The sequence below is a fragment of the Castellaniella sp. genome (assembly GCF_034674885.1).
In the GTDB taxonomy this organism is placed as follows: domain Bacteria; phylum Pseudomonadota; class Gammaproteobacteria; order Burkholderiales; family Burkholderiaceae_B; genus Castellaniella.
Map to the genome: position 1 here is coordinate 1 of NZ_JAUCDS010000017.1, position 57,070 is coordinate 57,070.

Here is a 57,070-nt window from a genome sequence, read left to right on the forward strand (position 1 = left end):
GAAAGCGCGGACCGATCCCGGCTTTCCTTATTTGTCATATGTCATCATACAACATGGAAATTCAGGGATCAACGAAAACCAGGGCCAGGAACTCAGTGTTTCTACTGATCCGGCTCTTCAGCGCTCGAGGATGTCAATACGGGGGCGGCGTCACATACTGGTCACAGGTATGACGACGATGAATGGAACGCCAGCCAGACTGGCTGGCGGCGCATCGGCTCAGCCCTTCTGGGCGACGGTTTCCTGGGCCTTGCGCAGACGTTCGCGGCTATTGGCCAGATGCGTGCGCATGGCCGCCCGCGCCGCATCCGGGTCCTTGCGCGCGATGGCGTTGTAGATGTCTTCGTGTTCCAGGTGGACGCGCTCCAGATAGCGGACGCGGTCATCGTCTGCCAGCGCGGCGGAATCGACCCGGGTGCGGGGGATGATGGCCTTGCCCAATTGCTTGAGGATGTCGTGGAAATAGCGGTTGCCGGTTGCCGTGGCCACCAGCAGGTGAAAGGCCACGTCCGACACCACGGCGTTGCCGGTTTTCTTGCGGATATGTTCCGCGAATTCGTCCAGCGTCGTGCGCAGCTGCTGCATGTGGGCATCGGTGCGCCGCAAGGCGGCCAGGCCGGCAGCCTCGGTTTCCAGGCTGATGCGCAATTCCAGGATGGCCATGACATCGAGCATGGTCAGGATGTTTTCAGTGCGGATGCGCAACTGCTGTTCGTTCTGCGGTTCCAGCAGGAAAGTGCCGATGCCGTGGCGGGTTTCCACCAGGCCCGCTGCCTGCAGCCTGGAGATGGCCTCGCGAATGACCGTGCGGCTGACGCCGAAGGATTCCATCAGTTCGGATTCTGTCGGCAGCTTCTCGCCCACATGGAATTCGCCATTGCGAATCCGTTCGGACAGAGCCGCCACCACAGTCTGGGTCAAGCTGCGAGAACGCCGAACAGTAGCAGGTGCCATGATGGGATCACATTGATGTTAGAGAACTGTCATCATACTTCATGCCTGTCAAGTACCCTGAAAACAGGCTGCCTAAAAACGCGGGGCCTTGCCCGTCCAGTCCGGCTGGTATTTGCGCATCTGGGCGGCATCGTTGCGCGAACGAATGTCGCAATCCAGGTACTGCCGATGCAGGCGCGCCAGCGCGTCCTGGTCGATCTCCAGCCCCAGGCCGGGAGCATCCCCCAGCACCATGGCGCCGTCATGAAAGCGCAGCTGCCCGCCGACCACGACTTCTTCGGCGGGATCCAGCCAGGGGTAATGCGTATCGCAGGCATAACTGAGCAAAGGCACGCTGGCCGCCACGTGCGTCATGGCCGTCAGGCTGATGCCCAGATGGGAATTGGAGTGCATGGACAAGCCCAGGTCGAAGGTCTCGCACATGCGCGCCAGCAACTGGGTGTCGCGCAGCCCGCCCCAGTAATGGTGATCGGACAGGATGATCTGGCAGCCATGCGCCGTCGTGTTGGCGCGGAACTGGGCCAGATCGGTGACCACCATATTGGTGGCCAGCGGCATGCCCGTCGCCTGATGCAAAGCGGCCATGTCGGCCAGCGTGGGGCATGGGTCTTCGTAGTATTCCAGCAGGCCGTCCAGTTGTTTGCCCATCTCGATGGCGGTGTCCAGGGACCAATTGCCATTGGGGTCGATGCGCAGCGGCATGCCCGGAAAGCGTTTCGCCAGCGCCCGGATGCAGGCGACTTCTTCCTGGGGCGGCAGCACGCCGGCCTTCAGCTTGATGCTTTTGAAGCCGTGCCGGCCGATCATGGTTTCGGCCTGGGCCACCAATTGATCCGGGGTGATGGCCTCGCCCCAGGCATCATCCGGATAGCCCGCATCCACGTGCCGCGCGTACTTGAAGAACAGGTAGGCGCTGAACGGCACGCTGTCACGCACCCGCCCGCCCAGCAGATCGACCAGCGGCATCCCCAGATAGCGCGCCTGCAGATCCAGGAAGGCGACCTCGAACGCCGAATACAGTTTCTGCACGTTCTTGGCCGGATCCGTGCCCGGCGCCAAGGTGAAAGCCGCACCCGTGCTGACGCGCGTTTCCCGAACCACCTGTCCGACGCGCTGACGCAGGCCATTCAGATCGAACGGGTCCATGCCAACCAGCTGGGGCGCCAGCGCCTGCAGCAGTTCCAGCACCGACGCATCGCCATAGGACTCGCCCAACCCGATATGCCCGCTGTCGCTTTCCAATTCGATGATGGAACGCAGGGCATAGGGCTCATGGATGCCGGCGGCATTCAGCAGCGGAGGGTCCTTGAATGCAATGGGAGTGACTTTGGCTGACAGCAAACGCATGATCGGTCCGGGTGGAATGGGAGAAGGACCGAAGGTGGATTCAAAGCACGCATCGATCCAGATGTATGACATGCGAACTGTATATCAGACCATCAATATTTCTTATCAGGGAATTCCCCTAAAATCAATTCATATTGAAATTTATTTATTAAAAATCAATCAGTTATACATTGATTTATATATCAATGCCCTCGCCCATCAGGCTCGGGATCCCCAGAGTATTGGCTTAAATCAAAAACTGGTTATACGATGACATATAAATGAAGCTGAGATTTGCCGAATGAATGCCAGCCTGCCGCCCATCTTGCTCGATCAGCCTGCCACACCGCTTCACACAGAGAACGCCGCTACGCACGACACGATCCACTCTGCGCGAGTATCGCTGATCCGGCTCCCCCTGCCCCGCCCCATCAGCGACGCCAAGGTACTGACGAGGCGACAGCAGCCACTGACCGAAGTCGCCCTGGTCGTCGCGCAGTCGGACTGCCGGCAATCCTCTCCAGTTCCCAACCACAGCAACACCCCCCCCACCGAGGAGAAGACATGAAGCCCTTTCGACATCTTGCCCTGAGTGCGTTGGCCATCACGGTAACTGCCGCATTACCGCTGGCCGCACAGGCCGCCGACGCCGCATGGCCCAACAAACCCATCCAGGTCGTCGTGCCGGCAGGCGCCGGCGGCGACACCGATTTCAACGCCCGCACCATGGCCCGGTACTTCGAAAAAATGACCGGCAAGACCATGATCGTGACCAACATGAACGGCGGCGGCGGCACGATCGCCATGAACAAGGTCGAAACCGCCAAGCCCGACGGCAATACGCTGCTGTTCGCGCACACCGGCCAACTGATCGTCAACGAGGTGTCCGGCCTGATCGATTACAAATTCGACGACAAGCTCGCGATTTCATGCATTCCCGCCGTCGATAAAAGCGTCGTGCTGGTCGCCAGCAAACAATCCGGCCTGAAGACCGTCGGCGACATCGTCGCAAAGGCCAAGGCCGCCCCGGATACCGTGATCTACGGCACGGAATTCGGCGGGTTTTCCCACCTGCAAGGGCTGATGTTCCAGAAAGCCGCAGGCATCCAGATGAAGTTCGTGGACGTTGGCTCGGCCTCGGACAAGATCACGTCCCTGCTGGGCGGCCGGATCGCACTGGCCTCGATCTCCTACGGCGCGGTCCAGGACTACCAGAAGACCGGCGACATGGCGATGGTGGCCCAATACAGCAGCACGCCCAACCCGCTGCTGGGCGACGTCAAGACCTTTGACGAGCAAGGCATCCCGCTGGACATGACCAAGCCCTACATCATCGCCTTCCCCAAGGGCACCGATCCGGCGATCCTCAAGAAAATGTCTGACGTCATGGAAAAGATCACCCAGGACCCGGACTACGCCAAAGCCCTGAAGGACGGCTTCAAACAGCCCGTCACCTTCTATCCGACGGACGCCGCCGTGAAAAAGCTCAACGAGATCCGCACGGACCTGATGCAGTACAAGGACCTGCTGCGCCAACGCTAAGCGACTGCCCCTCGCCTCGCCTCCGATGAGCGCCACGCAGGCCTCGCCGGAGACGAGGCCCTGGGAGACCGGCCATCGCGATCTCCCAGGTCCTTCTTTCCGATGCTGGAATCACACCTTATGGACCGGATCAAAAAGCGAGAAGTCACCGTCGGCGCCATCATGCTGGCCTGCGGCCTGGGATACATGGCGCTGACCAGCCAGATCCCGCACGTCAAGAACCAATACGGTTTCGTGGACGCGACATTCGTCCCCTATGTACTCAGCGCCATCATGTGCCTGCTCGGCATCCTGCAGATCCTGACGATCCGCCAGGCGACCGAAGGCACCACCCCCGAAGCGTCCGGCGCGGACCAGCGAACGGTCTTCAAAACGATTGCGCTGATCATCGCCTACGTCGCCCTGCTGGAACCACTCGGGTTCCTGCTGGCGACCGTCCTGTACCTGGTGATTCAGTTCACCATGCTGACGCCAGCGGACAAAAAACCGAATCTGCCCTTGTACGTCCTGATCGCTGTACTGACATCCGGCATCACTTACGCCATTTTCAGATACGCCTTCGACATGGTGCTGCCAGTCGGCATCTTCGGCGCCTAGGAGACCCCCATGCTATCTCTGCTTCAGCAAGGCCTGGACGCCGTCTTCACCTTCCAGGTCTTCGGCCTGGTGCTGTTTGGCACCATCATCGGCATCATCTTCGGCGCCATCCCCGGGCTGACCTCGACCATGGCGGTCGCCCTGTTCCTGCCGATCACCTATACCCTGAGCCCCGGCGCCGGCATTTCGCTGCTGGTCGCCCTGTTCGTCGGCGGCACCTCGGGCGGCCTGATTTCCGCCATCCTGCTGAAAATTCCCGGCACGCCATCGTCCATCGCCACGACCTTCGACGGCGGCCCGATGATGGAAAAGGGCGAAGCGGTCAAAGCGCTGGGCGCCGGCATCGTGTTTTCCTTCATCGGCACGATCCTCAGCATCGCGGCGCTGATCTTCATCGCTCCGACACTGGCCAAGGTCGCCCTGCGATTCGGGCCGCATGAATACTTCGCCATCGCCGTCTTTTCCCTGACCCTGATCGCCACGCTGGCCAGCGGCTCGATGATCAAGGGGATTTTCTCCGGCGTCGTGGGCTTTGCCTTTGCCACGGTGGGGATCGCGCCCGTCGATGCCGTCACCCGCTACACCTTCGGCTACGCGGACCTGAACGGCGGCTTCCAGATCCTGACGGTGCTGATCGGCCTGTTCGCGGTGTCCGAGATCATCAAGGTCGCCGAAACCGTCAAGCACGAGCAAAAAGCGGATATCGGCACGGTCAGCATGAAGAACGTCAAGGGCTTCGGCTTTTCGCTGCAGGAGTTCTTCGGCCAGGGGTGGAACTGCATCCGCTCGGCCCTCATCGGCACCGGCATCGGCATCCTGCCCGGCATCGGCGGCGGCACGTCGAACATCGTGTCCTACATCGTCGCCAAGAATCGATCCAAGCACCCGGAGAAATTCGGCACCGGCATCCTGGATGGCGTGGTGGCCTCGGAAACCGCGAACAATGCATCCATCGGCGGCGCCATGGTGCCGTTGCTGACCCTGGGCATCCCGGGCGATGCAGTGACCGCCGTCATGCTGGGCGGCTTCATGATCCAGGGCATCCAGCCGGGGCCGCTGCTGTTCGTCTCCCAGGGAGCCCTGGTCTACACGATTTTCGTGGCGCTGGTGCTATCCACCGTGATGATGCTGGTGTGCGAATTCTACGGTCTGCGCATCTTCATCAAGCTGCTGGCCATCCCCAAACACATCCTGCTGCCGATCATCCTGGTGCTGTGCGTGGTGGGGGCATTCGGCCTGGGCAACAGCATGTTCGACGTCTGGACCATCCTGCTGTTCGGCCTGATCGGCTACGGCTTCCTGAAAGTCGGCATCAGCCTGCCGCCCTTCATCATCGGCTTCATCCTGGGGCCCATGGCGGAAACCAATCTGCGCCGGGGCCTGCAATTGTCGGACGGCAATTTCACCGGGTTCCTGACCAACCCGATCTCGGCCGTATTCCTGGCCCTGTCGCTGGCTTCGATCCTCTGGAGCCTGCACCAGGCCAGGAAACCGCGCTGACGGCAAGCGGGGTGCCGCCTTGCGGCAGCGCCCCGCTCGGCCGCCGCGCCCGCGACCGGCCCCACAGACGATGTCATACAACGAACTCGACACCTCATTCTGGGCAATCAGAGCATATTAGGGAATGTACTAATATGCTGCGGATAATGAAACATATCTTTGATAATCAATCAGTTACAAAGAAAATAAAAACGATCTTCCGATCGATCAGTGCACAGTCAGGAAAATCTACTATTCCAACGCCAATCTAAGTTATATGATGACTTATAAGGAAGGATTCACCCCGAATGTCAGAAATCCATCTGTTTTCCTGCAACCGCCTCCTTCCGCGCACAGGTGAACACCAAGGAGACACAATGAAAGGCAATCAACAAACCGTGCGGCCGCTGCGATTCCACACGCTGGCGGGCGCACTGGCTCTGGCCTGCGCCGCCGCTTCGGTACAGGCCGCCCCCGTCGCGCTGAACATCGTGGACGTGGCCGGGAACCTGGCCGTCACCCAGAAGGCGCTGGAATCCTTCCGCGACCAGAACCCGGACCTGGTGTCCAGCATGACCTTCACCAACGCGCCGGCGCCGCAGATCCCGGGCAAGATCAAGGCCATGCAAAAGGCCAACCGCGCGGACATCGACCTGGTGCTGACCGGCACCGACGCCCTGGCCGCCGGCATCGAACAGGACCTGTGGGTCAAATTGCTGCCTGACCACCAGGACAAATTCAAGGACATCCTGACCCAATACCACCGCAACGCCGCCCGCATGCAGGAACTGGCCAAAGGCTACGGCCTGGAAGTCAGCTTCATGCAATCGGGCCCGCTGCTCGAATACAACCCGGAAAAGGTCAAGAATCCGCCCAAGACCCCGGCCCAACTGCTGGACTGGTGCAAGGCCAATCCGGGCCAATTCCTGTACGCCCGCCCGGCCAATTCCGGCCCGGGCCGCACTTTCCTGATGGGCCTGCCCTATCTGCTGGGCGACAAAGATCCCTACGATCCGATCAAGGGCTGGGACAACACCTGGAAATTCCTGAAGGAACTGAACGAATGCGTGCCCTACTACCCGGGCGGCACCTCGGCCATCATGAAGGAACTGGGCCAGGGCAGCCGTACCATGACCGTGACCGTGACGGGCTGGGACATCAACCCGCGCGCTCTGGGTATCGTGCCGGCTGACTTCAAGATCCAGGCCTTCGACAACTTCACCTGGGTCAACGACGCCCACTACATGGTCATCCCCAAGGGCGTATCCAAGGAAAAGCAGGAAGTCCTGTTCAAGCTGATGGACTTCATGATGCAGCCCAAGCAGCAGGCCATGACCTACGACACGGGCTACTTCTACCCCGGCCCTGCCATCCGTGACGTGCCGCTGTCGGCCGCCCCGAAGGAAAGCCAGGAAGTCATCGAGAAATACGGCCGGCCCGAATACGCCGAGCTGACGGCCCGCCGCCCCAGCGCCGTGCCGCTGGACGCCAAGGCCATGGTGGAAGCCTTCCACAAATGGGATACCGACATCGGTGCCCTGAAGAAGTAATCCCTGCCTGACGATGACCCGCCCGCATGCCCTTCGGGGCGCGGGCGGCCTGTATCTCCCTGGATTTTGCAATATGAATGAATCTTTCCAACAGCTGCGTCTGGACGGTGTCGGGCGGCAGTATCCCACCGCCTCGGGTTCCACCGTCGCCGCCCTGAAGGATCTCAGCCTGGACATCCGGCGCGGTGAATTCATCGCCCTGCTGGGGCCCTCGGGCTGCGGCAAATCGACCGCGCTGAACTGTCTCGCGGGCCTGGCCGATCTCAGTACGGGCAGTATCTGGCTGGACGACACGCGCATCGACGTGCTGCCGCCGGAACGGCGCGGCTTCGGAATGGTGTTTCAGAACTACGCGCTGTTCCCGCACATGTCGGTGCGCGACAACGTCGGTTTCGGTCTGCGCATGCGCGGCGTACCGAAACAAGAAACGGCGCAGCGGGTCAAGGCCGCGTTATCGCTGGTCCAACTCGAGGGCCATGAAACCAAGCTGCCTGGCCAGCTCTCCGGCGGCCAGCAGCAGCGCGTGGCCATCGCCCGCGCCATCGTCATCGAACCCCCGGTCATCCTGATGGACGAGCCCCTGTCCAATCTGGATGCCAAACTGCGCGTCGAGATGCGCGCGGAAATCCGCCGCATCCACCGCCAGCTGGAACGCGCCACCATCTACGTCACCCACGACCAGGACGAGGCCCTGTCCATGGCCGACCGCATCGTGGTCATGCGGGCCGGCAGCGTGCAGCAGGTCGGCTCGCCGCGCGAAGTCTACGGCCAGCCCCGCAATCTGCACGTCGCCCGGTTCATGGGCTATCGCAACGTGCTGGCTTTCCAGGTCATACGCCATGAAGGCGAACGCATCACCGTGCAACAAGGCCAGGTCCAGCTGCAGGGCACTGCCCTGTCGGTTCCCGCAGGCACGCAGACCGTTGCCGTCGCGATGCGACCCGACGACTTCGAACTGGCCACCGACCGCTCGACCAACACCCTGGACGCCACGATCCAGCAGATCGAATTCGGCGGACGCAGCTCCCTGCTGGTCGTCAGCAGCGATATCGGCGAACTCTTCGTGCGGATCAGCGGCGACTTCCAGCCGGGCGACCGGGTGCGCCTGCACATCCCTGCAGACCGGGTGCTGACCTACACGGAGGCGCCATGAGCACCGCCGACCTGGCCATGGCCCCCCGGGGCGACCGCCGAGGCTGGCTGGCCGCCCCCGCCGTGGTGGTGCTGCTGGCGCTGTTCGTCTACCCCTTTCTCTATGGGGTGGTGATTTCCTTCGAGCCCATGGACGGCGGCAGCATCTGGACCAACTACATCCATTTCTTCACGACGTCGACCGAATTCGGCACGCTCTGGACGACTTTCAAGCTGGCCGCGCCCGCCACCCTGATCAATATCGGCATGGCGGTGCCGGTGGCGTTTTCCCTGCGCCGCAACAGCCGCAAGCAACGCATCGTCACCACCATCCTGGTGATCCCCATCACCCTGGGCACGGTGCTGATCGCCGATGGCATGCTGACGTTCTACAGCCCGGTGGGCTGGTTCTCGCAATTCGTCCAGGGCCTGCACCTGTACACCCAGGAAGTCCGCCTGACCCACAACTACTGGGGCGTGCTGATTTCCCTGGTGATTTCCGACTTTCCCTTTGTCTTCCTGCTGACCCTGTCATACATCTCGGGCATCGATCCGACACTGGCCAAGGCTGCCGGCACGCTGGGCGCCAACTCCTGGCAGCAGTTCCGCCTGATCTATCTGCCCCTGCTGGTGCCGGGGCTGAGCATGGCGGCCGCCCTGTCCTTCGTGCAGACGTTCGCCGTGTTTCCATCCGCCATCCTGCTGGGGGCGCCCGCAGGTCCGACCCGGGTGATCTCCATCGCGGCCTACGAGGCGGCCTTTGAACAATACGACTACGGCATGGCGTCGGCCATTGCCATCGTCATGGGATTCGCGCAGCTGCTGATCGTCTGCGCGATCTTCGCATTCCGGCGGGCCTTCTATACCGGCCCGGCCACCAGCGGCAAGGGGTGACACACATGCAATCCACACCACACACAGCGGCCGGACACCCGCGAAACTGGGGCTGGCTCTGGCGCGCCACGGTCTGGACGGTCATGGGATTCTTCCTGCTGAACGTTGTCTTCATGATCCTCACCGTGATGGTCAATTCCGTGGCCACCCGCTGGTTCGGCACCCTGCTGCCCGAGGGCTTCACGCTGGGCTGGTACGGCCGCGCCTGGGATGAATTTCAGCTGGCCCACATCCTGGTGGTCACGCTGGAAGTCGTCGCCACGGTCGTCGTGCTGGCCATCGCCCTGGGGGTCCCGGCCGCCTATGCGCTGGCGCGTGCCCGCTTCCCCGGCAAGAAACTGGTGATGCTGCTGATCATCATCCCCATGCTGGTGCCGCCTGTCACTTACGGGATCCCGATGGCCACGGCCATGTACCAGGTCGGCGTGGGCGGCACGCTGGCTGGCGTCATCCTGTCCAACCTGGTGCCGGCGCTGCCCTTCGTGATCCTGGTCATGACGCCGTTCATCGAACAGATCGACCCTGGCCTGGAATCCGCCGCCCGCATCTTCGGCGCCAACACCTTCCAGTATTTCCGCCACGTGCTGGCCCCGCTGCTGGTGCCGGGCATGCTGGCGGCCGGCCTGCTGGTGCTGGTGCGCACCATCAGCCTGTTCGAACTGACCTTCTTCACCGCCGGGCCGGATTCCCAGACCCTGGTGGTGGCGCTGTACTACGCGGTGTTCTCGACCGGGGTGCGGGCGCCGCAGGCCATCGATGCCATGGCCATGATCTACATGGCCATCACCATGGTCTGGGTGCTGATCGCCCTGCGCTTCGTCAGCCCGACCCAGCTGGTCAGCCGGGTCAAGGAAGCCCCGCGCGAGGCCTGATCGGGACATCCGGACATGATGACTGCCCGCATGGATGCTACTGCGCAGCGATGCCTGACCTTGACTCGGGGGCCGCATCGGCTGCGGGTGGGGCCCGCCGCTGGCGGCCGGATCCTCAGCTGGACCAGCGACCTGCCCGACGGCCCCCAGGACTGGCTGGTGCCGATTCAGGCCCAGGAATGGCCGGCGCACGAATGGCCCAAAGGCGGCCTGTTCCCCCTGGTGCCGTTTTCCAACCGGATCCGCAACGCCCGCATGAACTGGGGGGGCCAGATGATCCGGATCCATCCCCTGACCGGCCAGGCGCACGCGCTGCACGGCCAGGCGCAACGCATGGTCTGGGACGTGCTGGACGCGACCGACCATCGGGCCGTCCTGGGCACGCGCCTGCCCGCCGGGGAAGACGGCTGGCCCTGGGCCTGGTCGCTGCGACAGACGATCCATCTATCGGCAGACGGAGTGCTGGACGTCGAACTCGCGCTGACGAACGAAGACACGCAACCCATGCCGGCCGGCCTGGGTCTGCATCCCTATTTCACCGCCGATGCCGTCCATGCCTTCGCCAGCAAGGACTGGGCGCACGAGCAGGAGCTGGCCCTGTTCCCCCGCCCCAACCGCCAGACGCGCTGGCAGCGCACCGACAGCACCTGGACGAGCTTTCTGTCCGGCTGGACGGGCCGCGCCGACATCACCTGGTCCAGCGGGCCAGGATTGACCCTGCAGGCCCGAGGCCCGCTGGATCATCTGGTGCTGCACTGCAATGCCGGCCGCTATCTGTGCGTGGAGCCCGCCACCCACGTCTGCGACGCCGTGAACCTGGCTGCCTCCGGCATCCAGGGCACCGGCCTGCGGACACTGGCGCCGGGCGGCACGCTGAGCGTCGGCATGACGCTCAGCATCCGGACTTGATCAAGGCTGCTTGCCGCATTCCGCCGTTTCGGTCGTCCAGGCCCGCGCCTGCTCGCTGAGCGTGAAGCCCAGGCCCGGGCGATCGGGCACGTCCATGCGGCCGTTTCTCATGATCAGACGTTCATTGAACAGGGGTTCCAGCCATTCGAAGTGTTCCAGCCAGGGCTCGCGGGGGTAAGCCGCCGCCAGGTGCAGGTGGATTTCCATGGCGAAGTGCGGTGCCATGCTCAGGCCATGGTAGTCGGCCAGCTGCATGATCTTCAGGAATTGAGTGATGCCGCCCACGCGGGGCGCGTCAGGCTGGAAGAAGTCGGACGCATGGGCTTCGATCAGTTCCGCGTGTTCGCGAAAGCTGGTCAGCATCTCGCCGGTGGCGATCGGCGTATCGAAGGTCGCGGCCAGCGCCGCATGGCCCTGGACGTCGTAGGCGTCCAGCGGTTCCTCGATCCAGGTCAGGCCGTACTGTTCCATCACCCGGCACATGCGGGCCGCCGCCATGCGGTCCCACTGCTGGTTGGCATCGACCATCAGGGGGAAGCTGTCGCCCAGTTTCTTGCGCACGGCATCGACCCGCTGCAGATCGACGGCGTGATCGGGATGGCCGACCTTGATCTTGATGCCGCCGATGCCGCGCGCGCGCGACGCATCGACGTTGTCCAGCACCTCGTCCAACGGGGAAGACAGGAAACCGCCCGATGTGTTGTACAGACGGACCGAATCGCGATGCGCACCCAGCAATTTGGCCAGCGGCAAGCCAGCGCGTTTGGCCTTCATGTCCCACAGGGCGATGTCAAAGGGCGCGATGGCCTGCACCGTCAGGCCGCTGCGCCCGACCGACGCCCCTGCCCAGCAGAGCCGATCCCAGAGCCTTTGGATATCGCTGGGGTCCTCGCCCAGCAGCGTGGGGGCGATTTCCTTGGCATGGGCATACATGCCGGGGCCGCCGGCGCGTTTCGAGTAGGCGAAGCCCAGGCCCTCGTGACCGTCGCGGGTGCGGATCTCGCAAAAGATCATGGCGACTTCGGTCAGGGGTTTCTGGCGACCGGTAAAGACCTTGGCATCGCTGATGGGCGTGGGCAGCGGCAGGAAGGCCAAAGACAGTTTGATCCAGGCGATGCGGTCGCTGCCGCCATCAGAGACGGCAGCCGCATGCGCCGGTTCGGCAAATGCAGCGGATTCGGGGCGAGACATGGGGGCAATCCTTTTGAAAGCAAAACGTCAAAACAGGAACACAGCCCGCCCCGGAGCGACCCGGACAGACCGGAATAAACAACAACAGATACTATCTCTTTTCACAAAGAAAAATCAGCCTGAAAATCATCCGCACCGCAAGCAAGATGCGCCTATCACGGATATTTCCTTTTCCTCATGATGAGTTGTATGATAACTTACTTGTGAAAATTTTCCACCCCGGAGGTTCCCCTATGCCCATTACCGGCATGCAGCTCATCGGCCGCCAGGACATTGCTGGCACCGGCCCCGCTTTCCAGGCTATCAACCCCGCCGATGGCCAGCCCATTTCCCCAGCATGGCAAGGCGCCGACGCACGGCAGGTGGATCAGGCCGTCCAACTGGCGACGGCCGCCCTCGCCTCCTATCGGGAAACCGCGCTGGAACAGCGGGCCGCGTTTCTGGAAGCCATCGGCCAGGCCATCCTGGATCTGGGCGACGAACTGATCGAACGCGCTATGCTGGAAACCGGCCTGCCTCGCCCACGCCTGGAGGGCGAGCGCGGCCGCACCGTCAACCAGCTGCGGCTGTTTGCCCGAGTCGTGCGCGACGGCGACTGGCTGGACGCCCGCATCGACCACGCTCTGCCGGACCGCAAACCCGCCCCGCGCAGCGACCTGCGCATGCGCCAGATTCCGCTGGGACCGGTGGCGATCTTCGGGTCCAGCAATTTCCCGCTGGCCTTTTCCGTGGCCGGAGGCGACACGGCATCCGCCCTGGCAGCCGGCGCTCCGGTGGTGGTGAAGGCCCACCCGGCCCACCCCGGCACCTCCGAACTGGTGGGCCAGGCCATCCGCAACGCCGTGCGGCACTGCAGCCTGCACGAGGGCGTGTTTTCCCTGCTGGCCGGCCCGGATATCGACCTGGGGCTGGCGCTGGTCCGCCACCCCGGCATCCAGGCGGTGGGCTTCACCGGATCACGCCAGGGCGGCATCGCCCTGATGCAGGCCGCCGCGCAACGTCCCGTGCCCATTCCCGTCTACGCGGAAATGAGCAGCACCAACCCTGTCTACCTGCTGCCTGGCGCGCTGGCGGCTCGCGCCGATGCGCTGGCGGACCAGTTCTCCGTCTCGCTGCTGGGCAGTGCCGGTCAGCTCTGCACCAACCCCGGCCTGGTGATCGCGCTGGACAGCCCCGATCTGGACCGCTTCATCGCCCGCGCCACCCAGAACATCCAGGCAGCCCCGGCCGCCACCATGCTGACCACCGGCATCGCCCGGAACTACGAACAGGGCGTGCGACGCCTGCTGGATCACCCGGACATCCAGCCGCTGGCGCGCGGCCTGGCCGACGATGCACCTGCCCCGTGCCAGGCCAACCTGGCCATCACCACGGCACGCGGCTTTCTGGCTGACCCCGATCGCCTGGGTGCAGAGATTTTCGGCGCCAGTTCGCTGGTCATTCGCTGCGCCGACGCCGATGAGTTCCAGGCCATCGCTCAGGCCCTGGAAGGCCAGCTGACTGCCACCCTGCACCTGGAACCTGGCGCCGACCACGCGCTGGCCGCCCGCCTGATTCCGATCCTGGAACTGAAGGCCGGCCGCATCCTGGCCAACGGGTTCCCGACCGGCGTGGAAGTCTGCGACGCCATGGTACATGGCGGCCCCTACCCGGCGACGTCCGACAGTCGCACGACTTCGGTCGGCACGCTGGCGATCCGCCGTTTCCTGCGCCCCGTCTGCTACCAGGATATTCCCGACGCCCTGCTGCCTGCCTCTCTTCAAGCCGCCAATCCCTGGCACATCACCCGCACCGAGCGCTGAACCATGAGCCCACACGCCGCTTCCGACACCAAAACCCCGCGCATCACCCAGGTCCGGGTCGTGCCCGTCGCCGGGCGGGACAGCATGCTGCTGAATCTCAGCGGCGCCCACGGCCCCTATTTCACCCGCAACATCGTCCTGATCGACGACGAATCCGGCCACCAGGGCCTGGGCGAGGTTCCGGGCGGCGAGGCCATCCGGTCCGAGGCGCAGCGGCTGGGCCAGTCCCTGATCGGCCAGCCCATCGGCCGGATGAACGAACTGCTGGAACACTGCCGTCGCGCCACCCAGGGCGGCACGGACGACCGGCGCGGCAACCAGACCTTCGACCTGCGCACTGGCGTGCACGTCGTCACTGCGCTGGAATCGGCCCTGCTGGACCTGCTGGGCCAGCACCTGGGAGTGCCAGTCGCGGCGCTGCTGGCCGACGGCCGCCAGCGCGACGCCGTCGAGGCCCTGGGATACCTGTTCTACATCGGCGACGCCGGCAAGACCACCCTGGACTACCGCCAGGAAGACGAAGCCGACGACGCCTGGTTCCAGCTGCGCAACCGCGAGGCCCTGACGTCGGAATCCATCGTGCGCCTGGCCCAGGCGGCCCGCGACCGCTACGGCTTCCGGCACTTCAAGCTGAAGGGCGGCGTACTGGCCGGCGACGCGGAAATCGAGGCCGTCACCGCACTGGCCGACCATTTCCCGGATGCCCACATCACCCTGGATCCGAACGGCGCCTGGTCCCTGAAGGAAGCCATCCGCCTGTGCCGCGACCAGCACCACGTCCTGGCCTATGCGGAAGACCCCTGCGGCGCCGAGGCCGGTTATTCGGGGCGCGAGATCATGGCGGAATTTCGCCGCGCCACGGGCCTGCGCACCGCGACCAACATGATCGCCACCGACTGGCGGGAAATGATGCACGCGATCCAGCTGCAGTCCGTGGACATCCCGCTGGCCGACCCGCACTTCTGGACGATGCGCGGCTCGGTGCGCGTGGCCCAGATGTGCCATGAATGGGGCCTGACCTGGGGCTCGCATTCCAACAACCACTTCGACATCTCGCTGGCCATGTTCACGCACGTCGCGGCCGCCGCCCCCGGCGACATCACGGCCATCGACACGCACTGGATCTGGCAGGACGGCCAGCACCTGACGACTGATCCGCTGCGCATCGTGGACGGCAGGATCGCCGTGCCGCAGGTCCCCGGCCTGGGCGTGCGCATCGATCAGGAACGGCTGGACAGAGCACACGCCCTGTATCGGGAAAAGGGCCTGGGCAGCCGGGACGACGCCATCGGCATGCAGTTTCTGGTGCCAAACTGGCGTTTCGACAACAAACGGCCCTGCCTGGTGCGATGATCATCCCGCAATCTGTCGGAAAAGCACTATGATGCCCTTGCCAGGCAGCCGATTCGCGGCGCCTGGCAATTCTTTTCCTACCCCATGACGACCGACTCACGTTCCCCGGCCTGGCTGGGTCCAGCCCTGATGTGCGGCGCCAGCCTGTGCTTTGCCATGTTGGACACAGGCACGAAATATCTGGCGGCCCACTACCCCCTGTTGCAGATCGTCTGGGTGCGCTACATCGCGCAGGCCATGGGTGTGGTGCTGATCTTCGGCCCCAGCATGCGGATGCACCTGCTGGAGGCCCACAACTACGGCATCCAGCTGCTGCGAGGCTTGTGCCTGTGCTGCGGCAGCGTCTTCGTCGTCAACGGCCTGGCACGGCTGCCCCTGGCCGAAGCCACCGCCATCGTCTTCCTGGCCCCTGTCCTGATCACCATCCTGTCGGGCCTGCTGCTGAAGGAAAAAGCCCGGACCATGGACTGGCTGGCCGTCACCTGCGGCTTTGCCGGGGTGCTGATCATCGCCCGGCCGGGCGGCGGGTTGCTGACCTGGGCCATCCTGTTTCCCCTGGGGTCCGCCCTGACCAACGCCATCTACCAGCTGGTCACCCGATCCACCCGCAGTTCCGAGCACGCGGCCACCAGCAATTTCTACACCGGACTGATCGGTGCCCTGGCACTGACGCCCTGGGGCGCCAGTGTCTGGGAACCCATGAGCACGCCGGATTTCCTGCTGCTGCTGGGCATTGGCGGCATTGCCTCGATCGGGCACCTGACCATCACCTATGCCCTGTTGCACGCCTCGGCGGCATCGCTGGGAGCCTACAGCTATTCGCAGATCCTGTGGGCGACGCTGCTGGGCTGGCTAGCCTTTGGCGCCATACCCGACGCCATCGCCTGGGTGGGCATCCTGATCATCGCCCTGGGCGGCCTGGTGCTGTCAGTACCCCAGGTCCGGCAGATGGGGGCAGCGCTCCTGCGCGTGGGGCGCCGCTGACCCATCAGAGTTCCAGCGGCAGCCACTCGCCCCGCGCGTAGCGCTGCAGCGTAGCGCCTTCGTAGCGCCACAACAGCATCCAGCCGTTATCGCACAGTTTGGCCAGCACCGCATTGCGCGCGACGATGTCGGCGATCCGCCGTGCCGGCGCGTCGATCACTACCGTCAGGCGCACGGGCTGGTGATACCAGCCCTCGCCATCGTGCAGGGACTGCCGGGGCAGGCCGATGCGCAGATCCCCGCCATTGCCCTCGAACACTCCGACATGGCCATCGACGACATTGTGCAGGACCTTGTTGCCCGCCCCGTAATGCAGCGGGTCGCAGGTGGACGCGTGGTACTGCCAGGACAACCAGTTGGTGACCAGCATCGGTCCCATCATCAGTTTTTCAAGCACCACGCCGTCCGCATCGAACCGCGCATCGTAATCGTGCAGATAGCTGCGGCTGAGCACCCTGCCGCGACTGCGGTCGCGGGGACCGATGATGAACGCAGCATTCCGGGTCAGCCCCCATTCCGGCCGGGTCTGGGAACCATCGTTCGCCCGGCGCCGGAAGGCCGTCAGCAAGGACTCGGGGGACAGGTTTGCGTCCATCCACAGCGTCGGTGCGCGCTCGTGGCGGATGCGGTCACCCGCCTGTCCGAAGGCCAGCTCCATTTTCTTCCAGCGTGCCAGCGCCGCCGGGGGCAGCAGGTCCAGGTCGAAGCCCGTGACTTCATCAGTGGTGGTGTTGTGCAAAGCCCCCATGAAGACCGTGCCAGACGGAATGTGCAACCCGTGCGCGAGCAGGCCCTGCCGGACCTGCGGGTCGTTGAGCAGGAGCGCCAGCGCGCGCGCATTGGCCTCGCCAGGTCGGCCGTAGCAGGCTCCGCAATCCAGGGTCGAGGCATGCGCATTGTTGGTGCTGTGCCCCGCATGGCCGCAGAGAACCACCAGCGGCGCCAGGCGGTCGTCCAGCCCCATGGTATGTAGAACACCGGCGGCCAGCTCGACCTGTTCGTCGATGCCCAGCCCGGTCACCATGGGCCGGCACCGGTCCTGGACCGCCGCTGGCACGCCCAGGTGATCGGCGCCAACGCGCGCAGCGGCGGGCGGCCGGATCCAGCGCAGGATCTTGCCCAGGTAGCCGACACCCAGCACTTCGACGAATGAAAAGGTCGCACTCGACCAGCGTACAGCGCCCAGCCATTGATCCAGCCCGGCCAGCCGCGTGCGGCGGGCCGCGCTGGCCCGTGCCGCCTCCGAGGCATCGACGGCCGTGCGCCCAGGTTCCGTCACCACGTCCTGCACCGCGATGCTGGGATAGGCCAGACCCGGCAGCTGCGGCCGGTGGATGTCAGTGCCCAGCGGGTTGTAATGGATGGGAATGCCAAAGAACCCTGCGAACGCCCGCGTCTGGACGCCCGACCAGACGGCCTCCAGAGAACGGCGCATGCGTTCGCTGCGCGTGTCGATGCAAAACACGGCTTGCACCTCGGGAGCCTGCGCGTCGGGTACAGGGACCGGGGCGCGCAGGGTCCGGGCGAACCCGCGCTGGAAGCTGATTTCCAGCGCCTGCTGCCAGCACTCATCTACGTTCAGCGCCGCATCGGCTTCAGCAACGCGTTGATGAAAATCCTGCCAATGCACCTGCAGCGCGGCAACGGCAGCGCCGCGCGCGACAGTCGACACGGCTCGCGCCAGCAAGGCCTCCCAGGCGATCCGACAAGCCAGCAGGTCGCTCAGGCGCGCGTCGTCCTGCCCGGTGGGGGCATTCTGCCAGCCGACATAGGCGCACCAGGATGCCCAGCCATTGATCGACAGCAGCAGCGCCTCGAAATAATCGCTCCAGGCAGACTCGTCCAGGGCCAGTTCAGCCAGGGCCCAGCGCATGGCGTCCGCTGGCTGCAGCGGCAACTCGCGCAGCCGCAGCCCGAATCCGGACAGGCCCAGCCTCGCGCTCAGGCCATGGTCACCGACCATGCTCTCGCGCCAGAACCCGTACAGGCCGGGACTGCCCGCCGCGCGCCAATCCGCCTGGTGGCGATCGAAGTAGGTCGCGCACGTCTGGCTGATCTGGAATACCAGGGCGGCCCGCCACGGCCAGCGCTTGTTCTTCTGCACCGCATCGTCGAGCAGATCCACCAGCAGCGGCTCACGGCGTATTCCGGGCGCTTCCGACAGCCCGGCGATACAGCGATCGGCCGTCACTGCGTCGGCGCCTTGCTCGGCGCGGACGGCCAGCGCAGCCTCCAGATCCTGGCGCGCGATGCGGCCGGCATCCCATTCCTGCCGGATGTAGTCCCGCGCAGGAAACACGTGAAAATCGCCCAGCACAGCCAGGCGTGCAGCCACGTGGCGGATCGGCAGACCGATGCGCCGCCAGTGGGGATTGACCGCCACCGCCTGGTCCAGCGGCCAGGCCGGCATGATGCCCGAACACGCTCGCGCGATCGCATGCCTCAAAGCCTGGTCGTCTTCAGGGGTGGCAGCCGTCGGTTCCGTTGCTGCCTCGGCCGGGGTGTCCAATGCGACGGCGCTCACGATCCAGACCTCCCGCACGCGGGCTCACGCGGGCTCCAGGCCGGTGGCACGGCATCGCGACCAGCCCCCGCCCATGCGGCGGGCCAGAATCTCAATACCCAGTAGGTGTAGCCCTCGTCCATGTAGAAGCCGGCATACACCCAACGGCGCACGGCCACGACCGCACGGGGCCGCAGCTGGAACGTCACCATCCCCAGATACATCAGCCCCATGCCGACCAGGGCGACCACGCCGGCCGCAGCCAGGGGGTCATTGCGTACCCCCAGCGGCGCGTGGTCCATGACACCTGCCGCGAGCGTCAGGCCGGCGGCCATCGCCCCCGCCGTCGCCAGCCGCGCGAAGACCGCTGCGGACCGACCTGATTCCAGTTTCGGCACCCACAGCAGCGGCGCCCAGGCCAGCGCCAGCACAGCGCTCCACCACCACGGCCAGGCCTGATCCCCCACCGCGGCCTGCAGTGCGAAGACAACGCCCAGCGAGACCGGCACGGCCAGGACCATGCTCAAGCCTGAATTGCGGACCTCGGCCGTCATGAGCTTGCGTTCGCAGTCGCGAACGGCGCTGGACGCGTTCAGGAAATTGTGGGCCTTGTACAGCGAATGGCCCAGCAAATGCAGGGCCGCGAACAGATACAGGCCCAGTCCACATTCCAGCAGCATGAAGCCCATCTGGGCGATCGTGGACCAGGCCAGGTGCACCTTCTGGCTGACGCGGGTCAACAGCACCAGGCCTGCCACCGTGGCCGAGACCAGCCCGAAGATCACCAGCAGCCAGCGCGCAGCCAACGATACGCCCAGCAAAGGCGCGAACAGCACCAGCACGTACCCGCCCAGATTGACCACACCCGCGTGCAGCAGGGCGGACACCGGCGTGGGCGCCTCCATCACCTGGACCAGCCAGCCATGCACGGGCATCAGGGCCGTGCGGGCAATGACGGCCAGCGCCAGGCACGCGCCGCTCCAGGCCAGCGCGGCAGACGCATGCCCCGCCGCAATGTGCGCCCACAGGGCGGACAGGGACCCGCTGCCCACCTGCGACCATGCCAGCAGGGCTGCCAGGATCAGCAGTGCATCGGCCGCGCGGTCGGTCACCCGTTTTTTATGCGCCGCCAGCAAGGCGAACGGCCGATCCTCGTAGAAGCACAGCAGCGCATGCATCGCATGCCCGATGGCTGCCCAGGCGGCAATCAGGACGATCCAGTGATCGGCCAGCAGCAGCAGGTGCACGGCGGCCAGCACCGCCCCCAGGGCAGCGATGTACACCGGTTGACGTGGCTCGCCTTTCAGATGATTGGCGGAATACAGGCCGATGGCCGCACCCAGCAACTGCACCAGCAGGCTGACCCAGGCGCCGAACGGATTGACGGCCAGCCAGTCGCCCAGCACCGGGCTGGCAGCACCGGAGTCCGTCATCCACACCAGTTCTGACGCCACCCCGGCCAGCGAGAACGCCAGTGCGACAAGCGCCAGCAGATTGAACTGCCGCCACCGACGCTGCACGGGCGCACGACCCAGCCCCGCCCAAACGGCAACGCCGGCCATCAGGATGACCGGCGCCAGCGCACATACGGCATTCAACCATTTCAACAGATCCAACTCGCGTACTCCAGAAAAGACGGCAAAATCAATACGCGTATTCTTGGATTTTTTATATCTTCTGTAAATTACATTTATAATATTGGAAGGTTCTATAAAACAGAACGATGAACATCAACCAGCTGAATTTCAAGCACCTGTTCTACTTCTGGCGCGTCGCCAAAACCGGGGCCCTCACCCACGCAGCCGAACAGATCCATACGTCCCAGTCCGCCCTCTCCACGCAAATCAAGCAGTTGGAGAACCGACTGGGCACGCCGTTGTTCGACCGCCAGGGGCGCCACCTGGAACTCACCGCGACCGGCCAGCAGGTCTTCGCCTATGCCGAAAGCATTTTCGGGCTGGGCGAACAGATGCTGGGATGGCTGGAAGGCCGCGAAGCAGGCGCCACCCGAGTGCGCGTGGGCAGCGTATCGACCATGTCGCGCAACTTCCAGGTCAACTGGCTGCGCCCTCTGTTCCATGATCCGAACATCATCCTGTCCGTGGATTCGGGATCGCTGCAGGCCTTGGTCGAGCGCCTGCTGCGCCATCAGCTGGACGTAGTGCTCGCCAACGAACCGGTCCCATCCGATTCCACCCGTCCGGTGTCCTCGCGATTCCTCGGCAGCCAGGTCATTTCCCTGGTCGGCCGCGCCGATCGCTGGGCAGGCACCACGCTGCGTGTCCCGGAAGACCTGGACGACATCGAAATGGCCATGCCCAGCATGCGTCACAGTGTGCGTCCGCAGTTCGATGCATTATGCTTTTCAGCTGGGGTGCAGCCCAGGGTGCGCGCCGAGATCGATGACATGACGATGTTGCGGCTGATCGCCCGAGACAGCGGCTGGATCACGGTACTGCCCGAAGTGGTCGTACAGGACGAACTGCACTCGGGCGAACTCACGCACGTGGGCCATTCCTCGCAACTGACCGAACATTTCTACGCCATCACCGTTCAACACGGCCACCTGGCAGGCCCCCTGAAGCAGCTGCTGTCGCGCGCTGCGGCCGGGGACATCCTGGGGGCCTCCACACCCGACTCTTCCGTCCCTCTCTAACCCACAAGGACATCACCGTGTTCCCACAACGACTGACCGACGGCTATTCCTCATTCCTGCACGGGCGTCTTGAAACCGAGCGCGCGCGCTATCTGGACCTGGCGGCATATGGCCAGCATCCGGACATCATGCTGATCAGCTGCGGGGATTCCCGCGTCGCCCCCGAAACGATCTTCGACGCCGGCCCCGGCGAAATGTTCGTGGTGCGCAACATCGCCGGCATCGTCCCGCCCTGTGACGAAAATCCGGAATCGGCCTTCCACGGCACCAGCGCCTGCGTGGAATTCGCCGTCAACGCCCTGGAAGTCTCCAACATTGTCGTCATGGGGCACGCCAGTTGCGGCGGCGTGGCAGCCTACGCCAACCAGGCCGAACCCCTGTCCAAACCCAACTTCATCGGCACCTGGATGTCGCAGATCAAGCCCGTGGTGGACAAGGTCGGCCCGCGCACAGGCGACTACGCCGAGTGGATCCGCAACATGGAATGGGGCGTGGTCGAATACAGCATGAACAACCTGATGACTTTCCCCGCCGTGCGCGAGCGCGTCGAGGCCGGCAAGCTGACCATCCACGGCGCCTATTTCGGCGTGGCCACAGGTGTGCTGTTCATCCGCAACCCCGATACCGGCGCCTTCGAACCCTACCAGGAATAGGCCGTCACGCCGGGCGCCAGTCCAGCGCCCAGGCGCCGCTGCGCACGTTCTGCAACCACAGCGCGCAGCTCAATGTTTTGGCGTCGGTCACCCCTCCCTGCCGGCAGGCCGCTGAAAAGTCAGCGTCCGACAGGGTGCAGACGTCCAGGAACTCATCCGCATCCAGGTGACGCTGGCCCGCCTGCAGGCCCCTGGCGAAGAAAATATGGATGATTTCCGTTGAGTACGCGATCGCCAGATGCAGCGCGCCGGCATGCGCCCACTGCTCGGCGGTATGGCCGGTTTCTTCCAACAGTTCCCGCTGCGCGCAGCGCAGGGGATCTTCGCCCGCTTCCAGCTTGCCCGCCGGAAATTCCGTCATGACCTGCCCCACCGGATAGCGGAACTGGCGTTCCAGCAGCACGTGCGCCTCGTCCAGCAAGGGGATGATGACGACCGCACCGGGATGAATGATGTATTCGCGGGCGGACGTGCTGCCATCAGGCATGCGCACGGTGTCCCGGCGACCCTTCAGGAAGCTGCCTTCGCACAGGATTTCGCTGGCCACACAGGTTTCCAGCAGATGGCGGTCCGGATTATCCGACATGGTTCTTCCTTCAGGTGACGATGGCGCCTTGCAGCCAGGCGGCCGCCTGGTCTTCCGGCATGGGCCGCCCGATCCCGTAGCCCTGGCCCACGTCGCAACCCAGGTCGCGCAGCATGTCGCGCACGGCGCAGGTCTCTATGCCTTCGGCAATCACCTGCAGGCCCAGGGTATGGCTCATCTCGATGATGGATCGCACGATGGCCCGCAGATCCGCATCGCCCACCATGCCGGCAACGAACGACTGGTCGATCTTCAGCGCGTCGACGGGCAGGCGATTCAGGTAGGCGAACGAAGAATACCCCGTCCCGAAATCGTCGATGGACAGACGCACGCCCAGGGCATGCAGGGCATACAGCGTGCGCAGGGACCTGGCCGGGTCGGCCATGATGACGCTTTCAGTGACTTCGAGTTCCAGCAGGGACGGGTCCAGGCTGTGATGGATCAGGGCATCTTCGACCTGCTGCGGGAAATACTCATCCAGCAGATTGCGGGCTGAAATATTGACGGCCATCACAATCCCAGGGTGGATGGCCTGCAGGCGCACGCAAGCCGCCACCGCCTGATCCACGACCCAGCGGGTGAACGGGTGGATCAGGTCGCTGACCTCGATGACAGGGATGAACTGGGCGGGCGGCACCAGACCGCGTTCCGGGTGCTGCCAGCGCGTCAGCGCCTCGAACCCGACGGGAGTGCCGGCCGCCAACGTCTCGCTGCCCAGCGCGATCTTCGGCTGCAGATGCAGCAGGAACTGCCCTTGCGCCAGGGCGGCGCGCAGATCGGCCCGCAGCAGCTGACGGTCCTGCACCCGGGCACGATCCCGGATGTCGAAGACCGCGACGCCCAGGCCCTCGCGCTTGGCACGGCGCATGGCGGTGTCCGCGCAGCGGATCAGTTCGTCGGCGGCATGGGCATGTTCCGGATAGGCCGCCAGCCCAAAACTGCAGTTGATGCGCACTTGCAGCGCATTCACGGTGAACGGTTCGCGGATGGCTTCCAGCAGACCGCGCACCTGGGCATCCGCCCGGGCTGGGTCGGCCGTATCGAGCAGGAAGGTGAATTCGTCGCTACCCAGCCGCGCCAGCACGCAGGCAGGGCCCAGATGATCGCGGAACCGGCGAGCGACCGCCTGCAGCAGCCGATCGCCCACATCGTGCCCCAGCGCGCCGTTGACTTCCTTGAAGCCATCGATGTTGGAGATCACCAGCATCCAGGCCTTGTCCGGTTCCTGCATCGTCCGCGCCTGCAGGCGATGCAGGATGTCGCCCCGGTTCAGCAGGTTGGTCAGGGAATCATGCGAGGCCTGGTGGGCCAGGGCGCGCTGCATCAGATTGCCAGCCACCAGCAGCGCCACGCACAGCAGCAGGCCCATGATCACCAGACCGGTCCACAGCGCGCGCCGGGCCTCGGCATACAGGACGGATTCGGGGATCTCGTAGCGCACGGACAAGCCGTAGGCATCCCCCCGAGGGCCTGCCGGCACGGAATACACGACCCAGCGCGTCCCTGCAGCATCGGAATACGCGCTGCGCTGCAGCCCAGTCTGATCGATGGGATACGGGTCCAGACGTTCTCCCAGGTGGCTGGAATCGCCCGGCACGCGCTGCAGTATGTAACCCTGACGGTCCAGGATCCACAGGCGTGCCTGCGGCAGCAGTTCCGGAATGGCCGCCCCGGCCCGCAGGTAGCCCAGGTTCATGCCCGCATAGGCCACCCCGGAACTGATGCCGGAATCGCCCGACACGCGCACGGCCAGCACCAGCGTGGGCACACCGGACATGCGGCCGATGATGAAACCGCCCAGGATCACATCCGGCTGTTCCATGGCAGCATGAAAATAGGATCGATCCCCCAGGAAAGACCCCTGCCGGTCAGGGTCCGGCAGGCCGGAACAGACCTGCCGGCCATCCGCGCCGATCACGCCCAGATTCAGGTAGCGCGGCAGATGCGCCAGCAAGGATGTGAAATACCCGCGGCATTCGTGCCAGCGGCCATCGCGCAGCACCGGCGAATTCGACAGGGACAGCAGCACGTCGCGCGCGTCGTTCAGCAGGGTGCGGTCGTAGGCGGCCGTCACCTGCGCCAGATTTTCCGCCGCCCGGTCGCTGCTGAGCATCAGGCCCTGGTACTGATGCCAGACGTAATAGCCCAGGCCGCCGATGATGGGAATGGCAGTCGCCAGAACCGCCATGAACAGCCGCAGGCGCAAACTGCCCAGCAAGCCCGGGCGAAGGTCCGTACGGCTTGCAGAGAAAAAACGCCTCAACGCGCCACCCAATGCGATTTTCCTTGTGCGAGTCCAGCCTGGCAACAAGCCAAGCCTGCAAACGGTTCAATATACACGGAAACCCGCAGGGCCCGCCCTTCCTTGCGCTTTACTTCAAGCGCACCGCACCCTACAGTCACACTACAAGAAGCAGAATCCGGCGAACGGCAACAGACCCAGCCGCATCCTGACCACCAAAGGGGAGACTGCCATGGACATCCAGACGCTGACCTCGTTGTCTGCAGCCCTGTATGACGCCTGCTACGATCCAAACGCCTGGCCGCAGGCTGCCCAGGCTCTGCGGGCCAGCCTGAACAGCATGGCGGCCACGCTGGTCGTGCGCCAGGGTGACGGCTACCGCACGGTGCACAGCGACTGCGATGACGATTACGCGCAGCGCTACTGGCAGGAGTTTTCGGCCCACGATCCCATGCTGACCGGCCCCGGCCCCGGCCACGACCAGCACCTGTACTGCGACCAGATGGTCATGGACCGCCGGCACTTCCAGCAGTCAGCGCTCTTTGGCGATTGGCTGCAGCCTCAGGACCGGCACAGCATCCTGTTGATGAAGATCCCTGGCGAGCACGGCACCGCCGCCATCTTCGCCTTCAATCGCGGGGGATCGCAGCCTATCTACGACACGAGCGACGTGAAGGCGTATCTCCAGATCCAGCCGCTGCTGGCCCATGCCATCGGACACCTCCAGGCGATCGAACGATTGCGCGCGCTGGCCCATGGCGGCCAGGCTGCCAGAACGCAACTGGCCCACCTGATCGTCGACAGTCAACGCCGGATCCTCCAACAAGACGCCGCCACCAATCGGCTGCTGCGGCGCCATGCGGACCTGCTGGGGGAGCGCCACGGCGCGCTGTGCCTGTTCCAGACGCATGCGGTTCCCGAACTGAACCACGCCATCGGCCAGGCCTGCGCAGGCTCGACTGATTGGCATCGCGGCGCCTGTCTGCTGCTGCGCGATGCCGCAGGGCAGCCCTGCCTGGCCCTGAGCATCGCCCCCCTGCACGATGCCGGGATGTTCGGCCTGGGCGGAGAACATCTGGTTTCCATTACCATCCAGGCGCTGCAATTCGACGCCCGGCCCGACGCCCGGCAACATCTGCAGCTTTTGTTCGGCTTCAGCCCGCGCGAAGCCGAACTGGCATGCGCCCTGGTGCAGGGGCTGTCGCTGCAGGAAATCGCCCTGCTGCGGCACGTCAGCCTGACGACCGTGCGCAGCCAGCTGTCCTGCCTGTTCCGCAAGACCGGCACGTCCCGACAGGGGCAATTGGTTGCCTTGCTGGCGCGGCTTTCAGGCTGATGCGCCGATAACCAGAACGGGGTTTCCTGTACGGCGCTCTACAATGGCCGCATCCTTGACGCATGCCCGGGAATCACCCATGTTCCACCTGTCTCCACAAACCTTCGCCAGCAAGGCCGCCCACTATGCCAGCCTGGCGGACCAAGCCCGGCACCTGATCGGCGGCGAACCTGATCTGATCGCCAATGCGGCCAATTTCAGCGCCCTGGTGTTCCACAGCCTGCCTCAGCTGAACTGGGCGGGCTTCTATCTGTTCGACGGCACGGAACTGGTCGTCGGTCCCTTCCAGGGCAAGCCGGCCTGCATCCGCATTGCCATCGGTTCAGGTGTCTGCGGCACGGCCGCCCAGACCCGCCAGACCCAGGTCGTGCAGGATGTGAACCAGTTCGACGGCCATATTCCCTGCGACTCGGCATCGCAATCCGAAATCGTCGTGCCGCTGACGCGCGCCGACGGGTCGCTGCTGGGCGTCTGGGACGTGGACAGTCCCGTGACCGGCCGCTTCGACGAAGACGACCGCGCGGGCATGGAAGCGCTGTGCCGGGTGTTCATGGAACACCTGGGCTGACGCAGTACACCTGCCCGATGCAACGCCGCCCGCGCGCCGGCCGGCATTGCATCGGGCACGCATCGCGGGCGGATCAGAACTCCATGCTGGCGTTCAGGGACACAGTGCGACCTGTTCCCAGCGTCAGGTATCCGCTGCCCGGGTACCCGCCCACCGACGCCCAGTAGTCGCGATCCAACAGGTTGTCCACGCGGGCGCGCAGCGTCACCAGGCGGCCCTGGACGTCCCACAGATAGCGCAGGCCCACATCCAGGCGGGTCCAGCCGGGCACCTCCTGGGTGTTCCTTGCATCGGCATAGCTGGGTCCCGTGTAGACCACCCGGCCATCGACCGTCAGCCCTTCGACCCACGGCAGATCCCACTCCGCCCCCATATTGGCCTGCAGGCGCGGCACGCCGATGGTTCGCTTGCCATCCGTGGCGGCATCCCCGGTATCGATCTGCCTGGCATCCAGCCAGGTCGCGCCGCCCAGGATGCGTACGTATTGTGCCGCCTGCCCGAATACCGTCAGTTCCACGCCCCGGTGGCGGTCCTTGCCCGACTGGGTGTAGACCTGGTCTTCACCCAGATATCCGCGCGGTTTGTCCGTGGTGAAGAAGGCCAGACCCGCGCCCAGTTTGCCTCCGTCGTATTTGATGCCGACTTCCTGCTGCTTGGACACATAGGGTTTGAAGGTCTGGCCGTAATTGACGGCGTCCTTGTCGCTGACGGTATCCCCCTGTGCCAGCGACTCGATATAGTTCCCATAGACGGACCACGCCGGAGCAATTCTGACCGTCAGGCCCACTGCTGGCGAGACCCGGCTTTCATCGTAATAATCACCCGGTTTCGCCGCCCCGGTGACATAGTCGTAGCTCTCCGAATTCAGCTTCTGCTGACGAGCCCCCAGCGTCAGTCTCACCCGGTCATCCCATACGGACAGCGTGTCGCCCACGGCCAGGCTGGCAAGGCGCGTGCGGCTGACCAGCAGCGGCTCCGTCAGATCGCCGCCAAGGAACGTCAACGCCGGCAAGGCCCCCTCGACGGGACGGTACAGATTCGTCGGTTCTCCACCCCCCATCGCCCAGGCGCCGCGCTCATCCTTGCGGTAGTAGGCGGCCGACACGACCCACTCATGCCCCACGGGACCGGTGCGCAAGGCGCCGCGCAGGCCCACCTCGCCGGTGCGGATCACATCGTCCCGCCGATTATCGAACCGGGAATACGTACCGTCCCCCGTCCCGTTATCGGTCAGCTTCAGCCCGGCCAGGGAATTCGCCTCGTGCGTGCGCCGCATCCCCCAGGCCGCCCAGGCCGTCACCGAATCGGTGATGTCGTACTCCCCGCGCAGCGTGCCAAACAGATCCCGCTCGTTGGAGTACGTCCAGGGCTGCGCGAAGTTCGTGCGGGCGTCGGGCGCATCCGGGACTTCGGCGCCGGGCGCCAGCGTGACGCTGGGACGCGTCCGTTTGAGTCGGTTTTCCTGCCAGCCGATATCACCCGACACGCGCAGGCGGTCGCCCCGCCAGTCCAGGCCCAGGGATAACAGGTCCAGGCGCGAGTCCTCGCCGCCCACGGACGTGCCGCCACCGTGCCGCGCAGCATTCAGGCGCACTCCCAGCTGGTCCCGGTCGCCGAAACGGCGCCCGACGTCCACGGCCACCTGAGATTGGCCGCCGCTGCCCCATCCACCCGACACGCGCGTCAGCGGCGTATTGCCTGCCCGCTTGGGCAACAGGTTCAGGGCGCCGCCCATGCCCTGGCCCCCCGGCGGCGCGCCATTCAGGAACGTCGATGCCCCGCGCAGCACCTCCACCCGCTCGAATAACTCGGCGGCGATGTACTGGCGCGGCAGGATGCCATACAGGCCGTTGTAGGCGATCGCATCCGACTCCAGGGGGAAGCCGCGAATGAAATACGATTCCTGGAAATTGCCGAACCCTCGCGCTACTCGCACACCCGGATCGTTCTGCAGCACGTCGCCTACGCTGCGCGCCTGGACGTCCTGGATGAATTCACTGGTATAGCTGGTGATGCTGAATGGTGTTTCCATGAAGTCCTGGGTGCCCAGGATGCCGGCACGGCCGCCCCGCGCCACCTGCCCACCGGCGTATGCCGGCGACAAGCCTGCGGCCGAAGCATCGGCGCTCGACTCGATACGGATCGTCTCCAGGGTATCCACAGAGGCAGACGATTGCTGCGCCTGTTGCGCATGGGCGCTTGCGCCCATGCATGCAATGGCCGCAGCCACCACACTGATTTTCAAGGCATTCATCGGGATTCCAATCGTTGGAAAAAAGCCGCCTGCGGGATCCCGATCAATCGGAATACCTCAGGATGAATTATTGATATTGAGAATGATTCTCATAATAATTAGAACTCAATCATGTATAGTGTTGCAACCAACTTTTGACCGAGAACACTCATGCCCTCTCATCTTCTCTCGATGTCACGGCCCGTTCTGGGCGCGCTGGCGCTGGCCCTTGGCCTGAGCGGCGCAGTCCAGGCAGCACCGGCCTCCCCCACTGTCCAACCGCTGACCATCACGGCCGATGGCGCGATTCGCCGCCCTGTCGCGCCGGGAATCTACGAGGCCGTCTACAGCCCCTCCACCCGGGCGCTGTACGTCGCGTCTGCCGAAGCCACGACCGGCACGCAGGGCGGCGTCATCTACAAGCTCGATCCGGAAACCTTGCAGACCCTGGGCATGACGCACACAGACGACAAGAACTTCGGCCTGGCGACGAATCCGGAGGGCACGGCGCTCTACATCACCAACAGCCTCGATTCCAGCGTCAGCGCCCTGGACACGGCCAGCGGCCGGATCACGATGCGGACGAAATTCACCGAACGCAGCAAGGACGGCTCAGCCTACGGCCCGCGCAAGGTCATCTACGACCCGGCCCGGAAAGCGCTGTACGTCGGAGGGGTCGGCGACCCAGGAGTGATCTGGCACGTCGACGCCGAGACCCTGCAGGTCAAGACCGTGATACCGAATGCGGGCAAATGGGTCACCGGCCTGCTGCTGGATCCGGAAGAACATCGTCTGTACGCCGCCAACGGCAGTGGGGAGGTCCTGGTGATCGACACGCAGGAAGACCGCATCATCGACCGCTGGACACCCGGCGACGGCAAGGAATGGCTGCTGTTGAACCTGGCTTTGGACAAGGCTCGCCACCGCCTGTACGTGACGGACAATTCCAGGCAAAAGGCGGTTGCGGTCTTTGACACGAGGACCGGCAAGATGACTCGCCGGCTGGAGGAGCTCGGCGATTCCCTGGACATCCAGTTCGACGCGCGGCAGGACCGGCTCTATGTTTCGCACCGGCAGGCGGGCACGTTCAGCATCGTCGATGCGGACAGCCTGAAAACCATCCGGACCTACGCCCTGCCCGCCATGCCCAACAGCGTCCTGATCGGTCCCGACCGCAAGACGGTGTACGTGACCATCAAGACGCCACCCAACAAGGACTATTCCGCCAGTGGCGCCGGCAGCATCGCCCGCATCGCCCTGCCCTGATCGGCGTCTGGAGACCGCCGGCACACGGCCCACGCCGACTGATGGCTGTCGACACGAGACCTATGCAGTGGCTGCCCCGTGAAGGGGCACTGCACACAGGTCTACACCGCACCGATGCGATCGGCGATGGCGGCGCCCATGTCGGTGGTGCTGGCGGCGCCACCCAGGTCCCGGGTGCGCGGCCCCTGTTCCAGGACGTGTTCGATGGCCGCCATCAGCTCGGCGGCGGCTGTCTGGCATGCCGGTTCCTGTTGCCCCAGGAATTCCAGCATCATGACTGCGGACCAGATCATGCCCACCGGGTTGGCGATGTTCTTGCCGTAGATGTCGGGCGCCGACCCGTGCACGGGTTCGAACAGCGAAGGAAACCGGCGTTCCGGATTCAGATTGGCCGAGGGCGCGATGCCGATGGTGCCCGTGCAGGCGGGCCCCAGATCGGACAGGATATCGCCGAACAGGTTGGACGCCACCACCACGTCGAAACGTTCCGGCTGCAGCACGAAACGCGCGCACAGGATGTCGATGTGATGCTTGTCCCAGGCCACGTCCGGGTAATGCGCGGCCATGGCTTCCAGGCGCTCGTCCCAATAGGGCATGCTGATGGCGATGCCGTTGGATTTCGTCGCCGAGGTCAGTGCGCGGCGCGGCCGCCGCTGCGCCAGATCGAACGCGTACTTCAGGACCCGGTCGATGCCGTGGCGCGAAAAGACGGCTTCCTGGATGACGATCTCCCGATCCGTCCCCTCGTACATCCGCCCGCCCAGGTTGGTGTACTCGCCCTCGGTGTTCTCGCGCACGACCAGGAAATCGATATCCCCAGGCTGGCGCCCCGCCAGCGGGGCGGGCACACCCGGCATCTGGCGCACAGGCCGCAGATTGATGTACTGATCGAAGCCCCGGCGGAATTTCAGCAGCGACCCCCACAGGGACACATGGTCGGGCACCACATCGGGCCAGCCCACCGCCCCGAACAGGATGGCATCGAAGCCCTGCAAACGTTCGAACCAGTCGGGCGGCATCATGTCGCCATGGCGCTGCCAGTATTCCGCGCAGGCCCAATCCAGGTGTTCGTACTGCAGCGACAACCCGTGCCGGCGCTGCAATGTGTCCAGCGCCCGCAGGGCTTCAGGCATGACTTCCTTGCCGATTCCATCTCCTGGAATCACGGCGATCTTGAATGTGTGCATAGTGAAACAGCTCTATTGAATGTGCAAAGAAGGCATCAGACAGAACGGTCCGAGCCCCAGGAAAACAGGCGGCGCAAGGCATCCCGATCGCAGGCCTGCCCCAGGCAGGCCAGGGCCAGCATCAGCCGCAGGCGCACCTTGCGGCCCGACAGGCCACTGACCCCCAAGGCGCCAGCCGCCTGCAGATCATGCAAGGAACCCGAATATTCATAGCAGGGCAGGACGGGCCCCGTCAGCGAGGAACTGCACACCAGCACTCGGCAACCCGCGTCAACGGCCCGCTGGATCTCGGGCACCCAATCGGGCGGCACCTGCCCCCGGCCGGTGCCCTCGAGGACAATGCCGGACACGCCGGCATCCACCAAGGCTCGCAGGGCCTGAGGCCCTGCCCCCAGGCAGGCGCTCAGCAGTTCCACGGCCGGCAGATGGCCTGGTGGCGGCTGCAACAGCGGCTGACGCCGGGGTTGCTGATAGATCAGCACGGCATCGTCGTCGATGAAGCCCAGACAGCCGAAACCGGGCGACTCGAAGCCGTTCAGCTGGAAGCTGCTGGTCTTGCGCACGAAGGCAGCCGCATGGATGGTTTCATTGAACACCACCAACACGCCCAGGCCGACGCAATCCGCAGAAGCCGCCACACGCAGGGCGTGGCGCAGATTCAGATAGGCGTCCGTGCCGGGCGCATGCGGCACGCGCTGCGAACCGGTCACGGCCACCACGACATTGCGCGTGCGCAGGCTGCTTTCCAGGAAGTAGGCCGTGTCTTCCAGGGTGTCGGTGCCATGCGTCACCACAATGCCGTCCACGTCGCCGCTGTCGATCAGCGACTGGCATTGCGCGCGCAACTGCTGCAGATCGTCCAGCGTCAAGGCGTTGCTGGCTTTCTGGAACAAGGACCGGACCTCGACCCGGATGTCGGCAGCCTCGGGCACGCCGCCCAGCAAGGCCTGGCCCGACAAGGCCCCGGCGATGTTGCGGCCCTCCGGGCCGGGCAGGCTGGCAATGGTCCCGCCCGTGGACACCACGACCACGCGTTTCATCATGCGTCTACCGGCAAGACGCGTTCGATCAGGACCCGGCGGCAGTCCATCTCGAATTCCATATCGACGACGGGCGGGCGCACGAAATGCCAGTTCAGCCCCATGCGCATCGCCCCCCGGCGAACGAACTCGTCGGCCAGGAATGGGTGGGGATCATGCACGATGTAAAGCTGCGTGCCGGTGCAATCCGACCATTCGTACCCCAGCACCGCCATGCGGCGCTGCATTTCATCCAGCACCCAGCAGGCCTTCTTGCGCATGCCCTCGGGCGAAATATCCTGGTAGGCGATCAGGTGGTCCTTGTAGTTGGAGTGCCCCTCGGGCACTTCGCTGCTGCCGGCGACCACGAAAGCCCGTTCGTCCCGGGACGTCGGCACGGTGTAGCTGAAGGCATAAAAAGAAGGCTGCGCAGGCGGATCGATCTCAGGACAGACATTGCTGCGCGGCACAGGATTGACCTTGTCGTCTGCAATGCCCCACGCCTGCAAGGTGCCGACATATTCGGCATTGAACCTGGCGAAGCCTGCTTCGGTGAACTGCCCCGGCGAACGCAGCTCGCAACCACACAGGGCCGTCAAGGGTCGTCCTTCCGATTCCAGGACCTGCCGGATGCGGTCAAAGCCCTCCAGCAGCGGGACCGGGCGGGAAAAGACGACGCGCCGGATCGTGTAGCCCGGTTCGGCTGCGGCCCCGCCGGAATACTGCATGACGCCGCTGGGCACGTACCTGTAGTTACCTGCGGCAAAGACGACGGCTTGATCCTTCATGATTCCTCCACTCGAGAACAGAGTGCCGGGGATCATTCATACGCCCCCCGGCGCGATACATCAATACAACAGACTGGGAATGGCCGTGCTGAACCACGGAACGTAGGTGATGGCGATCAGCGCCAGGAACATCAGCACGATGGTCGGCAACGCCGCCCGGAACACCTCGAACAGGCTCATCTTGGCGATCCCCATGGCGACGAACAGGTTCAACCCCACCGGGGGCGTCAGCATGCCGATCGACAGGTTCACCAGCGTGATGATGCCGAAATGGATGGCATCGACCCCGACCTGGGCGGCAATGGGCTGCATCAGCGGAGCCAGCACGATGATGGCCGATGCGCTGTCCAGGAATGCGCCGGCCACCAGCATGATGGCGTTGAACAGCATCAGGATGATGATGGGAGAATCCGTGCCCGACAGCACCTCGGCAGCCAGTTTGGTGGGCGCTCCGGTACTGGCCAGGATCCAGGAAAATGCCGAGGCCCCCGCCGTGATCAACAGCAGCGTGCCGGACAGCACGCCGGTATTGCGCAGGATGGTCAGCGACTGGGAAATCGAAATGGTGCGGTAGATGACGGCCCCGACGAACCAGCCGTACAGGCACGCGGCAGCTGCCGATTCCGTGGGTGTGAACAGGCCGGTGTAGATCCCGCCCAGCAGCACCACGGGCAGGCCCAGCCCCCACAGGGACTGGCTCAGCGCCTGCCAGACTTCCCGCCGAGTCGGAAAAGGTTCACGCGGATAGCGTTTGACCATGGCGTACCAGCAGCAGTAAACGATCAGCAGCGTGGCGATCAGGATCGCCGGCAGGATCCCGGCTGCGAACAGCTTGCCCACGGAAGACCCGGTCACCGATCCATAAATGATCAGGGCAATGCTGGGCGGCACGATCGGACCCAGCGTGCCGGCGGTCGTGATCAGGCCAATGGAAAAGTACTTGTTGTAGCCCGCCGCGACCAGCGCGGGATACATGATGCTGCCGATGGCGATCACGGTAGCCGGACTGGAGCCGGAAATCGAACCGAAGAACAGGCAGGACAGCACCGTGGCCGCCGCCATGCCGCCCGGCATCCAGCCGATCAGGGCACGGGCCAGGCCGATCAGGCGATCGGACAGGCCGCCGATGCGCATCAATTCCGCCGCCAGGATGAAGAACGGGATCGACATCAGGGAGAAATTGTTCATCCCCGAGAACATGCGCATGGGCACGACCAGCGGATCGATCGTGCCAAAGCCTTTCAGGGCCAGGGACACCGCCAATGCCAGGGACGCGAAAATCGGCAGCCCGAACAGCAGCAGGACGAAGAATATGGGAACGAGAGCAGCAATCATGGGATTCTCTGTCGAATGGGGTCTGGGTCGATGCCCGGCGCGCGCGGCGCCGTCAGGCCGTCGCGCTGATATCCATGACCAGCGGCTGATATTCCTTGCCGGTGATCATGCACCACAGAATCCATAGATATCGCAGCCCCATGAAGGCGCCGGATATCGGGATCACCATATAGATGTATCCAACCGGAATGCGCATGGCGGGCGACAGCTGGTTCATGTTCAGGGTATTGATGGCCAGCCGCGCGCCGTAATACACCAGCACGCCAGCGAACATCAGCCCCAGCACATTCGCCAGATAGTGCAGGACCCGCGCCAGCCGAGGCCCGACCATCATCGGCAGGACCTCGACACAGATGTGCGCGGCATACCGCACCCCCATGCTGCAGGTCAGGAAACTCATCATGATGAGCGCATACAGCACTGTTTCCTCGGACCAATACAGCGAATTGTTGAATACGTAGCGCGCAATGACCTGGATGATGGCGACGACGGTCGCCACCAGCATGAACACGATCATGGCGAACGACTCGATCTTGTCCAGGCACCGATTGATTCCTGCAAGCATGGGTAGTCTCCTTCGGGAAACGGGATCAGTTCACTGCGGCAGCCTGGATCGCGCGCTGCAGCAGCTCGGGCGTGATGTTGGCCTCGAACTGCTTGTAGATCGGCTCGGAACGCTCGATGAACTTCTGGCGATCCGCGTCGCTCAGCTCGGTGATCTGGATCTGGCCCTTGATCTTCTCGAGGATGCGGGTCTCGTCCTGCGTCGTCAGTTCACGGCCGTAATCCCGGGCCACGTCAAACGCATCGGACACGACCTTCTTCAAGTCGTCCGGCAGGGATTCCCAGGCCCCTTTGTTCATGACGGCGGCATAGGTGTGATAGGCATGGCCGGTCAGGGTCATGTATTTCTGGACTTCGTAGAACTTCATCGAGTCGATGTTGGCCAGCGGATTTTCCTGGCCTTCGACCACCCCCTGCTGCAAGCCGTTGTAGACCTCGGTGTACGCCATGGCCGTCGGGTTTGCGCCCCAGGCGCGATAGGTGGACAGGATGGTCGGCGCCTGCAGGGTCCGCATCTTGATGTTCTTCAGGTCATCGGGCCCGTGGATTTCACGGACGTTGTTGGTGATGTTCCGGAAGCCCGCGCCCCAGTAGTTCACGCCGTGCAGGTTGCTCTTTTCCAGGGTCGCCAGCAGCTCGCGGCCCACGTCGCCGTCCAGCAGCTGCTTCATCGACTGATTGCCCTTCATCAGGTAGGGCAGGTCGAACAGGAACATCTTGGGTTCGAAGTTGGCCAGATTGCCGGTCGGCGGGATGGCGATATGGACCAGCCCCATCTGGGTCTGCTCGATGATCTCGACGTCGCCGCCCAGCTGCGCGGCCGGGCGGATGTTGATTTCAATGCGCCCGTTCGAGTTCTTCTCGACGACTTCCTTGAATTTGACGGCTGCCTGGGCATTGGGCGTCTGATCCGTCAGCACGTGCGCAAACGTGAAGTTGAAATCCGCAGCCTGTGCGAACGAGGCGCTCAGCAGGGCCCCGGCGAGGCCGAGGGAAAGCTTTCCGATGGGGGAAATGTTCATGGTCTCACTCCTGTCATTGCCCCGTTCGGCCTCGCCACCCATGGCGAGACCTGCCCGGGGCGTTTGGTCACAGCAAAAAGTCGGGGCATCCCAATACATCGATCGGCTTGCCCAGACAAGATTCGATGCTCAGCGCGGCGGCCAGCAATTGTTCTTCGGCATGCGGCGGCGCCATCAGCTGCAGTCCCACCGGCAGCCCCAGCGCATCCAGTCCCACCGGCAACGTGATGGCGCACAGACCCAGCAGGTTGGCGATGCTGGTATTGCGCAGCACCATCATGTTGGCGTGGCGATAGGCTTCCTGGGCCTGGAGATCGGCCAGGCGAGGCGGCGCAATGGCGACGGTAGGCGTCACCAGCACGTCGGCCGTCGAGAACGCGATCAAGGCCTGTTGCGCAGCCTGCCGCAAGGCATGGGCGCGCAGCAGGTAATCAACGGAAGACAGCGCCTCGGCGCCCTCGACGCGCAGGCGCACCACAGGGTCCAGGCGATCCATGCGCCCGGGCAGTTCCGCCTTCAGGAAGGCGCACAGTTCGGGGGCGGCCAGGCCGCCCTGCTGAAAGATCGCATAGGCCTCGTGGCAGCCCGGAAGCTCTGCATTCTGCACCCGCGCGCCGGCTGCCGACAGGCGCTGCACAGCCCGATCAAAGACGTCCACGATGGCCGCATCGGCCCCCGCCAGGAAGAATTCGTCCACCCGCCCCAGGCGCAGGCCGGCTACCGAATCCATCACGGGAATGGACGGCGCCACGCCGCAGCGGCCCTTTTCAAGGGCCTGGAAGGCGAATGCCAGGTCGTCCACCGACCGGGCCAGGATGCCCGGCGTGTCCAGGCTGGGAGACAGCGGCACGATACCGGCGGAAGGCCAGCGCCCATGGGTCAGCTTCAGGGCGGTCTGCCCCGTGACCGAGGCCGGGATCCGCACGGATCCTGCCGTATCGGTCCCCAGCGCCAGCAAGGCCGACCCCTGAGCCAGAGAAACGCCCGCCCCTGAACTCGATCCCCCCGGGATGCGATGTTCCCGCACCCCCCAGGGATTGCAGGGCGTGCCCCAATGTGCGTTCATGCCGATGCCGCCAAATGCGAATTCGACGGTATGCGTCTTGCCCATGACCGGGGCCAGTTGATGTTCCAGACTCTGGACCAGCGGCCCGGGCCGTTCCCAGGACGGTCCCAGGGACTCGACCGAGCCGGCAAAGGTCGGCAGCCCGCGCACGGCGAACAGGTCCTTGACCGAGACGGGCACGCCCATCAGGGCGCCCAGATCGACGCCGCGATCCAGCAACCGGTCGGCCAGGCTTGCCGTGGCAATGGCGTCGTCGCCATTCCAGGTCTTGTAGGCATTGAGCGCCGGCTCGTGCTGCTGATAGTTTTCCTGGCAGGTGTGCGCCAGCACCGTCGCCGAATAGTCGCCATCACGCAACCCGTCGTGCAATTGCCTGAGAGAAAGCCGCTTCAGCTCCATTGTGTCCCCTATCCGGATGAATCCGCCTGTTCCGGCACTCTTGCGTCGCGGGTCGTGCGTGTCTGCACAATGCCCTGCGACCGATGATTTTGAATGGGGAAGTCTATTCAGAAGCACTTCAGCCTACAATTGCCAATCAGTGAAAACAGTTTTCATCAAACATGAAAGAAAACCTGACCATCGACAGTCTGAGAGTCTTTTGCGAAGCGGCCCGATACGAGAATTTCTCACAGGCTGCCCGCATGATCGGGATCTCGCCCGCGTACGTGACCAAACACATCAAGCTGCTGGAATCGGAACTGGACACGCTGCTGTTTCACCGCACCACACGCCAGGTCACGCTGACCGAGCAAGGCGAACAGACCTACGAAATGGCGTTGCAGATTCTGCAGGACGTCGAGCAGCTGCACGACCGCATCGCCCAATTCAAGGGCGACCCCAAGGGCCCGCTGCGCATCTCCACCAGCATGGGGTTCGGGCGCCAGATCGTCGCCCCCGCGCTGGCCAGTTTTTCCCTGCGCTATCCCGCCATCCAGATCAAGCTCGACGTCCTGGACCAGTTGGTCAACATGGCCAAGGAACAGTACGACCTGGACATCCGCATCGGGGACCTGATCGACCCCAACTACATCGCCCGCCCCCTGGCGAGCAACTACCGGGTCCTGTGCGCGGCGCCCGCCTACCTGGAACGGCACGGCACCCCCCGCAAGCTGCAGGATCTGCCCAACCACAATTGCCTGATCGTGCGCGAACGGGATCACCCGGTAGGCATCTGGGCGCTGTCACGCAAAGACGTGACGACCAATGTGAAGGTCGGCGGTTCGCTGATCACCAACAACGGCGAAATCGCCCTGGCCTGGGCCCTGGAAGGACACGGCATCATCCTGCGTTCCGTCTGGGACGCGCAAAAGCACATCCGGGCAGGCCGGCTGGTTCACCTGCTGCCCGGCTATCGTCAGGACGCGGGCATCTGGGCCGTATGTCCCCAGCGACTGGGCAATTCCGCCAAGGTCAAGGCCTGCATCGAGCACCTGCAGGCGCATTTCGCGAAACATGCGCCCCCAGTGACGCTCTGAAGTCAGTTTTCAGGGCCGTTCGCCGCGCGCGAGCCGGGCATCGATGTCCTCGATCACGGCGGGCAGATCGGCGATGGTGCGCACCACGTAATGCGCGCCGGCCTGCGACAGGATGTCCTGCGCAGGCCGGCAGGCGGCAGCCTGGGCCGGCGGCGACAAGGCGGACCAGGCATCCCAGTCCAGACCGACCTCGTTGCCCGAGGCCGACAGACCCACCGTCCACATGCCCGCGGCCAGCCCTTCGGCAATCCCCGGCACGGTGTCGTCCACCTTGACGCAGGCGGCCACGCTGCGGCTGCCCAGTTCGATCATGTTGGCCAGGGCCATCCAGGGGCCGGGGCGCCCGCCGGCCTTCAGGTCGTCGGTGGCCACCACGCAGTCCGGGCGATAGCCTCGCTGCGCCGCCAGCGGCACCAGCGCATCCATCACCACGCGAGGGTATCCCGAACACGAACCGATGCGGATGCCTTTGCCGCGCAGGGCCGCGATCGCGTCCAGGGCGCCTGGGATCAATGCGGAATAGCCACCCACCCGTTCGACCTGCAAGGGCATGAATGCGGCGTACAAGGCGTCGACGTCGTCGGTGCCCATCGGCCGGCCATGGCGCTGCCGCCAGCGGGCGGCAATGGACGGTTCCCGGCCCAGGGCCTGGATATGATCCCATTTGGCCAGGCCCATCGGGCCGCGCGCCTCGGCCAGGGTGATGGGCACGCCCTGCGCGGCAAAGACGTCCACCATCACCTGGGTCGGGGCGAAGGACCCGAAATCGACCACCGTGCCGGCCCAGTCGAAAATCACCGTATCGACAGATACCGGCGTCATTCCAGCACGGCCAGCACGGCACGTTCCAGGCGGCCGGTGGGCACGCACTGCGTGGCGCTTTCCTGGCCGGGGAACGAGGCCTTTGAACGGCTGGACAGGGTGATCGTGTCGGAGATGGGTTCGTAGGGGCGCTGGGTGGCGTTGGAGATCTGCACGGTGCGCGTCAACTGGTACCGCGCGCCCACCACCGCCTGGGTCTGACGGCGCCCTTGGCGCTGCAGCTTGACGTCGATGGTGGCCTGCATGCTGAGGTCGCGCTGCACGTCGTAGATATTGCCCCGCATCAGCTGTTCATACCGCTGATGCCCGGACGAGGCCGGAAAACGATAGACCCGCCTGACCCGGTCGCGTGGCGTGTACACGACAGATTCCACCCGGCCGCAATCGAGGTAGGCATCCGGCGCGCCCGCATAGGCCAGGGTCAGCACGCCCTGTGTCTTGTCGGCACCGACGATGGCATAACCCTGCGCGGGAAAGCGGCTGACGGCTTGCGCCCAGACCTGATCGAAACCGCGATCCACCGTGCGCTCGGTCTGCGTCTGGGCGGGCTGGTCCGGCCCGGTGTAGGCCAGGCGCCCCGCACAGCCTGCCAGGCCGGCCGCCACCAGCGTCAAGACGAGGATTCCGCGCATGATTGGATCTCCTGAGCAATAAAGCGTGAGTGGGTTTGAGTCAGCACGCTGGCCGGCACTGCGCAAGCCTGGCGAAGGTGGACAGCCATTGATCTGTTCCATGCATTTTTTACATGTCAAGGGTCAAAAACAACAAAATATGACATGAGCAACACTGATTCCGGCAAAACTATTGGATTTTAATGTACTGAAATTTAAAGATAAATCATATTTTGATGCCAATCATGGTTTTCCCCATTGTCGTTACGTCCATGTTGATTCTGAATGGTTTTGTAGTATTCTGCATTCGCCCACGTCCAGTCGGATTACGCGTCGCTTCCACGGGGGAAGCAAGCAGGGTCGGGGTTCCAAATCAAATCGACTTCTCGGAGAAGCCAACATGTATACGAAACTGTGCTCGAAACTGTGGGTAGCGCTGGATAGCCTGAAGCGCGATGCGCGTGGGGTGTCCGCGATTGAATATGCCGTTCTGCTGGCCATCGTGGTTGGCTTGGTAGTTGCAGGCCTGCAGGCTTTGAATTTCGAAGGAATCTTCACATCTGCCAACACAGCAGTCGAAAATGCCATGGACACGGCTACAGGCACAGGCACAGGCACAGGCACAGGCACAGGCACACCTTAATCCCCACAGCATGTTGCTGCTATGGATCCCAATAGCTGTTCTGGTCCTGTTCTACCTCACGCTAAGAGATCTTAGAGTCCGGCAGCTCCCCAACCACTGTGTCGCTCTTTACGCTCTTTTATTCCTCCCATACGCCTGGCTCGGCGGCCTGGATCTGCAGCAAGTCGGCAGCCACCTCCTGGTGGCTGCTCTCAGCTTCGGGGTGCTGTTCGCGCTGTTCCTGCTGGGTGCCATGGGGGGTGGGGATGTCAAGCTGGGCACGGCCGTGTTTCTGTGGGCGGGCTCGGCGCTGGCCTTCCCGGTCCTGATCATCGTGGCCTGGACCGGGGGGTTGGTAGCAGTAGCGGGATGGCTGGCCGATCGCCGGGTGGTGCGGCGCATCACCTGGCGGCCGGTATCCTGCATGCAGTATGCCTTGTCGGCCCAACGCGGGGTGCCGTACGGGGTAGCGCTCGCCGCAGGCGGCCTGTTCGTCCTGTGGCGCGCATGGAATATGTGAAGAAACTGAAGCATTTCTCGGGGAACACCAAGCCATGTCGTCCGTGCTGAAATTTGCCCTGATCCTGCTGGCAGCCGCCGTGCTGGCCATCGGCGCCCGGGCCTTGTACGTCAGCAGCCTGAACCGCCAGGCTGCGCCCGACCCCGACATCCGGGTGCGGGTGGCCACCGCCGACCTGCCCGAGGGCCTGTTGCTGCGCGACAGCGACCTGGCCTGGAAATCCCTGCCGCGCGGCCAGATACCCAAGGACGCCGTGCGCGAAGACGCCCACGCCGAAATCAACGGCGCACTGCTGCGCCGGCGCATGGCCGCCGGCGCCGTCCTGCACGGCGGCGACATGATCCGCCCGGATGCGCCGGGCTTTCTGGCGGCCGCCCTGAAACCCGGCCTGCGGGCCGTGTCCGTGCCGGTCAACGACGTGTCGGGCAACGCCGGCCTGATCCAGCCCGGCGACTACGTGGACATGATCCTGACCCAGCAGCTGGGCAAGCGCGGCGACACTGCCGACACCCGCCGCGTCGCCAGCGAAACCGTGGTCAGGAATGCCCGCATCATCGCCGTAGGCACCAGTTTCCAGCGGGGCTCCGATGACTCCAAGCCCACGCGTCCGCACCGTGACCATCGAAGTCGCGCCGCGCACCGCCGAAGCCGTCACCGTCGCGGCGGAACTCGGCACCCTGTCGCTGGCGCTGCGCAGTTTCGCCACCAACGACCGCGCCACCACTGACGACAGCCCGAATGCCGAAGCCGGGGCATCGGTCGTGGCCTGGAGCGACAACCCGGCCCAGCACCAGGACGGCCCCATCTGGGGCAGCGACATTTCCCGTGTGCGCCAGCCCGTCCAGGCCGACGGCACCGTCACACAAGATCCGGGCGCCCCGCGCCGCATCGTCATCATGCGGGGCAACGTAACGCAGGAACAGGAGCTCAGCCCTCATGCGCAGTAAACCCAAGATGTCCGCCTGGGCAGTCATGCCGGGCTCCCTGGCGCTGGCAACGGCAGCCGCCCTGCTGGCCGCGCAGCCCGCATCGGCCATGACGCTGGCCATCGGATCCGGCCAGCTGCTGCATACGGAAGAAGAATCCAGCACGGTGTTCGTCGCCGACCCCAAGATCGCCGACATCCAGGTGCCCAGCCCCGGCGCCATCCTGGTGCTGGGCAAGAGCGCCGGCACCACCACCGTGTATGCGCTGGACGCCACCGGCAAACAGATCCTGAAAGAAACCGTGGTGGTGCGCCACAACGTGGCCGAGCTGCAGGACGTCCTGCGCCAACGCTTCCCGGCCCTGCACCTGGCGCTGGAATCCGCCCCGGGGTCGCTGATGGTCAGCGGCTCGGTGCCCGACGCCGCCGTCACCGAAGCCATCGCCAACACCATTCGCCCCTACCTGGGCGAAAAGGAACAGCTGATCAACCGCCTGTCCGTCAACAGCCCCACCCAGGTCTATCTGCGCGTGCGCGTCACGGAAATGTCCAAGGCCGTGACACAGAAGCTGGGCATCAACTGGCAGGTGCTGTCCAACCCGGGTAGATTTGTGTGGGGTCTGGTGGGAGGGCGCAGCATCATGAACGGTGTATTGCCATCAGAAGGCTATTCTTTCCTGGGCGGCTATTCTAAGGATGATACCTCCGCCCTGGCCATGGTGGACCTGCTGGACAAGGAAGGCCTGATCACCGTGCTGGCCGAACCCAACCTGACGGCCGTCTCCGGCCAGACCGCCAGCTTCCTGGCGGGCGGCGAGTTCCCCGTGCCGGTCAAGCAGGACAACGACGCCATGACGGTGGAATTCAAGCCCTTCGGCGTGGCGCTGGATTTCACCCCGACCGTGCTGGGGGATGACCGCATCAGCCTGAAGGTGCGCCCCGAAATCAGCGAACTCGATCCCAACGCCAGCATCCTGATGGACAATCTGGTGATCCCCGGCATCCGCGTGCGGCGGGTGGAAACGACAGTGGAAATGGCCAGTGGCCAAAGCTTTGCCATCGGCGGCCTGCTGCAGAACAATATTGCGGATACGGTCAGCAAAATCCCCGGCCTGGGGTCCATCCCCGTGCTGGGCAAACTGTTCTCGTCCAGCGAATTCCAGAGCAACAAGAGCGAGCTGGTGGTGATCGTGACCCCGTATCTGGTCCGCCCCACCAATCCTGATCAGCTGACCACGCCGCTGGCCAGCCTGCGGGCGAATTCAGACATCGAATACGTGTTGCAGAACAGCATCCAGTACGACCCGCTCAACGGCAACGTGCCGCGCCTGAGCGGCTCGGCCGGCTTTGTGTACTAAGGGGGCAGCCATGACACCGATCGACCGCGTTTCCGCCTGCCGCCTGGCTGCCGCGTGCGGCCTGAGCCTGCTGCTGGCCGGCTGCGCGTTTCCCAAGTACGACTACAGCCTGGTGCCGGATGCCTCCGTCATCCAGGTGCAGTTGCAGGACGGACGGTGGGTGGCTGTCCCGCCGGAATGCGCGCGCCTGTACACCGAGCCGCAGCGCCCGATCTACGACAGCCGGCCGCAGGCTGCATTCGGCTGCGCCACCTATACCAATCTGGCCAACAGCGTGGCGCGCCCGCAGGACCTGCTGGCACCCAACAGCTACGCGGGCCAGCAGGCCGACAGCGCAGCCGACGCGGTCACGCGCTACCGCCAGGACAAGGTGACGCCGCTGCGCGAGACCAATTCCACCAAAAAATCCAGCAACAACTAGGATGCCGCAATGGCCGTGACCAGCAAGGACAAGGAAAGCGGGCGGTACTACACCTTCGCCGCCTTCGTGCACGACGCCGCCAGCGCCGAAGAGCTGCAGCGCGTCTTTCGCAGCGACACCCTGAGCGACACCGTCGTCGCCACGGGCGGCATCGACGCGGCCATCGCCTGGCTGCAGAAACACGACCGATCCCCCCAGCGCCTGCTGGTCGACATCTCGGGCTCCAGCCGGCCGCTGGACGACCTGGATCTGCTGGCGGATGCCTGCGAGCCGTCCGTCGAAGTCTACGTCGTGGGCGACCGCAACGACGTCGGCCTGTACCGCAGCCTGCTGGCGCGCGGTGTCCAGGATTACCTGGTCAAGCCGCTGAGCGCCGAACTGGTCCGTCGGTCGCTGTCGCACAGCAACCCGGCCCAGCATCGCGGCCGCCACGGCAAATGCGTGGCCGTCATGGGCACGCGCGGCGGCGTCGGCACGACATCCGTGGCCGCGCACCTGGCCCGCACGCTGGCCAGGGGCGGCACGCGGCGGCGCGTGGTGTACCTGGACCTGAACCCCTACGACAGCAACGGCGCGGGCATCCTGGGGCGCCCCGGCGGCGCGGCGCTGTTCGACGTGCTGGGCAACATCGACCGCCTGGACCAGCAGTACCTGGAACGCACCCTGGCCGACGCCGGCGGCGGCCTGCACGTGCTGGCCGGCGAACTGGACTACAGCGAGGACTTCCTGCCGGCGCCAGGGACCATCCCCCGCCTGCTGGCGGCGCTCAGCCAGTACTTCCACTACGTCGTCCTGGACGTGCCCCTGCGCGGCGGCACGCTGGCCGCCGAGGCCCTGCTGCCCGCCAGCCTGATCTGCCTGGTGACGGATACGTCGGTGCATTCGGCGCGCACCCTGGCGCGCCTGACGCGTCACCTGGAATCGCAGCCCAATCCGCCCGCCCTGCTGACCGTGCTGAATCACACGCAGCCCGCGTCCCGCGGCAAGGTGCCGGCCCAGGATTTCAGCCAGGCCACGGACGTCCCCATCCAGGTGCGCATCGCCTACGACGGCAAGGCGCCGGTCCTGGCCGAAAACCTGGCCCAGCCGCTGGACCCGGGCAGCGAATTCGCGCTTGGCATCCAGGAACTGGCCAATCAGGTCACCGGCGAGGCCTCGGCCGGCGCCGAGCAGGCCTGGTGGCGCAAACTGCGCAGGAAAACGGCATGAGCTTCGGACGCAAGACCGGGCCTGCCCCGGCATCTCCCCGATTCAGTCCCCCGCCGGCGCCGCCAGAACAGGCTCCGGACGCGGGGATGAATGGTGCTGCCGCCTCGGCGGCCACCAGGCCGGATGCCCCCGTGCACGCCGATCTTGCGGATACGGACCCGCCACGCAACACACCCCCACCCCAGGCGGCTATCTCGGCGCCGCCGGACACCGCCCCGCCAGCCCTGGCGATACCCGGCCAGGCAGCCGCCCCACGCGCCATGGAAACCGTGGTGCGGTCCGAATACTACGGCCGGATCCGCCAGACGGTGTTCGGCACGATCGACGTGTCGGCGGCCCTGGCGCAATCGCGCGAACAGGTCCGCGCCGAAGTCGACGCCATCATCGCCGAAAGCGTGCGCGCCGAGAACCTGCCGGTCACGCTGTCCGAACAGCGCCTGATGGGCCAGGAGATCCTGCACGACATGTTCGGGGTCGGCCCCATCGAGCCGCTGCTGCAGGACGAATCGGTATCCGACATCATGGTCAACGGCCCCGACCAGGTCTATATCGAACGCTACGGCAAACTGGAACTCACCCCGCTGAAATTCCGCGACAACGCCCACGTCATCAATGTGGCGCAGCGCATCGCCTCGTCCATCGGCCGGCGCGTGGACGAAAGCAGCCCCATGGTGGACGCCCGCCTGCCCGACGGCAGCCGGGTCAACGTGGTGCTGCCGCCCCTGGCCATCGACGGCGCCTCGATCTCGATCCGGAAGTTTTCCCGCAAGGACCTGACCGTGCCCCGCCTGGTCAGTCGGGGCAGCCTGTCGCCCGCCATGGGCCGGGTGCTGGAAATCGCGGCGTCCTGCCGCATGAACATCCTGATTTCGGGGGGGACCGGATCGGGCAAGACCACCTTGCTGAACGCCCTGTCGCGCTACATCTCGGCCACGGAACGCGTCGTCACCATCGAGGACGCCGCCGAACTGCAACTGCAGCAGCCCCACGTGGTGCGCCTGGAAACCCGCCCCGCCAACCTGGAAGGCCTGGGCCTGGTGACCCAGGGCGATCTGGTTCGCAACGCCCTGCGGATGCGCCCGGACCGCATCGTGCTGGGGGAAACACGGGGCGCGGAGGCCCTGGACGTGCTGCAGGCCATGAACACCGGCCACGACGGGTCCATGACCACGCTGCACGCCAACAGCCCGCGCGATGCCATGACCCGCCTGGAAAGCATGGTGATGATGGCCAACGGCAACCTGCCGCTGCTCACCATCCGCCGCCAGATCGCCAGCGCGGTCAACCTGCTGGTGCAGGTCGAGCGCATGCGTGACGGCACGCGCAAGATCACCAGCATCATGGAGATCGCCGGCATGGAAGGCGACGTCGTCGTCACCCAGGAACTGTTCCGCTTCAGCTACGACGCCAGCGCGTACGAAGAAGAAGTGCGCGGCGCCTATGAAAGCACGGGCCTGCGCCCGCTGTTCGCCGACCGCGCCCGGTACTTCGGCATGGAACGCGCCCTGGTGGAGGCCATGCACCCATGAGCACCATCGACGTCATCACCCTCATCGTCTTCGCCGCCGCCATCCTGACGGGGCTGGCGCTGCTGGTGCTGGCCGATTGGCGTCGCAAGCGCCCGCGCCAGCGCATGCGCGAACGGCTGCTGGCGGTCTCTGGCGCATCGCGCAGCCAGCTGCAGGCCAAGGTCGTGGCCGACCTGCAGCGCGCCCAGGCCGAGGCCCGGCGCCGCCGCCGGCGCCAGGCCCTGGGATCGCTGGGGTACTACCTGAACCGCCTGGATACGGTGGCCGGCGCCGGCGGCGGACGCCGCCTGGGGCTGACCACCGGCCTGCTGTCGCTGACTGCCACCGCCCTGCTGGTCCTGGGCGTGCTGCCCATGGCCTGGTGGACGGCCCTGCTGGCCATCGTCGTCGTGCCGACGCTGCTGGCCCTGATGTTCTACCGCAGCCTGGTCAGCCGATTCAGGAAGCGCTTCCTGAACCAGTTGCCCGATGCCATGGACACCATCGTGCGGGCCAGCCGCGCCGGCATTCCCGTGACGCAATCGATCCGCAACGTGGGCCTGCAGTTCGAAGCCCCCCTGGGGCCGGAATTCCGCAAGATGGGCGACAGCCTGCTGCTGGGCAACGACCTGGAAGACGTGCTGGACGATGCCGTGCTGCGGGTGGAACTGCCGGATTTCTCGTTCTTTTCCGTCTGCGTGCTGCTGCAGCGGGAATCCGGCGGATCGGTGGTCGAGGCGCTGGAAAACCTGGCAGGCATCATCCGCGCCCGGCGCGACCTGGGTCTGAAGACCAAGGCGCTGACGGCTGAAACCCGTCTGTCCGGACTGGTCCTGTCGCTGCTGCCCTTCATCATCGTCGGCATGCTGTATTTCGTGAACCGGGCCTACGTCGAAGTCCTGTTCACCACGGAAACCGGCCGCATCCTGCTGTGGACAGCCGCCGGCATGCTGTGCCTGGGGATCCTGGCGATCCGCTATCTGTCCCGGCTGGAGGTCTGACCATCATGATCAGCGGACTGTTCTGGCTGGATGCCCTGATCGCCTTGCTGGCTCTGTCCGGACTGGGCCTGTACCTGTATGCGCGGGCCAGCCAGCGGGCGCGCCTGATGGCGCGCGCCGTCAGCGAGGTCCAGCGCCAGGGCACCCAGGCCGTCCAGCAGGACCAGCCCGGCATGCTGGACGGCATGCTGCGATTCCTGCGCCGCCTGGGCGCCGTCACCCCGCTGCTGAACACATCCCAGCGCAGCGAGGCAGCCGCCAAGCTGATCGCCGCCGGCTACCGCTCGCCCCAGGCCCTGCCGGTGCTGGTGGGCCTGACGCTGCTGTCCATGATGCTGTGGACGGGCCTGCTGCTGTGGCTGGGGCGCCCCTACCTGGAGGGCCGCAGCACGAGCACCTGGATGCTGGCCCTGCTGGCCACCGTATACCTGGGCAGTCTGATGCCGCGCCTGGTGCTGGATCGCCTGGTGCGCCGCCGCCAGAACGCCATCCGCCTGAGCCTGCCGGATGCCCTGGACCTGCTGGTGATCTGCACCAACGCGGGCCTGGCCCTGAACGCGGCGCTGGAACGCGTGGCCGACGAACTGGAAATCGTCGCCCCCGACCTGGCCGACGAACTGAAGCTGACCGCCACCGAACTGAAGCTGAGCAGCGACATCGACGTGGTGCTGAACGCCCTGGCCGAACGCACCGGGCTGGAAGGCATGCGCACCCTGGTCAATACCTTTCTGCAAGCACGCCAGTACGGCACGGCCATCACCCAGGCGCTGCGCATCCTGGCCAAGACCGAACGCACGGCGCGCATGATGCGCATGGAAGAGCAGGCCGCCAAGCTGGCCGTGAAGATGACGCTGCCCATGATGGTCTTCATCCTGCCGACCGTCATCATCGTCGGGGCGGGGCCTGCGGTCCTGAGCCTGATGAAAACCCTTTCGTCCATGTAATCGCACCGGAGCCCCTATGAGCCCATTCCTGATCCGCCCCCTGATCTGGCTGACCGCCAGCCTGGCGATGGCAGGCTGCGTGCCCAAGCATGCCGAAGTCCGCCCCACACAGACCGTGGTCGACCAGGCCGCCCTGGAGGCCGGCGACCTGCGCATCGCCGCCAGCGCCCTGCAAAGCGGCGACCTGCGAGTGGCCCGGTCCCTGTACCAGGATCTGGCCCGGTCCCATCCCGACAACCAGGCGGTCTGGCTGGGCCTGGGCGACACGTATTTCCTGGCCGGTGAATTCGACACGGCCGGCACCGCCTATGCAAAGGCCGAGGCCATCGACCCGACCCTGATGGCGCCGCGCCTGGCCCAGGCTCGCCTGGCCGTGCGCATGCGCAATCTGGACGACGCCCGCGCGCGCTTCCAGGCCATCCTGGCGGAAGAACCCGATCTGTCGGTCGCCCTGGCCGGCCTGGGTGTGGTCTACGACCTGTCGGGCCAGCCCGCTCAGGCCCAGGCGATCTACCGCAAGGGCCTGGCGACGCACCCGGGCGACGAGGCCCTGCGCAATAACCTGGGCCTGTCGCTGGCGCTGCAGGGCAAGGCCCGCGAAGCCATCAACGTGCTGCTGGGCCACGATGGCGTCAGCAACAGCCTGCCGCAGCGCCGCGACAACCTGGCGCTGGCCTACGGCCTGCTGGGCCGCGAGGACGCCGCCAAGAACATCCTGCTGGGCACGCAGCCCAGCGGCCAGGTGCAGGACAATCTGGACTTCTACCGCTATCTGCGCGAACGGGTCGTCCAGCCGGGCAAATCCGCAGGATAGGTGCCGCCATGAACAGGATCGGACAGCGATTGCAACGTTTGCGGCATGACCAGCGCGGCGTGACCGCGCTGGAATACGCGCTGGTCGCCCCGCTGTTTTTCATCGCCCTGTTCATGAGCATCGAGGTCACATTCATGCTGCTGGCGGACGCCACCCTGGACACCGCCGCCAACCGCATCACGCGCATGGGCAAGATCGGTGAATTCCAGGGGGAAGACTGCCACGCCAAGGTCATGACGCAACTGCAGGACACCGTATCGTTCTGGGCCGATACCGATAATCTGCATGCCGACGTCAATGTGTACAAGCCAGATGAAGATCCTGATTTTGAAGACATCGACGACCCCAACTACCAGGCCCAGTGCAATGCCGGCGAGCGCGGCGACATGGTGGTCTTTCGCCTGGGATTCGACAAGCCCGGCCTGACCGGCATCATGAGCATGTTCGGGTCGGACTTCATGCGCTACGAGCGCACCGTGGTGATCTTCAATGAGCCCTGATCTTCTGTCCCCCCTGCGCACGCGCATGCGGCGCCTGATCCGACACCAGCGCGGCGTCGCCGGCATCGAGGCCGCCCTGATCCTGCCGATCATGGTGTTCTTCATCATGGCCACGGTCGAGCTCTACCAGTATTTCCGCGTCGTATCGATCCTGGACCGCGCCGCCTTCACGGTAGCCGACGGCATCGCCATGCAGGCAAAAACCCCTGACCGCATCGGGGGGCCATGCACCGCCCCCAATCACATCTGCACCTATGGCGCCATCATGGGCAAACTGATGTCGCCGGTGGATTATGCGCAGGGGGGTCAGTTGATCATGCGCCTGTACGTGGCCGACGGCAGCGGCGGTGGCGCCCCGGTCTGGAGCAACGAAGCCTCCCACGGCGGCTGGAGCACGACTTGCAACGGCGCGGGGACCTGTACCGACGCGGCAGCCAGCGCCAGCAGCCCGGACAGCATGCCGCCGCCCCAGCCCAACGACACCGTCGTCGTCGTCCAGGCCCGCCAGCACTACGAACCCTTTATCATCAGCTCGAAATTCTGGACCGCCCTGGGCGGCAGTGTCGACCTATCCACCACCGTATTCTATCGTCCGCGGTTCGACGATCTGAAAGAGCCCTGAGGAACCGCACCGACCATCCGGCATCGTGCCAGGAGGCTACCATCATGAAAGCCCGACCTTCTGTATTTCACCGCCTGCTGTCTGACCAGCGCGGCGCCATCGCCTTGACCTTCCTGCTGTCCTTCACCGTCATGCTGGGCGGCACGCTGTTTTCCATCGACATGGTGCGCTACAACGCCACGCAAAGCCGGCTGCAGAGCGCGCTGGACACCGCCGTGATCTCGGCCGGCCGCAAGCTGGCCGTCTACACCCCCACCGAAGGCAGCGACGACAAGGCCACCTGGGAAGCGGACACGTACCAATACTTCCGCGCGAACATGCCGGAACAATTCCTGGGGTCGGACATCCCCCTGGATGCGATCAACATCCAGTACCTGGAAGAACACACCGAGGACGGCAATTTCCGCACAGCCCAGCGCCTGCGCATGGTCGCCAGCGGCACGCTGCCGCTGCTGAGCACCGGCTATCTGGAAGAAACCACCATGAAGCTGTATGCCAGCAACTGGGCCGTGCGCCGCGTGCGCAGCGACCTGGAACTGGTGCTGGCGCTGGATAACACGGGGTCGATGGACTTCGACTCCCCGACACGGATGAGCCAGCTGAAGATCGCCGCCAAGCAACTGGTCACGACCGTCATGCGGGCCGGCGAAGCCGGTGTGGGCGAGGACGGAAAAAGCGGGGTGTACGTGGGCATCGTGCCGTTCACCGAATCCGTGAACGTCCGGAACATCAATTCCGCCAAGACGTGGCTGAACAAGTACCCTGCCCAGCAGAACTATCTGAACAATCTGTGGAACGGCTGCATCACGGAACCGCCGGGGAATTGGACCAAGAACAACAAGCTGCCCGCCCGGGCGCTGACGCCGTCTGCAGGGTTCCTGCCGCTGCAGGCGGTGTATGCGGTAGATTTCGTGCCGCCGTATTTTCAGGACGTCCTGAGCGGCGGCCGAAAGGACGACGAACGAGACCCAGGCGATGTGATGCCTGGCTCGATTCACCTGGAAGGAACGGGAAACCCGAAAACGTTGGGGTACTTGGCACCCAGCAGCAATGTGGCCACGCTGGACCGACGTATCAGGGCAGAGATCACACCAAAGCACCCGTCCACTAATCCACAACATCCGGCAGCAGAAAACGGATCGACAGCAGCAGCATCAGAAAAAAACGATAAAGTCCGTGCGTTGCTGGCACTGGAAGCAGGCACCTGCCCGACATCCCGCGTCATGTTCCTGAACCAGGAAGAAACCGATCTGAACAGCGCCATCGATTCGATGAATTCAAACGGCGGCACCAACGTGCCCATGGGCTTGATTTGGGCCTGGCGCATGCTGGACCCCGCCTGGCGAGGAACAGAAGGCTGGGGATCCGCCACCCTGCCCCGCGATCCGGCCGCCGGCAGCCTGAACAAGGTCATTGTGCTGCTGAGCGACGGCGACAACGACCCAGGCGACAGTGATAAACGAACCAGCTCGACCACCACGGCATTCAGACTTAGCTACGACTATAGCTATCAAACAATCAGCAGGGTCATTCCGGGGGAGTGCATCAAATGGAATGGCAATCACTCGAAATGCCAAGCATGGGGTCCTCAAACGTATGAAGCCAACCCCACACGTCACTTCGGCACACGATCAGAACTAACAGCAGACCCGGTCACCAGGCCTGTCAGCCCTATCAGCCGATTCTCTCAATGTCCAGTCACAGGAGTGCGAGGCCGCGACCCAGGCTCGGTCACACCCGATGGCAACGACGCCTACGATGACAGCTGCAGATTCAACCGCACCGACATCGGCTACCTGAACAACAGCACCAGCGACGCCATCACCGGTACGGCCCTGGATGGATACATGCAGACCCTGTGCCAGAACGTCAAAGATACCGGCATCCGTGTCTACACCCTGACGCTCGGCACCTCGGTCAGCAGTGGCGCCAAGACCTTGATGAGGACCTGCGCCACGGACCCCGACAAAACCTATTTCGACGTCAGCAATGCCGCCAACCTGAACGCGGCCTTCCAGGAAATTGCGGGCGCTCTGACGGAACTGCGGCTGACGCCGCCCCCATCCGGAACCTGATTCACGACCCGACAAACCAGAAGGCCCCTGGAGCGGCATGCCGCGTCCCAGGGGCCTTCTGGTTTCTGGACGACTCTTGACGATTGTTCCTACACCCCCACAGCCGACACCGCCTTGGTGTTCAGGTAGGCTTCCAGAGCCTCGGGGCCGCCCTCGGTGCCGTAGCCGGAATCCTTGACTCCGCCGAACGGCAATTCTGCCGAAGGCGTGGCGGGCTGGTTGATCCACAGCATGCCGGCTTCCACCCGGCTGACCAGCTGCTGCACGTTGCGCAGCGAGCGGGTGAAGGCATAGGCGGATAAGCCGTAGGCCAGGCGGTTGGCCTCGGTGATGGCTTCTTCCAGGCGGTCGAAGGTGCGGATGCCTGCGACCGGGCCGAAGGGTTCGTTGTTGAACAGATCGGAATCCGTGCCCAGCCCCGCAATGATGGTGGGCGCGAAGAAGTTGCCGGTGTCACCGACGCGCTCGCCCCCGGTCAGCACGTCCCCACCTCGTTCGCGGGCGTCCTGCACCACCTGGGCGATGGCCGAGACGCGGCGGGCATTGGCCAGGGGCCCCAGGGTGGTGCCTTCGGCCAGGCCATCGCCCACGGTCAGGGATTCGGCGTGGCGCACGAAGGCCTGCGTGAAGTCTTTGGCCAGGCTGCTGTGCACCAGGAAACGCGTGGGCGAAATGCAGACCTGCCCGGCGTTGCGGAATTTGGTGGCGCCGGCGACCTTGACCGCCAGTTCCAGATCGGCGTCTTCGGCGATGATGACCGGCGCATGGCCGCCCAGTTCCATCGACACCCGTTTCATGTGGGCGCCCGCCAGCGCGGCCAGTTGCTTGCCCACCTGGGTAGAGCCGGTGAACGTGACCTTGCGGATGACCGGATGCGGGATCAGGTAGCCGGAGATCTCCGCCGGGTTGCCGTAGACCAGGCCAACCACGCCCGGCGGCAGGCCCGCGTCGACGAAGGCCTGCAGCAAGGCTGCGGGCGAAGCCGGGGTTTCTTCGGGTGCTTTGCACAGGAAGGAACAACCCGTCGCCAGGGCGGCGCCCAGTTTGCGCACCACCTGGTTGATGGGGAAATTCCAGGGCGTGAAGGCCGCCACCGGGCCCACGGGTTCTTTCACGACCAACTGCAGGGCCTGCAGATTGCGCGAGGGCACGATACGGCCGTACACCCGCAGGCCCTCGTCGGCAAACCATTCGATCAGCGTGGCGCCGGCCAGGGTCTCGCCTCGGGCCTCGGCCAGCGGCTTGCCCTGTTCCAGCGTCAACAGGCGGGCAATGTCTTCCGCGCGTTCACGCAGCAACGCCGCCGCGCGGCGCATGATGGCGGCCCGGTCATGCGCCGACGTATCGCGCCAGACCTCGAACCCCCGTTGCGCCGCCGCCAGGGCGCGGTCCAGATCGGGGATGCCGGCGTGGGCGACCTTGCCAATGACCTGGCCGGTGGCTGGGTTCAGCACGTCCTGGGTGCGGCCATCGGCGGCGTCCACCCATTGGTTGTCGATCAGCAGTTGGGTATTGGGATATGCGTGAGTTGCCATCGTTCAAGACCTTCGAGGATAAGGAGGATGAAATCCATACAGACCAGACGAGTATAAAGCACGCAAAACAGCCTGACGCAACGCCTGTCTGCAGTTCATGATCTACATATTACACGTCATATAAGGTATATTTATTTACATTTAAATATAATAGAAATTATAGGTATATTCCCTTGTAATTCCTGGGGATACTACTGATGACAATGAGTGTAAGCACAATTTATAGTTTTGTTGTAGGACATCGTATATTTAGATAAATTACTTCGAAAGGATCTCTATGAGCACCTTCGCAACGACCCGAATGCTCGCCATTCTCACGCTGTCACTGACCGCGCTATCCCCCAGCCATGCGGCCGACCTGGCCGACATCCGCCAGGCCGGAGAAATCCGGGTGGCCACGTCACTCAGCGTCCCTCCCTACACCTTCACCGATGCGCAAATGCAAGCCGATGGCTCTGATGTCGCCACTGCAAAGCTGCTGGCCAAGGACCTGGGAGTCTCCCTGAAGATCGTCAGTGTCCCAGTCGCATCCCGGATTCCGATGCTACAGACCGGCAAGGCCGACCTGGTCATCTCCGTGTTGTCCACCACCCCGGAACGCGCCAAAATCATTGATTTCTCCCGCCCCTACTCCATGATCCGCGAAGTCGTCATGGCACCGAAAGACGTCCAGCTCAAGGACTACAGTGAGCTCAAGGGCAAGGATGTGGGCGTAGCTCGAGGTACCGTCGAAGACCAGTTGGTGACGGAAAAGGCCAAAGGAGCCCATATCCGGCGCTACGAAGATGTTTCCACGCTGATCACCGCTGCAGCATCGGGCCAGATCCAGTATCTGGCGACTGGCCTCATGAGCCTGGACGAGCTCAATCGCAAAACCAATGACCGCTTTGAAAGCAAGCTGGTCCTGAAGGATTTCATGCTGGCGATCGGCCTGCAGAAAAACCAACCTGAACTGCGGAAATGGGTTGACCAATGGGTGGCGGACAATCTCAAGAATGGCAGACTGAATACCGTCTTCGAACAGTATCATCACGTCCAGTTGCCCGAGCAAGTCCTGAACTGGACACCCGGCGCGCAATGAAGATAACCCGAATCGACGTATACCGCATCGCCCTGCCCTTCAGTGCTCGACGCACCGCGCCGGATACTGCGGCCAACAGGGCACTGGACCCCTTCAATGCGGCCTCCCCTGCGTTGAAGCACATGGAATCGCTGATGGTCCGCCTCCAGACGGATACCGGCCTCAGCGGCTGGGGCGAGGCCTTTGGTCATTACATCAATCCAGTCACCTTTGAAGCCATGAAAGGAAGGGTCGGGCATTTCTTCCTAGGCAGCGAAATCTGCACCGACGACCAGGGATATCCCACCAGAACAGCAGAAGCAGAGCACGCCTTCTACGAGTTCGGCGCCACAGGTCCCATCACCTTCGCACTCTCGGCGTTTGACACTGCACTCTGGGACCTTCTGGCCCAGGACAGAGGATTGCCCTTGTACCAGCTGCTGGGAGCCTCCCAAGACACGATCGACTGCTACGCTAGCCTGCCCAGCTACGCGAACGATCCCTCGGAGGTCGCCCGGCAAGTCTCCGGCGCCAGGGCACAGGGATTCGCAGCCGTCAAACTGCACGAGACATCACCGGCAGCCGTCGTGGCGGCCCGATCGGCCCTGCCGGACACCGCTGCGCTGATGGTGGATGTGAACTGCGCCTGGACGACGCCCCAGGCACAGGCGGCCCTGAGCGACATGCGCGCCGCCCGGCTGCGGTGGATCGAGGAGCCCGTCTGGCCCCCCAATGATCTATCAGGCCTGTCCACCTGCCGCAGCACCGGCATCCCTGTCGCAGCGGGGGAAAACGCCGCCGGCCTGCTGGACCTGATCCGCCACATAGAAGCTGGGGCTATCGACATCGCCCAGCCCAGCTTGGCCAAGATCGGTGGCATCACCGCGATGCTCCAGGCCATCGCCGCCGCCCGGCGGCACCAGGTCGAGGTCATGCCCCACTGCTTCTACTACGGGGCGGGGCTGTGCGCCACCGCGCATATCGTGGCGGCATTGGGGCCAGCCTGTGCGTTGGAAGCGCCTTTGCTGGACTGGCCTGCTCCGCTGCACCCCCTGCAACAGGCAGCCCCCGCCTTGACGCTGCCGCACCAGCCCGGCATCGGATTCAGCCCGAACTGGGACGTGCTCGAATCGCACCTGATCGACACCGCAACGCTGACCACATAAGCCAGCCGACGCACCGGCATTACACCCGCCCGTCCGAAGGGTATATGGTGGGCGGTCAGGTCCCTTGTCCAACGAAAGGTGATGCGCGTGAACCGATCCGCTCTTCGGGCCAGTCTGATGCTGGCCACCCTGTTGGCCCTGCCGCTGCCCTGCATCACCCAGGCCGCGTCGGTCACAATTCTCAAACGCCGAGGTCACTTTCCTCTCCGATGATCCAGGTCTTGCAGATCCGACCGTCTGCAACCCGGTAGATCACACAGTAGAGCTTGAAGAA

At 64.6% G+C, this 57,070-nt stretch carries 52 protein-coding genes; 34 read left to right on the forward strand and 18 right to left on the reverse strand.

Annotated features, from left to right (window positions below; all coding sequences use genetic code 11):
- Positions 1 to 219: 219 nt before the first annotated feature.
- Together VDP74_RS10345 and VDP74_RS10350 are read right to left on the reverse strand one after the other, a co-directional pair.
- Positions 220 to 954: a FadR/GntR family transcriptional regulator gene (locus VDP74_RS10345; protein ID WP_322999550.1), complete on the reverse strand. Its 735-nt coding sequence runs from the start codon at positions 952 to 954 to the stop codon at positions 220 to 222.
- Positions 955 to 1,026: 72 nt separating this feature from the next.
- Entirely contained in the window at positions 1,027 to 2,301 is a 1,275-nt protein-coding gene (locus VDP74_RS10350; RefSeq protein ID WP_322999551.1) for a glucarate dehydratase family protein, read from the reverse strand.
- Between VDP74_RS10350 and VDP74_RS10355 the strand changes: the two genes are divergently transcribed.
- The 9 genes from VDP74_RS10355 to VDP74_RS10395 all read left to right on the forward strand — a co-directional run bounded on the left by VDP74_RS10355 (position 2,282) and on the right by VDP74_RS10395 (position 11,254).
- Positions 2,282 to 2,554 (forward strand): hypothetical protein, encoded by a 273-nt coding sequence (locus VDP74_RS10355; RefSeq protein ID WP_322999552.1) that lies wholly within the window; start codon positions 2,282 to 2,284, stop codon positions 2,552 to 2,554. The two genes, VDP74_RS10350 and VDP74_RS10355, sit on opposite strands and share 20 nt — an antisense overlap.
- Before the next feature lie 290 nt (positions 2,555 to 2,844).
- Positions 2,845 to 3,822: a tripartite tricarboxylate transporter substrate binding protein gene (locus VDP74_RS10360; RefSeq protein ID WP_322999553.1), complete on the forward strand. Its 978-nt coding sequence runs from the start codon at positions 2,845 to 2,847 to the stop codon at positions 3,820 to 3,822.
- Positions 3,823 to 3,942: 120 nt separating this feature from the next.
- Positions 3,943 to 4,419 (forward strand): tripartite tricarboxylate transporter TctB family protein, encoded by a 477-nt coding sequence (locus VDP74_RS10365; protein ID WP_322999554.1) that lies wholly within the window; start codon positions 3,943 to 3,945, stop codon positions 4,417 to 4,419.
- 9 nt (positions 4,420 to 4,428) lie between these two features.
- Positions 4,429 to 5,919 carry a tripartite tricarboxylate transporter permease gene (locus tag VDP74_RS10370; protein ID WP_322999555.1) on the forward strand — a complete coding sequence of 497 codons (1,491 nt, stop codon included), beginning with the start codon at positions 4,429 to 4,431 and terminating at the stop codon, positions 5,917 to 5,919.
- Between the two features lie 356 nt (positions 5,920 to 6,275).
- Complete coding sequence (locus VDP74_RS10375; protein WP_322999556.1) at positions 6,276 to 7,448, forward strand: ABC transporter substrate-binding protein; 1,173 nt, start codon at positions 6,276 to 6,278, stop codon at positions 7,446 to 7,448.
- Positions 7,449 to 7,521: 73 nt separating this feature from the next.
- A complete protein-coding gene (locus VDP74_RS10380; protein WP_322999557.1) occupies positions 7,522 to 8,601 on the forward strand; it encodes an ABC transporter ATP-binding protein in 1,080 nt (359 codons plus the stop codon).
- Entirely contained in the window at positions 8,598 to 9,473 is an 876-nt protein-coding gene (locus VDP74_RS10385; protein ID WP_322999558.1) for a sugar ABC transporter permease, read from the forward strand. The genes VDP74_RS10380 and VDP74_RS10385 overlap by 4 nt, the downstream gene beginning before the upstream one ends.
- 5 nt (positions 9,474 to 9,478) lie before the next feature.
- The gene (locus VDP74_RS10390; protein WP_322999559.1) at positions 9,479 to 10,345 is read left to right on the forward strand and encodes an ABC transporter permease; all 867 of its coding nucleotides are present in this window, start codon (positions 9,479 to 9,481) and stop codon (positions 10,343 to 10,345) included.
- 15 nt (positions 10,346 to 10,360) lie between these two features.
- Positions 10,361 to 11,254 carry an aldose epimerase gene (locus tag VDP74_RS10395; protein ID WP_322999560.1) on the forward strand — a complete coding sequence of 298 codons (894 nt, stop codon included), beginning with the start codon at positions 10,361 to 10,363 and terminating at the stop codon, positions 11,252 to 11,254.
- Here VDP74_RS10395 and VDP74_RS10400 read toward each other — a convergent pair whose 3' ends face one another.
- Positions 11,255 to 12,445 carry an L-talarate/galactarate dehydratase gene (locus tag VDP74_RS10400; protein WP_322999561.1) on the reverse strand — a complete coding sequence of 397 codons (1,191 nt, stop codon included), beginning with the start codon at positions 12,443 to 12,445 and terminating at the stop codon, positions 11,255 to 11,257.
- A 233-nt stretch (positions 12,446 to 12,678) separates the two neighbouring features.
- Between VDP74_RS10400 and VDP74_RS10405 the strand changes: the two genes are divergently transcribed.
- The 3 genes from VDP74_RS10405 (at position 12,679) to VDP74_RS10415 (ending at position 16,584) form a co-directional block, all read left to right on the forward strand.
- Positions 12,679 to 14,247 carry an aldehyde dehydrogenase (NADP(+)) gene (locus VDP74_RS10405; RefSeq protein ID WP_322999562.1) on the forward strand — a complete coding sequence of 523 codons (1,569 nt, stop codon included), beginning with the start codon at positions 12,679 to 12,681 and terminating at the stop codon, positions 14,245 to 14,247.
- 3 nt (positions 14,248 to 14,250) lie between these two features.
- The gene (locus VDP74_RS10410; protein WP_322999563.1) at positions 14,251 to 15,600 is read left to right on the forward strand and encodes an enolase C-terminal domain-like protein; all 1,350 of its coding nucleotides are present in this window, start codon (positions 14,251 to 14,253) and stop codon (positions 15,598 to 15,600) included.
- An 84-nt stretch (positions 15,601 to 15,684) separates the two neighbouring features.
- Positions 15,685 to 16,584, forward strand: coding sequence for a DMT family transporter (locus VDP74_RS10415; protein WP_322999564.1), 900 nt, complete (start codon positions 15,685 to 15,687; stop codon positions 16,582 to 16,584).
- Positions 16,585 to 16,588: 4 nt separating this feature from the next.
- Here the strand turns inward: VDP74_RS10415 and VDP74_RS10420 are convergent, their stop codons facing one another.
- Complete coding sequence (locus VDP74_RS10420; RefSeq protein ID WP_322999565.1) at positions 16,589 to 19,108, reverse strand: DUF2309 domain-containing protein; 2,520 nt, start codon at positions 19,106 to 19,108, stop codon at positions 16,589 to 16,591.
- Complete coding sequence (locus VDP74_RS10425; protein ID WP_322999566.1) at positions 19,105 to 20,703, reverse strand: NADH-quinone oxidoreductase subunit L; 1,599 nt, start codon at positions 20,701 to 20,703, stop codon at positions 19,105 to 19,107. Before VDP74_RS10425 ends, VDP74_RS10420 begins: the two co-directional genes overlap by 4 nt.
- Before the next feature lie 107 nt (positions 20,704 to 20,810).
- On the opposite strand from VDP74_RS10425, the gene VDP74_RS10430 reads away from it, so the two are divergent.
- Complete coding sequence (locus VDP74_RS10430) at positions 20,811 to 21,743, forward strand: LysR family transcriptional regulator (protein WP_322999567.1); 933 nt, start codon at positions 20,811 to 20,813, stop codon at positions 21,741 to 21,743.
- A gap of 17 nt (positions 21,744 to 21,760) precedes the next feature.
- A complete protein-coding gene (locus tag VDP74_RS10435) occupies positions 21,761 to 22,396 on the forward strand; it encodes a carbonic anhydrase (RefSeq protein ID WP_322999568.1) in 636 nt (211 codons plus the stop codon).
- 4 nt (positions 22,397 to 22,400) lie between these two features.
- Here the strand turns inward: VDP74_RS10435 and VDP74_RS10440 are convergent, their stop codons facing one another.
- Together VDP74_RS10440 and VDP74_RS10445 are read right to left on the reverse strand one after the other, a co-directional pair.
- The gene (locus tag VDP74_RS10440; protein ID WP_322999569.1) at positions 22,401 to 22,982 is read right to left on the reverse strand and encodes an NUDIX hydrolase; all 582 of its coding nucleotides are present in this window, start codon (positions 22,980 to 22,982) and stop codon (positions 22,401 to 22,403) included.
- 10 nt (positions 22,983 to 22,992) lie between these two features.
- Positions 22,993 to 25,200: a putative bifunctional diguanylate cyclase/phosphodiesterase gene (locus VDP74_RS10445; protein WP_322999570.1), complete on the reverse strand. Its 2,208-nt coding sequence runs from the start codon at positions 25,198 to 25,200 to the stop codon at positions 22,993 to 22,995.
- 256 nt (positions 25,201 to 25,456) lie between these two features.
- Here VDP74_RS10445 and VDP74_RS10450 point away from each other — a divergent pair, with 256 nt between their 5' ends.
- Both VDP74_RS10450 and VDP74_RS10455 read left to right on the forward strand, forming a co-directional pair.
- Positions 25,457 to 26,560: a helix-turn-helix transcriptional regulator gene (locus tag VDP74_RS10450; RefSeq protein WP_322999571.1), complete on the forward strand. Its 1,104-nt coding sequence runs from the start codon at positions 25,457 to 25,459 to the stop codon at positions 26,558 to 26,560.
- Between the two features lie 79 nt (positions 26,561 to 26,639).
- Positions 26,640 to 27,128 (forward strand): GAF domain-containing protein, encoded by a 489-nt coding sequence (locus VDP74_RS10455; RefSeq protein WP_322999609.1) that lies wholly within the window; start codon positions 26,640 to 26,642, stop codon positions 27,126 to 27,128.
- A 73-nt stretch (positions 27,129 to 27,201) separates the two neighbouring features.
- Here the strand turns inward: VDP74_RS10455 and VDP74_RS10460 are convergent, their stop codons facing one another.
- Positions 27,202 to 29,382, reverse strand: a complete 2,181-nt coding sequence (locus VDP74_RS10460; protein WP_416232974.1) for a TonB-dependent receptor — start codon at positions 29,380 to 29,382, stop codon at positions 27,202 to 27,204.
- Between the two features lie 150 nt (positions 29,383 to 29,532).
- On the opposite strand from VDP74_RS10460, the gene VDP74_RS10465 reads away from it, so the two are divergent.
- The gene (locus tag VDP74_RS10465; RefSeq protein WP_322999572.1) at positions 29,533 to 30,627 is read left to right on the forward strand and encodes a hypothetical protein; all 1,095 of its coding nucleotides are present in this window, start codon (positions 29,533 to 29,535) and stop codon (positions 30,625 to 30,627) included.
- Positions 30,628 to 30,728: 101 nt separating this feature from the next.
- Here VDP74_RS10465 and VDP74_RS10470 read toward each other — a convergent pair whose 3' ends face one another.
- The 7 genes from VDP74_RS10470 to VDP74_RS10500 all read right to left on the reverse strand — a co-directional run bounded on the left by VDP74_RS10470 (position 30,729) and on the right by VDP74_RS10500 (position 38,007).
- Positions 30,729 to 31,814, reverse strand: coding sequence for a tartrate dehydrogenase (locus tag VDP74_RS10470; RefSeq protein ID WP_322999573.1), 1,086 nt, complete (start codon positions 31,812 to 31,814; stop codon positions 30,729 to 30,731).
- 35 nt (positions 31,815 to 31,849) lie between these two features.
- Positions 31,850 to 32,857 (reverse strand): asparaginase, encoded by a 1,008-nt coding sequence (locus VDP74_RS10475; protein WP_322999574.1) that lies wholly within the window; start codon positions 32,855 to 32,857, stop codon positions 31,850 to 31,852.
- Positions 32,854 to 33,621: a hypothetical protein gene (locus VDP74_RS10480; RefSeq protein ID WP_322999575.1), complete on the reverse strand. Its 768-nt coding sequence runs from the start codon at positions 33,619 to 33,621 to the stop codon at positions 32,854 to 32,856. Before VDP74_RS10480 ends, VDP74_RS10475 begins: the two co-directional genes overlap by 4 nt.
- A gap of 60 nt (positions 33,622 to 33,681) precedes the next feature.
- Positions 33,682 to 34,956 carry a TRAP transporter large permease gene (locus tag VDP74_RS10485; RefSeq protein ID WP_322999576.1) on the reverse strand — a complete coding sequence of 425 codons (1,275 nt, stop codon included), beginning with the start codon at positions 34,954 to 34,956 and terminating at the stop codon, positions 33,682 to 33,684.
- A gap of 52 nt (positions 34,957 to 35,008) precedes the next feature.
- The gene (locus VDP74_RS10490) at positions 35,009 to 35,521 is read right to left on the reverse strand and encodes a TRAP transporter small permease (RefSeq protein WP_322999577.1); all 513 of its coding nucleotides are present in this window, start codon (positions 35,519 to 35,521) and stop codon (positions 35,009 to 35,011) included.
- 25 nt (positions 35,522 to 35,546) lie between these two features.
- A complete protein-coding gene (locus tag VDP74_RS10495) occupies positions 35,547 to 36,542 on the reverse strand; it encodes a TRAP transporter substrate-binding protein (RefSeq protein WP_322999578.1) in 996 nt (331 codons plus the stop codon).
- A gap of 67 nt (positions 36,543 to 36,609) precedes the next feature.
- Positions 36,610 to 38,007 (reverse strand): amidase, encoded by a 1,398-nt coding sequence (locus VDP74_RS10500; RefSeq protein ID WP_322999579.1) that lies wholly within the window; start codon positions 38,005 to 38,007, stop codon positions 36,610 to 36,612.
- A gap of 161 nt (positions 38,008 to 38,168) precedes the next feature.
- On the opposite strand from VDP74_RS10500, the gene VDP74_RS10505 reads away from it, so the two are divergent.
- A complete protein-coding gene (locus VDP74_RS10505; RefSeq protein WP_322999580.1) occupies positions 38,169 to 39,083 on the forward strand; it encodes a LysR family transcriptional regulator in 915 nt (304 codons plus the stop codon).
- 9 nt (positions 39,084 to 39,092) lie between these two features.
- On the opposite strand, the gene phnX is transcribed toward VDP74_RS10505, so the two are convergent.
- Positions 39,093 to 39,905 carry a phosphonoacetaldehyde hydrolase gene (gene phnX, locus VDP74_RS10510; RefSeq protein ID WP_322999581.1) on the reverse strand — a complete coding sequence of 271 codons (813 nt, stop codon included), beginning with the start codon at positions 39,903 to 39,905 and terminating at the stop codon, positions 39,093 to 39,095.
- Positions 39,902 to 40,537 carry a hypothetical protein gene (locus VDP74_RS10515; protein ID WP_322999582.1) on the reverse strand — a complete coding sequence of 212 codons (636 nt, stop codon included), beginning with the start codon at positions 40,535 to 40,537 and terminating at the stop codon, positions 39,902 to 39,904. Before VDP74_RS10515 ends, phnX begins: the two co-directional genes overlap by 4 nt.
- A gap of 379 nt (positions 40,538 to 40,916) precedes the next feature.
- Here VDP74_RS10515 and VDP74_RS10520 point away from each other — a divergent pair, with 379 nt between their 5' ends.
- The 14 genes from VDP74_RS10520 (at position 40,917) to VDP74_RS10585 (ending at position 53,035) form a co-directional block, all read left to right on the forward strand.
- Positions 40,917 to 41,159, forward strand: coding sequence for a hypothetical protein (locus VDP74_RS10520; protein ID WP_322999583.1), 243 nt, complete (start codon positions 40,917 to 40,919; stop codon positions 41,157 to 41,159).
- Between the two features lie 10 nt (positions 41,160 to 41,169).
- A complete protein-coding gene (locus tag VDP74_RS10525) occupies positions 41,170 to 41,658 on the forward strand; it encodes an A24 family peptidase (RefSeq protein WP_322999584.1) in 489 nt (162 codons plus the stop codon).
- Positions 41,659 to 41,692: 34 nt separating this feature from the next.
- On the forward strand, positions 41,693 to 42,385 hold the full coding sequence (cpaB, locus tag VDP74_RS10530) for a Flp pilus assembly protein CpaB (protein WP_322999585.1): 693 nt from the start codon (positions 41,693 to 41,695) through the stop codon (positions 42,383 to 42,385).
- Complete coding sequence (locus VDP74_RS10535) at positions 42,273 to 42,605, forward strand: hypothetical protein (protein ID WP_322999586.1); 333 nt, start codon at positions 42,273 to 42,275, stop codon at positions 42,603 to 42,605. Before cpaB ends, VDP74_RS10535 begins: the two co-directional genes overlap by 113 nt.
- Positions 42,595 to 43,941 (forward strand): type II and III secretion system protein family protein, encoded by a 1,347-nt coding sequence (locus VDP74_RS10540; RefSeq protein ID WP_322999587.1) that lies wholly within the window; start codon positions 42,595 to 42,597, stop codon positions 43,939 to 43,941. Before VDP74_RS10535 ends, VDP74_RS10540 begins: the two co-directional genes overlap by 11 nt.
- A 10-nt stretch (positions 43,942 to 43,951) precedes the next feature.
- A complete protein-coding gene (locus VDP74_RS10545; protein WP_322999588.1) occupies positions 43,952 to 44,362 on the forward strand; it encodes a CpaD family pilus assembly lipoprotein in 411 nt (136 codons plus the stop codon).
- A gap of 9 nt (positions 44,363 to 44,371) precedes the next feature.
- Positions 44,372 to 45,571, forward strand: a complete 1,200-nt coding sequence (locus tag VDP74_RS10550; RefSeq protein ID WP_322999589.1) for an AAA family ATPase — start codon at positions 44,372 to 44,374, stop codon at positions 45,569 to 45,571.
- 86 nt (positions 45,572 to 45,657) lie between these two features.
- Positions 45,658 to 47,100 (forward strand): CpaF family protein, encoded by a 1,443-nt coding sequence (locus VDP74_RS10555; protein WP_322999590.1) that lies wholly within the window; start codon positions 45,658 to 45,660, stop codon positions 47,098 to 47,100.
- Positions 47,097 to 48,080, forward strand: coding sequence for a type II secretion system F family protein (locus VDP74_RS10560; RefSeq protein ID WP_322999591.1), 984 nt, complete (start codon positions 47,097 to 47,099; stop codon positions 48,078 to 48,080). Before VDP74_RS10555 ends, VDP74_RS10560 begins: the two co-directional genes overlap by 4 nt.
- 5 nt (positions 48,081 to 48,085) lie before the next feature.
- Entirely contained in the window at positions 48,086 to 49,024 is a 939-nt protein-coding gene (locus VDP74_RS10565) for a type II secretion system F family protein (RefSeq protein ID WP_322999592.1), read from the forward strand.
- 16 nt (positions 49,025 to 49,040) lie between these two features.
- A complete protein-coding gene (locus VDP74_RS10570; RefSeq protein ID WP_322999593.1) occupies positions 49,041 to 49,838 on the forward strand; it encodes a tetratricopeptide repeat protein in 798 nt (265 codons plus the stop codon).
- A gap of 8 nt (positions 49,839 to 49,846) precedes the next feature.
- Positions 49,847 to 50,338 (forward strand): TadE/TadG family type IV pilus assembly protein, encoded by a 492-nt coding sequence (locus VDP74_RS10575; protein WP_322999594.1) that lies wholly within the window; start codon positions 49,847 to 49,849, stop codon positions 50,336 to 50,338.
- Positions 50,328 to 50,960: a TadE family protein gene (locus tag VDP74_RS10580; RefSeq protein ID WP_322999595.1), complete on the forward strand. Its 633-nt coding sequence runs from the start codon at positions 50,328 to 50,330 to the stop codon at positions 50,958 to 50,960. Before VDP74_RS10575 ends, VDP74_RS10580 begins: the two co-directional genes overlap by 11 nt.
- A 44-nt stretch (positions 50,961 to 51,004) precedes the next feature.
- On the forward strand, positions 51,005 to 53,035 hold the full coding sequence (locus VDP74_RS10585) for a TadE/TadG family type IV pilus assembly protein (RefSeq protein ID WP_322999596.1): 2,031 nt from the start codon (positions 51,005 to 51,007) through the stop codon (positions 53,033 to 53,035).
- Positions 53,036 to 53,124: 89 nt separating this feature from the next.
- On the opposite strand, the gene VDP74_RS10590 is transcribed toward VDP74_RS10585, so the two are convergent.
- The gene (locus tag VDP74_RS10590; protein WP_322999597.1) at positions 53,125 to 54,570 is read right to left on the reverse strand and encodes an NAD-dependent succinate-semialdehyde dehydrogenase; all 1,446 of its coding nucleotides are present in this window, start codon (positions 54,568 to 54,570) and stop codon (positions 53,125 to 53,127) included.
- Between the two features lie 277 nt (positions 54,571 to 54,847).
- On the opposite strand from VDP74_RS10590, the gene VDP74_RS10595 reads away from it, so the two are divergent.
- Both VDP74_RS10595 and VDP74_RS10600 read left to right on the forward strand, forming a co-directional pair.
- A complete protein-coding gene (locus VDP74_RS10595; protein WP_322999598.1) occupies positions 54,848 to 55,651 on the forward strand; it encodes a transporter substrate-binding domain-containing protein in 804 nt (267 codons plus the stop codon).
- Positions 55,648 to 56,796, forward strand: a complete 1,149-nt coding sequence (locus VDP74_RS10600) for a mandelate racemase/muconate lactonizing enzyme family protein (RefSeq protein WP_322999599.1) — start codon at positions 55,648 to 55,650, stop codon at positions 56,794 to 56,796. The genes VDP74_RS10595 and VDP74_RS10600 overlap by 4 nt, the downstream gene beginning before the upstream one ends.
- Positions 56,797 to 57,070 lie beyond the last annotated feature (274 nt).

What these genes read in the sequence shown, in the direction of transcription:
- VDP74_RS10345 (WP_322999550.1), bottom strand. Translation starts at nt 954, where the DNA reads ATGGCACCTGCTACTGTTCGGCGTTCTCGCAGCTTGACCCAGACTGTG.
- VDP74_RS10350 (WP_322999551.1), bottom strand. Translation starts at nt 2,301, where the DNA reads ATGCGTTTGCTGTCAGCCAAAGTCACTCCCATTGCATTCAAGGACCCT.
- VDP74_RS10360 (WP_322999553.1), top strand. Translation starts at nt 2,845, where the DNA reads ATGAAGCCCTTTCGACATCTTGCCCTGAGTGCGTTGGCCATCACGGTA.
- VDP74_RS10365 (WP_322999554.1), top strand. Translation starts at nt 3,943, where the DNA reads ATGGACCGGATCAAAAAGCGAGAAGTCACCGTCGGCGCCATCATGCTG.
- VDP74_RS10370 (WP_322999555.1), top strand. Translation starts at nt 4,429, where the DNA reads ATGCTATCTCTGCTTCAGCAAGGCCTGGACGCCGTCTTCACCTTCCAG.
- VDP74_RS10375 (WP_322999556.1), top strand. Translation starts at nt 6,276, where the DNA reads ATGAAAGGCAATCAACAAACCGTGCGGCCGCTGCGATTCCACACGCTG.
- VDP74_RS10380 (WP_322999557.1), top strand. Translation starts at nt 7,522, where the DNA reads ATGAATGAATCTTTCCAACAGCTGCGTCTGGACGGTGTCGGGCGGCAG.
- VDP74_RS10385 (WP_322999558.1), top strand. Translation starts at nt 8,598, where the DNA reads ATGAGCACCGCCGACCTGGCCATGGCCCCCCGGGGCGACCGCCGAGGC.
- VDP74_RS10390 (WP_322999559.1), top strand. Translation starts at nt 9,479, where the DNA reads ATGCAATCCACACCACACACAGCGGCCGGACACCCGCGAAACTGGGGC.
- VDP74_RS10395 (WP_322999560.1), top strand. Translation starts at nt 10,361, where the DNA reads ATGATGACTGCCCGCATGGATGCTACTGCGCAGCGATGCCTGACCTTG.
- VDP74_RS10400 (WP_322999561.1), bottom strand. Translation starts at nt 12,445, where the DNA reads ATGTCTCGCCCCGAATCCGCTGCATTTGCCGAACCGGCGCATGCGGCT.
- VDP74_RS10405 (WP_322999562.1), top strand. Translation starts at nt 12,679, where the DNA reads ATGCCCATTACCGGCATGCAGCTCATCGGCCGCCAGGACATTGCTGGC.
- VDP74_RS10410 (WP_322999563.1), top strand. Translation starts at nt 14,251, where the DNA reads ATGAGCCCACACGCCGCTTCCGACACCAAAACCCCGCGCATCACCCAG.
- VDP74_RS10415 (WP_322999564.1), top strand. Translation starts at nt 15,685, where the DNA reads ATGACGACCGACTCACGTTCCCCGGCCTGGCTGGGTCCAGCCCTGATG.
- VDP74_RS10430 (WP_322999567.1), top strand. Translation starts at nt 20,811, where the DNA reads ATGAACATCAACCAGCTGAATTTCAAGCACCTGTTCTACTTCTGGCGC.
- VDP74_RS10440 (WP_322999569.1), bottom strand. Translation starts at nt 22,982, where the DNA reads ATGTCGGATAATCCGGACCGCCATCTGCTGGAAACCTGTGTGGCCAGC.
- VDP74_RS10450 (WP_322999571.1), top strand. Translation starts at nt 25,457, where the DNA reads ATGGACATCCAGACGCTGACCTCGTTGTCTGCAGCCCTGTATGACGCC.
- VDP74_RS10455 (WP_322999609.1), top strand. Translation starts at nt 26,640, where the DNA reads ATGTTCCACCTGTCTCCACAAACCTTCGCCAGCAAGGCCGCCCACTAT.
- VDP74_RS10460 (WP_416232974.1), bottom strand. Translation starts at nt 29,382, where the DNA reads ATGAATGCCTTGAAAATCAGTGTGGTGGCTGCGGCCATTGCATGCATG.
- VDP74_RS10465 (WP_322999572.1), top strand. Translation starts at nt 29,533, where the DNA reads ATGCCCTCTCATCTTCTCTCGATGTCACGGCCCGTTCTGGGCGCGCTG.
- VDP74_RS10470 (WP_322999573.1), bottom strand. Translation starts at nt 31,814, where the DNA reads ATGCACACATTCAAGATCGCCGTGATTCCAGGAGATGGAATCGGCAAG.
- VDP74_RS10475 (WP_322999574.1), bottom strand. Translation starts at nt 32,857, where the DNA reads ATGATGAAACGCGTGGTCGTGGTGTCCACGGGCGGGACCATTGCCAGC.
- VDP74_RS10480 (WP_322999575.1), bottom strand. Translation starts at nt 33,621, where the DNA reads ATGAAGGATCAAGCCGTCGTCTTTGCCGCAGGTAACTACAGGTACGTG.
- VDP74_RS10485 (WP_322999576.1), bottom strand. Translation starts at nt 34,956, where the DNA reads ATGATTGCTGCTCTCGTTCCCATATTCTTCGTCCTGCTGCTGTTCGGG.
- VDP74_RS10490 (WP_322999577.1), bottom strand. Translation starts at nt 35,521, where the DNA reads ATGCTTGCAGGAATCAATCGGTGCCTGGACAAGATCGAGTCGTTCGCC.
- VDP74_RS10495 (WP_322999578.1), bottom strand. Translation starts at nt 36,542, where the DNA reads ATGAACATTTCCCCCATCGGAAAGCTTTCCCTCGGCCTCGCCGGGGCC.
- VDP74_RS10500 (WP_322999579.1), bottom strand. Translation starts at nt 38,007, where the DNA reads ATGGAGCTGAAGCGGCTTTCTCTCAGGCAATTGCACGACGGGTTGCGT.
- VDP74_RS10505 (WP_322999580.1), top strand. Translation starts at nt 38,169, where the DNA reads ATGAAAGAAAACCTGACCATCGACAGTCTGAGAGTCTTTTGCGAAGCG.
- phnX (WP_322999581.1), bottom strand. Translation starts at nt 39,905, where the DNA reads ATGACGCCGGTATCTGTCGATACGGTGATTTTCGACTGGGCCGGCACG.
- VDP74_RS10515 (WP_322999582.1), bottom strand. Translation starts at nt 40,537, where the DNA reads ATGCGCGGAATCCTCGTCTTGACGCTGGTGGCGGCCGGCCTGGCAGGC.
- VDP74_RS10520 (WP_322999583.1), top strand. Translation starts at nt 40,917, where the DNA reads ATGTATACGAAACTGTGCTCGAAACTGTGGGTAGCGCTGGATAGCCTG.
- VDP74_RS10525 (WP_322999584.1), top strand. Translation starts at nt 41,170, where the DNA reads ATGTTGCTGCTATGGATCCCAATAGCTGTTCTGGTCCTGTTCTACCTC.
- cpaB (WP_322999585.1), top strand. Translation starts at nt 41,693, where the DNA reads ATGTCGTCCGTGCTGAAATTTGCCCTGATCCTGCTGGCAGCCGCCGTG.
- VDP74_RS10540 (WP_322999587.1), top strand. Translation starts at nt 42,595, where the DNA reads ATGCGCAGTAAACCCAAGATGTCCGCCTGGGCAGTCATGCCGGGCTCC.
- VDP74_RS10545 (WP_322999588.1), top strand. Translation starts at nt 43,952, where the DNA reads ATGACACCGATCGACCGCGTTTCCGCCTGCCGCCTGGCTGCCGCGTGC.
- VDP74_RS10550 (WP_322999589.1), top strand. Translation starts at nt 44,372, where the DNA reads ATGGCCGTGACCAGCAAGGACAAGGAAAGCGGGCGGTACTACACCTTC.
- VDP74_RS10555 (WP_322999590.1), top strand. Translation starts at nt 45,658, where the DNA reads ATGAATGGTGCTGCCGCCTCGGCGGCCACCAGGCCGGATGCCCCCGTG.
- VDP74_RS10560 (WP_322999591.1), top strand. Translation starts at nt 47,097, where the DNA reads ATGAGCACCATCGACGTCATCACCCTCATCGTCTTCGCCGCCGCCATC.
- VDP74_RS10565 (WP_322999592.1), top strand. Translation starts at nt 48,086, where the DNA reads ATGATCAGCGGACTGTTCTGGCTGGATGCCCTGATCGCCTTGCTGGCT.
- VDP74_RS10570 (WP_322999593.1), top strand. Translation starts at nt 49,041, where the DNA reads ATGAGCCCATTCCTGATCCGCCCCCTGATCTGGCTGACCGCCAGCCTG.
- VDP74_RS10575 (WP_322999594.1), top strand. Translation starts at nt 49,847, where the DNA reads ATGAACAGGATCGGACAGCGATTGCAACGTTTGCGGCATGACCAGCGC.
- VDP74_RS10580 (WP_322999595.1), top strand. Translation starts at nt 50,328, where the DNA reads ATGAGCCCTGATCTTCTGTCCCCCCTGCGCACGCGCATGCGGCGCCTG.
- VDP74_RS10585 (WP_322999596.1), top strand. Translation starts at nt 51,005, where the DNA reads ATGAAAGCCCGACCTTCTGTATTTCACCGCCTGCTGTCTGACCAGCGC.
- VDP74_RS10590 (WP_322999597.1), bottom strand. Translation starts at nt 54,570, where the DNA reads ATGGCAACTCACGCATATCCCAATACCCAACTGCTGATCGACAACCAA.
- VDP74_RS10595 (WP_322999598.1), top strand. Translation starts at nt 54,848, where the DNA reads ATGAGCACCTTCGCAACGACCCGAATGCTCGCCATTCTCACGCTGTCA.
- VDP74_RS10600 (WP_322999599.1), top strand. Translation starts at nt 55,648, where the DNA reads ATGAAGATAACCCGAATCGACGTATACCGCATCGCCCTGCCCTTCAGT.